This window comes from Pectobacterium carotovorum (assembly GCF_033898505.1).
GTDB classification, from domain to species: Bacteria; Pseudomonadota; Gammaproteobacteria; order Enterobacterales; family Enterobacteriaceae; genus Pectobacterium; species Pectobacterium carotovorum_J.
In genome coordinates, this window is record NZ_JAXAFK010000008.1 from 1 (window position 1) to 56747 (window position 56747).

66 protein-coding genes (1 of these 66 running past the window's edge) are annotated in these 56747 nt (G+C 48.2%); 34 read left to right on the forward strand and 32 right to left on the reverse strand.

Features of this window, described 5'->3' with window-relative positions; all coding sequences use genetic code 11:
* Positions 1–606 precede the first annotated feature (606 nt).
* Positions 607–1302 (forward strand): hypothetical protein, encoded by a 696-nt coding sequence (locus R9X49_RS21890; protein ID WP_319850371.1) that lies wholly within the window; start codon positions 607–609, stop codon positions 1300–1302.
* A 135-nt stretch (positions 1303–1437) separates the two neighbouring features.
* On the opposite strand, the gene R9X49_RS21895 is transcribed toward R9X49_RS21890, so the two are convergent.
* The 18 genes from R9X49_RS21895 to R9X49_RS21985 all read right to left on the reverse strand — a co-directional run bounded on the left by R9X49_RS21895 (position 1438) and on the right by R9X49_RS21985 (position 14216).
* On the reverse strand, positions 1438–2223 hold the full coding sequence (locus tag R9X49_RS21895; RefSeq protein ID WP_319850372.1) for an N-6 DNA methylase: 786 nt from the start codon (positions 2221–2223) through the stop codon (positions 1438–1440).
* A gap of 464 nt (positions 2224–2687) precedes the next feature.
* Complete coding sequence (locus tag R9X49_RS21900; RefSeq protein ID WP_319850373.1) at positions 2688–2942, reverse strand: hypothetical protein; 255 nt, start codon at positions 2940–2942, stop codon at positions 2688–2690.
* A gap of 180 nt (positions 2943–3122) precedes the next feature.
* Positions 3123–3299, reverse strand: a complete 177-nt coding sequence (locus R9X49_RS21905) for a hypothetical protein (protein WP_319850374.1) — start codon at positions 3297–3299, stop codon at positions 3123–3125.
* A complete protein-coding gene (locus tag R9X49_RS21910) occupies positions 3296–3724 on the reverse strand; it encodes a hypothetical protein (protein ID WP_319850376.1) in 429 nt (142 codons plus the stop codon). Before R9X49_RS21910 ends, R9X49_RS21905 begins: the two co-directional genes overlap by 4 nt.
* 42 nt (positions 3725–3766) lie before the next feature.
* Positions 3767–4195, reverse strand: a complete 429-nt coding sequence (locus tag R9X49_RS21915) for an antirestriction protein (protein WP_319850377.1) — start codon at positions 4193–4195, stop codon at positions 3767–3769.
* A gap of 478 nt (positions 4196–4673) precedes the next feature.
* The gene (locus tag R9X49_RS21920) at positions 4674–5009 is read right to left on the reverse strand and encodes a hypothetical protein (RefSeq protein WP_319850378.1); all 336 of its coding nucleotides are present in this window, start codon (positions 5007–5009) and stop codon (positions 4674–4676) included.
* Between the two features lie 11 nt (positions 5010–5020).
* The gene (locus R9X49_RS21925) at positions 5021–5809 is read right to left on the reverse strand and encodes a hypothetical protein (protein ID WP_319850379.1); all 789 of its coding nucleotides are present in this window, start codon (positions 5807–5809) and stop codon (positions 5021–5023) included.
* Positions 5810–6304: 495 nt separating this feature from the next.
* Complete coding sequence (locus tag R9X49_RS21930; protein WP_319850380.1) at positions 6305–6532, reverse strand: hypothetical protein; 228 nt, start codon at positions 6530–6532, stop codon at positions 6305–6307.
* Between the two features lie 2 nt (positions 6533–6534).
* On the reverse strand, positions 6535–7467 hold the full coding sequence (locus R9X49_RS21935) for a DUF1281 domain-containing protein (RefSeq protein WP_319850381.1): 933 nt from the start codon (positions 7465–7467) through the stop codon (positions 6535–6537).
* Positions 7468–7924: 457 nt separating this feature from the next.
* Positions 7925–8161: a hypothetical protein gene (locus R9X49_RS21940; protein ID WP_319850382.1), complete on the reverse strand. Its 237-nt coding sequence runs from the start codon at positions 8159–8161 to the stop codon at positions 7925–7927.
* A gap of 333 nt (positions 8162–8494) precedes the next feature.
* A complete protein-coding gene (locus R9X49_RS21945; protein ID WP_319850383.1) occupies positions 8495–9685 on the reverse strand; it encodes a type I-E CRISPR-associated protein Cse1/CasA in 1191 nt (396 codons plus the stop codon).
* Positions 9685–10071 carry a hypothetical protein gene (locus R9X49_RS21950; protein ID WP_319850384.1) on the reverse strand — a complete coding sequence of 129 codons (387 nt, stop codon included), beginning with the start codon at positions 10069–10071 and terminating at the stop codon, positions 9685–9687. The genes R9X49_RS21945 and R9X49_RS21950 overlap by 1 nt, the downstream gene beginning before the upstream one ends.
* Before the next feature lie 96 nt (positions 10072–10167).
* The gene (locus tag R9X49_RS21955; RefSeq protein WP_319850385.1) at positions 10168–10323 is read right to left on the reverse strand and encodes a hypothetical protein; all 156 of its coding nucleotides are present in this window, start codon (positions 10321–10323) and stop codon (positions 10168–10170) included.
* Positions 10324–10551: 228 nt separating this feature from the next.
* A complete protein-coding gene (locus tag R9X49_RS21960; protein ID WP_319850386.1) occupies positions 10552–10875 on the reverse strand; it encodes a hypothetical protein in 324 nt (107 codons plus the stop codon).
* Between the two features lie 210 nt (positions 10876–11085).
* The gene (locus R9X49_RS21970) at positions 11086–11727 is read right to left on the reverse strand and encodes a DNA methyltransferase (protein WP_319850388.1); all 642 of its coding nucleotides are present in this window, start codon (positions 11725–11727) and stop codon (positions 11086–11088) included.
* Entirely contained in the window at positions 11709–13271 is a 1563-nt protein-coding gene (locus R9X49_RS21975) for a DEAD/DEAH box helicase (protein ID WP_319850389.1), read from the reverse strand. Before R9X49_RS21975 ends, R9X49_RS21970 begins: the two co-directional genes overlap by 19 nt.
* The gene (locus tag R9X49_RS21980; RefSeq protein ID WP_319850390.1) at positions 13272–13778 is read right to left on the reverse strand and encodes a hypothetical protein; all 507 of its coding nucleotides are present in this window, start codon (positions 13776–13778) and stop codon (positions 13272–13274) included.
* A gap of 15 nt (positions 13779–13793) precedes the next feature.
* Positions 13794–14216: a hypothetical protein gene (locus tag R9X49_RS21985; RefSeq protein WP_319850391.1), complete on the reverse strand. Its 423-nt coding sequence runs from the start codon at positions 14214–14216 to the stop codon at positions 13794–13796.
* A gap of 103 nt (positions 14217–14319) precedes the next feature.
* Here R9X49_RS21985 and hha point away from each other — a divergent pair, with 103 nt between their 5' ends.
* Positions 14320–14523, forward strand: a complete 204-nt coding sequence (gene hha, locus R9X49_RS21990; protein WP_319850392.1) for a hemolysin expression modulator Hha — start codon at positions 14320–14322, stop codon at positions 14521–14523.
* A 1161-nt stretch (positions 14524–15684) separates the two neighbouring features.
* On the opposite strand, the gene R9X49_RS21995 is transcribed toward hha, so the two are convergent.
* A complete protein-coding gene (locus R9X49_RS21995; protein ID WP_319850393.1) occupies positions 15685–16080 on the reverse strand; it encodes a plasmid partitioning/stability family protein in 396 nt (131 codons plus the stop codon).
* Between the two features lie 5 nt (positions 16081–16085).
* A complete protein-coding gene (locus R9X49_RS22000) occupies positions 16086–17042 on the reverse strand; it encodes a plasmid segregation protein ParM (protein WP_319850394.1) in 957 nt (318 codons plus the stop codon).
* Positions 17043–17341: 299 nt separating this feature from the next.
* Between R9X49_RS22000 and umuD the strand changes: the two genes are divergently transcribed.
* On the forward strand, positions 17342–17776 hold the full coding sequence (gene umuD / locus R9X49_RS22005) for a translesion error-prone DNA polymerase V autoproteolytic subunit (RefSeq protein ID WP_319850395.1): 435 nt from the start codon (positions 17342–17344) through the stop codon (positions 17774–17776).
* On the forward strand, positions 17776–19047 hold the full coding sequence (locus R9X49_RS22010) for a Y-family DNA polymerase (protein ID WP_319850396.1): 1272 nt from the start codon (positions 17776–17778) through the stop codon (positions 19045–19047). Before umuD ends, R9X49_RS22010 begins: the two co-directional genes overlap by 1 nt.
* Positions 19048–19266: 219 nt before the next feature.
* Here the strand turns inward: R9X49_RS22010 and R9X49_RS22015 are convergent, their stop codons facing one another.
* On the reverse strand, positions 19267–19614 hold the full coding sequence (locus R9X49_RS22015) for a molecular chaperone GroEL (RefSeq protein ID WP_319850397.1): 348 nt from the start codon (positions 19612–19614) through the stop codon (positions 19267–19269).
* Between the two features lie 90 nt (positions 19615–19704).
* Positions 19705–20346 carry a ParA family protein gene (locus tag R9X49_RS22020; protein WP_319850398.1) on the reverse strand — a complete coding sequence of 214 codons (642 nt, stop codon included), beginning with the start codon at positions 20344–20346 and terminating at the stop codon, positions 19705–19707.
* A 537-nt stretch (positions 20347–20883) separates the two neighbouring features.
* On the opposite strand from R9X49_RS22020, the gene R9X49_RS22025 reads away from it, so the two are divergent.
* Positions 20884–21747, forward strand: coding sequence for a RepB family plasmid replication initiator protein (locus R9X49_RS22025; protein ID WP_319850489.1), 864 nt, complete (start codon positions 20884–20886; stop codon positions 21745–21747).
* 212 nt (positions 21748–21959) lie between these two features.
* Here the strand turns inward: R9X49_RS22025 and R9X49_RS22030 are convergent, their stop codons facing one another.
* From R9X49_RS22030 to R9X49_RS22055, 6 genes are all read right to left on the reverse strand, one after another.
* Positions 21960–22742: a site-specific integrase gene (locus R9X49_RS22030; protein WP_319850399.1), complete on the reverse strand. Its 783-nt coding sequence runs from the start codon at positions 22740–22742 to the stop codon at positions 21960–21962.
* Positions 22739–23071, reverse strand: a complete 333-nt coding sequence (locus R9X49_RS22035) for a hypothetical protein (protein ID WP_319850400.1) — start codon at positions 23069–23071, stop codon at positions 22739–22741. The genes R9X49_RS22030 and R9X49_RS22035 overlap by 4 nt, the downstream gene beginning before the upstream one ends.
* A gap of 72 nt (positions 23072–23143) precedes the next feature.
* Positions 23144–23407: a hypothetical protein gene (locus R9X49_RS22040; protein WP_319850401.1), complete on the reverse strand. Its 264-nt coding sequence runs from the start codon at positions 23405–23407 to the stop codon at positions 23144–23146.
* A 10-nt stretch (positions 23408–23417) separates the two neighbouring features.
* On the reverse strand, positions 23418–23633 hold the full coding sequence (locus tag R9X49_RS22045; RefSeq protein WP_319850402.1) for a type II toxin-antitoxin system HicB family antitoxin: 216 nt from the start codon (positions 23631–23633) through the stop codon (positions 23418–23420).
* Between the two features lie 113 nt (positions 23634–23746).
* Complete coding sequence (locus R9X49_RS22050) at positions 23747–24055, reverse strand: hypothetical protein (protein ID WP_319850403.1); 309 nt, start codon at positions 24053–24055, stop codon at positions 23747–23749.
* A gap of 40 nt (positions 24056–24095) precedes the next feature.
* A complete protein-coding gene (locus tag R9X49_RS22055; RefSeq protein WP_319850404.1) occupies positions 24096–24383 on the reverse strand; it encodes a hypothetical protein in 288 nt (95 codons plus the stop codon).
* 599 nt (positions 24384–24982) lie between these two features.
* Here R9X49_RS22055 and R9X49_RS22060 point away from each other — a divergent pair.
* From R9X49_RS22060 to R9X49_RS22090, 7 genes are all read left to right on the forward strand, one after another.
* Positions 24983–26071 carry a transcriptional regulator gene (locus R9X49_RS22060; RefSeq protein ID WP_319850405.1) on the forward strand — a complete coding sequence of 363 codons (1089 nt, stop codon included), beginning with the start codon at positions 24983–24985 and terminating at the stop codon, positions 26069–26071.
* Between the two features lie 111 nt (positions 26072–26182).
* Entirely contained in the window at positions 26183–26476 is a 294-nt protein-coding gene (locus tag R9X49_RS22065) for a hypothetical protein (RefSeq protein WP_319850406.1), read from the forward strand.
* Positions 26477–26653: 177 nt separating this feature from the next.
* A complete protein-coding gene (locus R9X49_RS22070; protein ID WP_319850407.1) occupies positions 26654–26980 on the forward strand; it encodes a hypothetical protein in 327 nt (108 codons plus the stop codon).
* Positions 26981–27183: 203 nt separating this feature from the next.
* Entirely contained in the window at positions 27184–27438 is a 255-nt protein-coding gene (locus tag R9X49_RS22075) for a hypothetical protein (RefSeq protein WP_319850408.1), read from the forward strand.
* Entirely contained in the window at positions 27435–28010 is a 576-nt protein-coding gene (locus R9X49_RS22080) for a hypothetical protein (protein ID WP_319850409.1), read from the forward strand. The genes R9X49_RS22075 and R9X49_RS22080 overlap by 4 nt, the downstream gene beginning before the upstream one ends.
* Positions 28011–28038: 28 nt before the next feature.
* Positions 28039–28482 (forward strand): hypothetical protein, encoded by a 444-nt coding sequence (locus R9X49_RS22085; protein WP_319850410.1) that lies wholly within the window; start codon positions 28039–28041, stop codon positions 28480–28482.
* A gap of 582 nt (positions 28483–29064) precedes the next feature.
* Entirely contained in the window at positions 29065–29718 is a 654-nt protein-coding gene (locus tag R9X49_RS22090) for a hypothetical protein (protein WP_319850412.1), read from the forward strand.
* 26 nt (positions 29719–29744) lie between these two features.
* Here R9X49_RS22090 and R9X49_RS22095 read toward each other — a convergent pair whose 3' ends face one another.
* Positions 29745–30371: an RES domain-containing protein gene (locus R9X49_RS22095; protein ID WP_319850413.1), complete on the reverse strand. Its 627-nt coding sequence runs from the start codon at positions 30369–30371 to the stop codon at positions 29745–29747.
* A 213-nt stretch (positions 30372–30584) separates the two neighbouring features.
* Here R9X49_RS22095 and R9X49_RS22100 point away from each other — a divergent pair, with 213 nt between their 5' ends.
* Positions 30585–31295, forward strand: coding sequence for a hypothetical protein (locus R9X49_RS22100; RefSeq protein ID WP_319850414.1), 711 nt, complete (start codon positions 30585–30587; stop codon positions 31293–31295).
* Between the two features lie 13 nt (positions 31296–31308).
* Here R9X49_RS22100 and R9X49_RS22105 read toward each other — a convergent pair whose 3' ends face one another.
* Together R9X49_RS22105 and R9X49_RS22110 are read right to left on the reverse strand one after the other, a co-directional pair.
* On the reverse strand, positions 31309–32289 hold the full coding sequence (locus R9X49_RS22105) for a DUF6685 family protein (RefSeq protein ID WP_319850415.1): 981 nt from the start codon (positions 32287–32289) through the stop codon (positions 31309–31311).
* 366 nt (positions 32290–32655) lie between these two features.
* Positions 32656–33147 carry a ProQ/FinO family protein gene (locus tag R9X49_RS22110; protein ID WP_319850416.1) on the reverse strand — a complete coding sequence of 164 codons (492 nt, stop codon included), beginning with the start codon at positions 33145–33147 and terminating at the stop codon, positions 32656–32658.
* Positions 33148–33414: 267 nt separating this feature from the next.
* Here R9X49_RS22110 and R9X49_RS22115 point away from each other — a divergent pair, with 267 nt between their 5' ends.
* The gene (locus tag R9X49_RS22115; protein WP_319850418.1) at positions 33415–33858 is read left to right on the forward strand and encodes a hypothetical protein; all 444 of its coding nucleotides are present in this window, start codon (positions 33415–33417) and stop codon (positions 33856–33858) included.
* Positions 33859–34740: 882 nt separating this feature from the next.
* Here the strand turns inward: R9X49_RS22115 and repA are convergent.
* A complete protein-coding gene (gene repA / locus R9X49_RS22120) occupies positions 34741–35604 on the reverse strand; it encodes an incFII family plasmid replication initiator RepA (protein ID WP_319850419.1) in 864 nt (287 codons plus the stop codon).
* A 781-nt stretch (positions 35605–36385) separates the two neighbouring features.
* Here repA and R9X49_RS22125 point away from each other — a divergent pair.
* The 20 genes from R9X49_RS22125 to R9X49_RS22220 all read left to right on the forward strand — a co-directional run.
* Positions 36386–36940: a transcription termination/antitermination NusG family protein gene (locus R9X49_RS22125; RefSeq protein WP_127088051.1), complete on the forward strand. Its 555-nt coding sequence runs from the start codon at positions 36386–36388 to the stop codon at positions 36938–36940.
* Positions 36927–37145, forward strand: a complete 219-nt coding sequence (locus R9X49_RS22130; protein WP_319850422.1) for a TraR/DksA C4-type zinc finger protein — start codon at positions 36927–36929, stop codon at positions 37143–37145. The genes R9X49_RS22125 and R9X49_RS22130 overlap by 14 nt, the downstream gene beginning before the upstream one ends.
* A gap of 114 nt (positions 37146–37259) precedes the next feature.
* Positions 37260–37502, forward strand: a complete 243-nt coding sequence (locus tag R9X49_RS22135) for a hypothetical protein (RefSeq protein ID WP_319850423.1) — start codon at positions 37260–37262, stop codon at positions 37500–37502.
* Positions 37499–38545, forward strand: a complete 1047-nt coding sequence (locus tag R9X49_RS22140) for a TcpQ domain-containing protein (RefSeq protein WP_319850425.1) — start codon at positions 37499–37501, stop codon at positions 38543–38545. The genes R9X49_RS22135 and R9X49_RS22140 overlap by 4 nt, the downstream gene beginning before the upstream one ends.
* 9 nt (positions 38546–38554) lie before the next feature.
* Positions 38555–38983, forward strand: a complete 429-nt coding sequence (gene pilM, locus R9X49_RS22145; RefSeq protein ID WP_319850426.1) for a type IV pilus biogenesis protein PilM — start codon at positions 38555–38557, stop codon at positions 38981–38983.
* Between the two features lie 50 nt (positions 38984–39033).
* Complete coding sequence (locus R9X49_RS22150) at positions 39034–40647, forward strand: PilN family type IVB pilus formation outer membrane protein (protein WP_319850427.1); 1614 nt, start codon at positions 39034–39036, stop codon at positions 40645–40647.
* A gap of 3 nt (positions 40648–40650) precedes the next feature.
* Positions 40651–41928 carry a type 4b pilus protein PilO2 gene (gene pilO2 / locus R9X49_RS22155; RefSeq protein ID WP_319850428.1) on the forward strand — a complete coding sequence of 426 codons (1278 nt, stop codon included), beginning with the start codon at positions 40651–40653 and terminating at the stop codon, positions 41926–41928.
* Positions 41915–42421, forward strand: a complete 507-nt coding sequence (pilP, locus tag R9X49_RS22160; protein WP_319850429.1) for a type IV pilus biogenesis protein PilP — start codon at positions 41915–41917, stop codon at positions 42419–42421. Before pilO2 ends, pilP begins: the two co-directional genes overlap by 14 nt.
* A gap of 4 nt (positions 42422–42425) precedes the next feature.
* Positions 42426–43952, forward strand: a complete 1527-nt coding sequence (locus R9X49_RS22165) for a GspE/PulE family protein (RefSeq protein WP_319850430.1) — start codon at positions 42426–42428, stop codon at positions 43950–43952.
* Positions 43942–45093: a type II secretion system F family protein gene (locus R9X49_RS22170; RefSeq protein ID WP_319850431.1), complete on the forward strand. Its 1152-nt coding sequence runs from the start codon at positions 43942–43944 to the stop codon at positions 45091–45093. Before R9X49_RS22165 ends, R9X49_RS22170 begins: the two co-directional genes overlap by 11 nt.
* Before the next feature lie 95 nt (positions 45094–45188).
* Entirely contained in the window at positions 45189–45770 is a 582-nt protein-coding gene (locus tag R9X49_RS22175) for a type 4 pilus major pilin (RefSeq protein ID WP_319850432.1), read from the forward strand.
* A 48-nt stretch (positions 45771–45818) separates the two neighbouring features.
* Entirely contained in the window at positions 45819–46298 is a 480-nt protein-coding gene (locus R9X49_RS22180; protein WP_319850433.1) for a lytic transglycosylase domain-containing protein, read from the forward strand.
* Positions 46299–46943 carry a prepilin peptidase gene (locus R9X49_RS22185; RefSeq protein WP_319850434.1) on the forward strand — a complete coding sequence of 215 codons (645 nt, stop codon included), beginning with the start codon at positions 46299–46301 and terminating at the stop codon, positions 46941–46943.
* Positions 46940–48283: a shufflon system plasmid conjugative transfer pilus tip adhesin PilV gene (pilV, locus tag R9X49_RS22190; protein WP_319850435.1), complete on the forward strand. Its 1344-nt coding sequence runs from the start codon at positions 46940–46942 to the stop codon at positions 48281–48283. The genes R9X49_RS22185 and pilV overlap by 4 nt, the downstream gene beginning before the upstream one ends.
* Positions 48284–49725: 1442 nt before the next feature.
* Positions 49726–50850 carry a site-specific integrase gene (locus R9X49_RS22195; protein WP_319850436.1) on the forward strand — a complete coding sequence of 375 codons (1125 nt, stop codon included), beginning with the start codon at positions 49726–49728 and terminating at the stop codon, positions 50848–50850.
* A 117-nt stretch (positions 50851–50967) separates the two neighbouring features.
* The gene (locus tag R9X49_RS22200; RefSeq protein WP_319850437.1) at positions 50968–51429 is read left to right on the forward strand and encodes a DotD/TraH family lipoprotein; all 462 of its coding nucleotides are present in this window, start codon (positions 50968–50970) and stop codon (positions 51427–51429) included.
* Positions 51426–52220, forward strand: a complete 795-nt coding sequence (locus R9X49_RS22205; RefSeq protein ID WP_319850438.1) for a type IV secretory system conjugative DNA transfer family protein — start codon at positions 51426–51428, stop codon at positions 52218–52220. Before R9X49_RS22200 ends, R9X49_RS22205 begins: the two co-directional genes overlap by 4 nt.
* Positions 52217–53374 carry a plasmid transfer ATPase TraJ gene (gene traJ / locus R9X49_RS22210; protein ID WP_319850439.1) on the forward strand — a complete coding sequence of 386 codons (1158 nt, stop codon included), beginning with the start codon at positions 52217–52219 and terminating at the stop codon, positions 53372–53374. Before R9X49_RS22205 ends, traJ begins: the two co-directional genes overlap by 4 nt.
* Positions 53371–53631: an IcmT/TraK family protein gene (icmT, locus tag R9X49_RS22215; RefSeq protein ID WP_127087998.1), complete on the forward strand. Its 261-nt coding sequence runs from the start codon at positions 53371–53373 to the stop codon at positions 53629–53631. The genes traJ and icmT overlap by 4 nt, the downstream gene beginning before the upstream one ends.
* A 14-nt stretch (positions 53632–53645) precedes the next feature.
* Positions 53646–56747: the 5' portion of an LPD7 domain-containing protein gene (locus R9X49_RS22220; protein ID WP_319850441.1), read on the forward strand. It continues 1122 nt past the right edge of the window; only the first 3102 of its 4224 coding nucleotides appear in the window; the start codon lies at positions 53646–53648; its stop codon lies beyond the right edge, outside the window.

Genomic DNA, 56747 nt, shown 5'->3' on the forward strand with positions numbered 1-56747 from the left:
GGCTGGCGCTCGCGACAGCCAGGGCGTGATTTACCGGATGCTGTGATGGCCTGCGGCCAGCACATGCAAGCCAGCTCCCCTTATTCACAGCGGGTATTGATGATCGACACACGATATCTAACGAAGCAGGTTATCTCTGGCGGGATAGCAGGCGAGTGTTCCTTAGCGACCGGCAGGCTGTATCGACGGTCAGTGAGAGCGGCGCTGGCGTACGCCAGCTGCAAGCGCAGGGGTTGCGTCAGGATGGAAACCCGCTGGCCCGAAGGGTCCGGGACGAGACAGCTTGCTGGCTCGGTGCGCAGCATGACAGCCGACCGGACGCCCAGAGTCCCCTGGTCGTGACTACAGCGGTGATACTGCGGAAAAAAGCCGAGAGATGCGACGCCAAAAGGCATGAAACACCCAAACACAATTACTATAATAATATGAAATATAACGTTATTTTATATTTTCTTTGCTTGTAAATTAAGCAAATCAGATAGATACTTTCAGGCAGAAAACGAGCAATTAACATCCATATCTATTATTTACCAAGGATATGGTTGATTAGTTAAGCTAAAGAATTGATTGCATTAAACATATATTTTTCAATGGGAAATGATAATAATGCGGGAAAAAGGAATAGAAGCCAGCGTAGCCAGCATTTTTAAGTCTCAACTAAATTCAGCGTGCCTAAGAAATGGAATCGATGATCTTGCTTTTGATTTGAATGGAGCCGATCGGCTTGTTAACGCTGATAACATGTTCTCTATTTGTGATCGTTTCTTTCTTATCGAGATGAAATCATGGGACTACAATATCAGTTCTGAAGCTCTTAAACCCTCGGTTTGTGATTTATGTACGGGGCTGACACTTGAGCCTACCGTCCGTAACTGGCATCGCCAGTGCCATTACCTTATGTGGGCTGAGATGGGCGGATTCCCTCCAGGTATCCAAACATACTGTTCAATTTATGAAGATTGTGTTTGTCGCCCTAATATTCTTCCGAATTGTCCGGGCCTTACCTATCCACAACATCAAGCTATCTCTCTTGGAACAGCCTTAATCGCCTCCATCCTGAAGGAAGAAAAAGGTGGTCTAACCGCCCCTGAATTCTTCTACTATCTTGAGTGGCTGTTAGGCACCAGAACTGGTCCCGCGCCCACTAATTTCCGCAACACCGATGTCCCCATTGCTCTGGTCGGCAATTCTGGCAACCGTGGAATATTCGGCAAGGTATTTACCACCTTTAATGATTTGGATGCCTGGGGAAAAGAAGCTCTAGATAGAAAAATAAATAGGAAGTCACCCTTCCGTCCGTAAATAACGCCATGCGAGCACAGGCGGAGCCGAAGGCTCCGCGCGTGCCCGCGCAGCGGAAAGGTTTTCTGCGCGGCCAAGGCAGGCACCTTACAGAACGGTGCACCAATAAGCCCCGCACACAGCGGGGCTATGGGGTTAATGCATACGAGCGAAAAACTGGCGCATCATATCGATCATGTGTTGCGTCTTCAGCCGCTCTTCCCAGTTGTTGAAGTAATACACCGGCGTGTAGCGCGCCTTGAATACTTTCCCCGACAGCGTGTTACCGGTTTTCACTTCAGCCGCTATTCCCAATAACGAAAGCTGTATAAACGTCATGTCAGCAGCCATCGCGTCAAGATCGGTGCAGCTGACATACAACTGCGTTGACGGATTAAACCCCGCCTCTAAAAATGCTTCCGCGTACGCAATCACCATCCCGCCTGCCCCGCTGGTCGGTTCATCCAGCGTCACGAATGCTGATTTTTCCAGTTTTTCAGTCAGTCCGGGTACCAGCATTTTGGCCATCAGGCTGGATATGTGATACGGGGTGAAAAACTGGCCAATACGGCCATTGCCCAGCTCTGATTCCATGAACACAGAGCCGAGAAAATCATGGAATTTTCCGTCAAGCGCCATAACCATCATGCAAAACATTGTTTTGAATCGCTCCAGATCTTCGGGCTTATATCGTTCACAGGTTTTAGCACTCTGTATTCTGTTTTCCTCTGTCATCACCCGCGCCAAATCCAGTTCGCTGGCCGCCAGAGACAGAAAATCGCGGAAGACATCCATGCGGTGAAAATGCGGCGCGGTATGGTTGAATTCGCTGATGAACTGACGGCGGGCAGCATCGTAGCTCACCATGCGTGCCAGCGTTTGCTGTACAGGCTGTGGCGCTGAAGGGGTCATCGCCGCATCAAAAAGAGACATTTGTGCCATATTCGTTTTCTCCGAGTCTGCATGTGAATTAGGTCCGGCTTACGCCGTGCCGACACGACAGACGGGCGAATAGCGGCTAAATCAAGGGCAGCAACGAGGCCGCAGCGCAGCGGGGGCGGGTCGGGATTTGCACGGTGAGACCGCGAATATTAAGCGGGCGAACGACGGGAAAATAACGGCACGAACACGCGAGAACGGGCGAAGTTGCTGGCTCCGCCCTCCCTTGATTTCGCCGCCGCCCGGCTACCGTCGAGGCACGGCGTTAGCCGTCGCAACACCGCAACCCGCAGATATCGAGCGAACAAGGCCACGGCATAGCCGTTGCCTCCAGGTGTTCTAAGAGCCGGCCTGACGCGCAGCGGAAGGCCCAGCAAGGCCGGACCGACGAACGCCAACGGCGTGAAGTGACGGCCTGCGTCACCGCCCTGATTTTGCAGCGGCCTGACGACAGGGAAGCGACGGCGTCAGCCGTGGCGCACGACAGGCAGGCATACCGCGCAGAAATCAGGGATCGCAACGAACCCGTAGCGCAGCGCAGGTGAGGCAGCGCAAAGGCGGTGAGCGTGCGAACGGCCGCCCAGGTAAAGCGGAACGAACGAGCAAGCGAAGGCGAAATGCGGCATAACGGCTGGCTCCGCAGCAGCACGGCGACAGTGACGCGGCGGCGTTAGCCGGCGCGCACGACAGACGGGCGTCAGCGCAGGAGCCAGAGGCCGCATTAAAGCCGCCGCGCCGCGAGAGAGAGACATCATTTTCAGTGTGAGCACGCGAAAACTGAGCGGGGGAACATCGCGCAGCAGCACGCCGCAGGCGTGCCAGAACGGAAAACATCACCCAGCTGAGCACGGCGATCATGCCCTGCAAGCTGGATTCAGGGAGGTAACACCTCCCCGTTATCACTATTGCCGAATAAACGTGCTACCCAAATACACTGCGCTCTGGTGCCGCAGGTAACTGCACATTTCCGCGATCACCTGCGCCTTTGTCAGCGGTCTGAGGCCAAATTCTTTTCGCTGTGCATTAATTAACGCCTGATAATGGCGCAAGGTTTCATTGGTTGTGTCGTCAAACGTCATTCTGTTTTCGCCTCTATTGCCTCACGGATGCTTTTAAGCGCGCTAATCTCTTCCGCCAAAAATTCCGCCACATTTTCCCCTGCATCTGCTGCATAGAGGGCTAACCGATCCATTTCCTGACTTGCCACTTTCATGACAACCTCAAGGTATTTGACGGGGATCCCCACGCTGCGATTTCTCTGTTTTTCGGCCCATTGCTCATCCAGTAATTCGACGATAGTGTGGTCTCTAATGTTTGTATTACACTCTCGGCCAATCTCAGCGATCTGCTGCAAAATTTTTTCGATATCAGTATTTGACGGATTATAGTCCTGCCCATACATGCGGATGCCATCAGCAGAAAAGACCACAACGGTGAATTTCTCATCTGTACCAAACTCTTTTTCAAGTTCACTGGCAATCTCGCCCACACTTCCATACATCATGATTTTTCCCTTAAAGGGCAGTTTCCTGCCCTTTTGCTCCTATTAGTCCAGCGCGCTTAAAATCGCGTCACGTTCTTTGTGGTTGCGTGCAAACTCCATTAGCGCCTCATAGCGTTCACAAAACAGTTCACACAATTCCTCTTGATCGTTGCGGCTGTGCATCCACGCACGATGGTTAAGCACCATCGCAGTGATGAAGATCCCCGCCGCCTCCCCCGACATTTCTTGTTCAAAGTAGTTGTCAGGGTTGCAGACCGTGACGCGCTCGACGTCTGGTGCCAAATAGCCGTTACCCTCCGGCAGGCTGTAAAACTGCCAGAAACCGCCGCGATAGCCCCGCAGATACACGTTTGCGTAGCTATAGATGTTCATTTCGGCCATAAAATAATCTGCGCCGAAAAGTTCAGGTAAGAAGTTGATGCGCTGGCTGTCGCTTACGATCGCTGCGTTCTGCGCTGTCTGGTTTTGCATATATCCTCCGAGTGTCATAGAAATTCGATTCCGGCTTACGCCGTGCCGATACGACAGACGGGCGGATAGCTGAGAAAGCAAGGGCAGCAACGAGGCCGCAGCGCAGCGGGTGGGGGACGGGATTTGCACGGTGAGACCGCGAATTTTTTGAGCGGGTGAACGACGGGAAAATAACGGCCCCCACACGCGAGAACGGGGGAGGCGCTGGCTTCGCCCTACCTTGCTTTCTCAGCCGCCCGGCTACCGTTGCGGCACGGCGTTAGCCGTCGCAACACCGGACGTCCAGAGTGCTTTACTCCCTCCCGTTCCTGTTCGTCAGAACGGGAACGGCATAAAAGCGGAGAGAACGGTATAGGAGCGGGGGTTATACAGCGTGGTACTGCGGGGAAATGCATCAGATCAGGTGAATTTAGCACTACAGCAGTGAGCGGCTTCATTATCCGCCTGTAAAAAGGCGGCACGCCGGCCGCCACCACTATCACTCACGTTGCCACGCGTAGTCGTAGCGGTCAGTAATCGTTATCCCCTCATCACTCAAGACAACATTCCAGATATCAAAAAAGCTGAATTTCTCGAAAACAGAAACTTCAAGGTCGTCCAACAAGCGTATTTCACCAAATTCAATACTCACACGGCCAAAACGCCAGAACCACTCCCCACTGTTGCCGATATACTCCGACTCTGGCCACCAATTTCTCGCCATATGGCAGATGCCTTTTTCTGCAACATCCAAGTTACAAGCATTTATCACCATGCAATACGGCAACGACTCACCTTCAAATACAAAATACAGCGTAACCAGATAGCTATTCATCCTCCAGATCCTCATGCAGCATGTTTAAACGATGAGAACGCTACGAGAAGTTCTGTAATCGCGGCTCTGGCTTCGGTGATAGCGTCATTCACGCACTCTCGATCAAGCCATTTTCGTACTGGCTGATTTGGTTTACGCATCACATCTGTCGACCATGCGCGCCCCAGCACATTACCTGTGTTGCGGCAGACCACACTGATTTCTAGCGTACGAAGCGTGGCGCCTTCATTCAAGATGGATGCAAGGCAATCATCAAGTAACTCTTTTTCCCAGTACTCGACGCCTCCCGTTATATTTTCTGTTTCTACTGCCAGCACAGTGAAATTGGCGGTGTTGCGTTCAAAAACTATTGGACGGCATGATGGTTCAATCGCCTCAATCAACGTGTAGCCATCTGATGCAACAGCAGAGCAAATATCACGAATATCGTCACGTAATGCGCGTAACAGGCAGTGGCAATGCCGCTCCAGGAAACTGGCTGGGATATCCTCATAGGACATTTCGATTGTCCCAGTATGTGAGTATCGCTGTCCGAGTGTATTGCGAGACAGCGTGACAGACATGCTGCTCCCTGCAATCTCTTCAGTCAGTTCAATCAACGCGAGATCGCTAAGGTGACCGCGTTGATGCAAAGCGGGAAGAAGCCGGATCAAATCTTCTGCATTCAAACGTCCGTAAAACGCTACTCCATCTCCCTGTGAATAGCTGAGGTTGGTAGCAATTTCCATCGTTACAGGCCATTGGCGAGACGCCAATTCGTTACAGCAGTGTCGGGTTACCATCAGATACGCAGTGCTCATTCATCTACTCCTTATTTACATGGTGTACAGCCTTAGCGCCGTGCCGACACGACAGACGGGCGAATAGCGGCTAAATCAATGACAGCAACGAGGCCGCAGCGCAGTGAGGAAGTGACGGGATTTACAGGGTGAGCACGCGAAAATTGAGCGGACGAACGACCGGAAAATACCGGAGCGAACGAGCGAGAACGGGCGAGGCGCTGGCTTTGCATTGCATTGATTTCGCCGCCGCCCGGCTATAGTCGAGGCACGGCGGTAGCCGTCGCAACACTGAGGGCTCAGGGTGTTTTACCCTTCCCGTTCCTGTTCATCAGAACGGGAACGGCATAAAAGCGGAGGTCACGACATCCTCATTCGTTTTGAAAATCTCCAGGACACCCCCTCTGCATCAATCTACCGATACCGGTGAACCTTAAAACCCGCAGATGCGGGTTTTTGTGTGTAACTTACTGAACCATATCCGAAAAGAACGCCCGCAGGCGTCCTTGTATCGTTTTACCTCTTAACCTGATCAATCGCTAACTGAAGCGTGAACCAGTTAAACCCCTGTTCTGCATCATGGTTACGAGATGCGATCGCCATCGCTTCTTCTATCTGCTCCTCAGTCAGGGAGTCGTCCAGCATCAGAAAGTCATCGGCCAGCCAAAACGTTCCACAGCACAGTGCATCTTCGGGGTAGCACTGGAGGTGCTCAATCAACCCTTTAATGGTCATTTCCCTCATTCTCACCCCCCGAAATGTGCAACATTGTTGAGTATCCATTCAGGCCCAATAACCTCCGACCAACCTTCTTCGTGTTCCTCAGCGTATTCGAGCGACGAATCCCCAAGTTGGATCAATTCTCCGCAGGAATACATTCTAAATCCGCAGAAATCGCACCCCGCCTCGCTATAGTAGTGTTCTATTTCACATTGATATTGCTCTGACAGCGCTGCAAAAACCGATTCAGTTGGCGGCGACCAGGCCGTGTCAAAATCAACGGCCACAAACTCCTCTGATTCCCCGATTTCTTCTACGTCAATTGATGATGGCCATTTCACACCATAGCGTTCCCAGACATAGTAGTTGTAAGATGACTGGATACCGTTGAGCAACTCGCCATTAAATCCATTGATCTCAACAGCCAGCCGAGTCGGTAAAACAAAACGTAAATCCAGCCCGCTGGCGCAGATTCCGGTCAGTTGTTCGCTTATACCATTCCAGAACGTCTCTGGCGCTTTAGCGTTGGCAAACGAACCATGCATCCAGTCAAAGTGCTTTTTCAGGATGATCGGCGCTATTTTTTCATGATGCTCAGTCGTCAGGTCTTCCCACTTGAGCAGCGCTATACCTGACTGCTCGTACAATGAACTAATTTTTTCGCATGCCAGTTCATCCAGTTCTGCATTAACACTCAGCAGTGACAGCCATTCTGAGAATGCCCTGTTCGCCACCGTTTCGCCCCCTCCCCCCGCCGCGACCAGCTCCGGGAATGGCTGATATTCCGCATCATCGACAGGGCGCAGTATGCCGGCAACGCCAGCCAGGAAAAGCTGAATACTGCGCACAATTGCCCCATCATGATATGGATAGCGCTCTCCACGTATCAGCGCCTTTAACTCGCCGATCCCAGCCTTATCCCCTTTGATATATAAACGATTCGCACACCAATTTGGCATGTTGTGATTCCTCTGCTGAACGCGGCCTCCATCAGGCCGTGCCGCCACAGAAACCGTGCGACCAGCATTCACTGCCAGTGCGGAACCGGAAGCCGCAGCGCAGGCATAAACGGGCTGAATGCACCGTTTATGGCGAGAACGGGTGAGGATTCCGGCATCGCAAACACTTGCGGGGAATGCCGCACGGTTATCTTGAAGGCACGGCCTGGCTAACATCCAGACCGCGCTTATCATCAGAGGAGAATGAGGTGTAACTCAGGGCAATCTTGCATATACCCGTTGGCATCGGTACGCCCAGGCCAACCTCTGCGGCAAAGGCTCATTTCGCCAGGGCAATACTTCAGCTCCGTACACCAGGCACAAAGATCGTCATCTGAGACCGATCGTGCCCCCAGACAACCTTCCTGTGAACCTGCCAGATATGGGGCTTGGATCGCGTTATCAGGCACCAGGTACGTCATAGCAATGGCTCCTTGCTAAAAGCACCGTCCGCGACATCATTCCAGCACCAGTCATCATGCGCAGGCCATGGCGCTTCGACGACGTCCAGCTCGATCTTCAATGCTCTGGCAAGACCTTCCGCGATGGCGCCCAGGCCTGCTGGACTGCAGCAATAGTCCTCGCACTCGACGAATGATTCGTTCACATATAACGCGTAGTCCCCGTTCTCGAGGGTAATTAGGGTCAATTTCACAGACACTCCGATTCAGATTTGCACGGCCTCATCGCCGTGACATCACCGGAACCGGGCGTAACGCGCAGCTTGAAAGGGTGGCCCGCAAGCCGCAGCGCAGGCATAAACGGGCTGAATGCACCGTTTATGGCGAGAACGGGTGAGGAGGCCAGCAAAGCTTCCCTTTCAAGCGAAGAGGCCCGGTTAACGTGAGGTCACGGCGACGCGAAGAGAGGAGTAGTTCACACAGGAAACAACGAGGAAAACGGGTAGAAGCACACTGGGACGGTCAGCACGTTTGTAGGTGCGTATATGCCGCAAAAGCGGCATATACATAAATGGAAAGTATAAAAATTACTTTTCATTTTTTAGTAACACGGAGTTATTCTCCCTCCACTTCTTTCTTATCATGCGAGAAAAAATCACTAACTCTGATCTCGCTTTAACCCATCTGTCGAGTTGTTTAATAACTGGGTTATCAAGTGACGGTGTGTAATAGCGGTCAAAAACAGCAATCGCAGCATCGGACATGTCCAAATTTTTATCCGTCAGCATCTCATAATATGCTGCGGCTAATGTAGCAAACAGGGTTGAGTTATAGTCATCCATCTCCGCATTTCTTTTTTCTAAACAGTAAAACGTCAGAGAAAATAATTTATGTAAAATATCTTTATTAACAGTCTCTCTTATTTTAAACCTTCTCATCACGCATGACTCAAGTGATGCTTTATCATAGTGTGTTCCAAACGCAATCACATCATCACCAATTTCTCCATTTTCATATATCGCAATCGGTGAGATGACATCGCCGTCGGGAGCCACTCCATTTACTATCTGATACATAAGAGCATATCGTCCAAGCGTATGGTTTTTACCCGCTTTCGACACTGAGTTATGTGGGGTTTTAATTTTATTTGGCGATATTCCAGTCGATTTCATAAAAAACGATTCTATTACTGCGCCATGATTTCCACATAAGTCACACTCACCAAATGTAGAATCAGAGAGCCAGTAATGATTCGGAACAGAAAAATATATCTCACTATCAACTGGTGATTCATCAACTATATTTGCTGTTATAGTTTCACCAATCGTTTTCTTTTCTAGTAAATAGTTAATTCTATGATACATAGCACCAGGATAGTAACCAGCTCCCGCGCCCGGAGAGAATTGCGCCTTAGCATATAGCGCTGGAATAACACAACATGGGCATATTCTTTTAACTGTATGTCTTTTTATAAAAAAATCTTTGTTATTCTTAATTGTGTTAGCACCTGGATAACCGAGTAACAGTTGATCTATAGGCTTTTCACTCCCTTCCATTGCAGCCTTGTTCTGTAGAAATCTAAGGTTTCCAGATAAAAGGCTATCTGGAATAAATCCTGTCTTCTTCAGACCGATGAGCATTATAAGTATAGAGAAATCGAGCTCGAATCTGCCAGTGCCTAAATTATTCACCTGAATATTCTGGACTTCTGATATTGATAGCCTTGTAATCTCACCTTTATTTACGACAGGTATCCAACGGTCATTTAAAATATCCATCAGCAATTACTCCACTTTAAAGCAATTTGATGTAAATCAGACAAGTATGTTTCAGGAAGAATCGCATTGTTTATTTGGTCTACCGCTGCTTTTTCGTATTGGATATCGCTGTAACTATATTGAGAAACGATATCGGTAATAACGTCAAGTGTAATGTCGCTACCGTTAACTAAATCAGCATCAACAATCGCTATAGCTCGCTCTATTTCTAATCTTTGTTTTTCCAACGCATCACGTAGTGAACGTGAAAACGGTGGCCGCGACTTACCTGCAACATAGCGCCGTACTGAGCGATCATCGATGCCGATAAGACGAGACATCGGAGACTGCCAATTATCACCGAAGATAATTTTCCCAGCCTGAATGAGTTTTTCTAAATTATTCATATTTTACCCACCTAATTTAATATCTTTTATTTTCAACAAATTTTAGAAAACCAGGGATAAAGTAGCTTCAAGATAAACACTGACGTATCTAATACATCAAATATATTTACCCACGATAGTATCCGCGGATTCTTTGTTAACAGCATTGAGATACAGGCTTTTAATGATTTCATCAAAAAAATCTAAATTGATTGCGTCAAAATAGCCATGATTAGTCAGGAATGTACGAGCTTCGGAAATCGTGTTGAACATTTATCAATCCTCTTGGATATCGGTCGGGATCTTTCCCTTACCGTGAGGTTTATTATAAAATGTCCTAGTTTCTAGGTCAATTGAATAATTGACGAGTGGAAGTGAAGTATCTCTAAACAACAACAGATTCACTTCCATACGGTTCTTTCCGTTAACGAGCTGTGGCGAGGTATGAAGCAAGGCCACGTAACAGACTTAAAAAGTGTTTATTACAAAGAACTTATCGCGTCAGAAGTCAATCTCCAACTGAATACTAATCTTGTTAGCTGCAGCATAGAGCCCCGCGTCTTTTGAATCGAACGGCGCACCTATTACCCCCGTCAGCAAAATGAAACCAGACAGTTCGCTGCGCGCTTTTTGTATATCAACCGCTGCCGCATCAGCTTCAGCTGAAAACGGGTTTGCCAGCGCCGCTATCAACCGATCGTACGCTATCGCGATACGCTCTATCTGCGCTCGATGCGTCTCGAATTCTGTTGGGAAATAAGAGAATCCACGTTCTGGTACCAGGAACCGATGTTCTTTAAACCTAACCATTATCGCGTCATACATCCTCAGGACCTCCGTGACAGTTCGTAGTCTGGATGCAGACCAGCCAACAGCTGCAGCAATTCAAACTCACCAATAGACAATGATCTTCCGCTTGGGCCTTCATCCTCTTTACTCTGCCAGCCACGTAGTGCATATCCAAACCGCTCAGCAGCCTCCCTCTGTGTTAGCCCTGCTGCCTCTCGGGTTTTTTTTACCTCTTCGCCCGATGGTTTACTTTGCTTTGCCATCAAATACTCTCTGAAAATTAAAATTTGCACCTAAAAACTGAAACTTATCAGCAATTTCATCGCACGACGACAGTTCCTTTTCTACCATTACGCAGTCTATCCCCAACTCAAAAGCGGCCAATCCCGTTGTCCCACTGCCTGCGAACAGGTCCAGTACACTGCGAACATTGAAGCTTCCGAGCAGATCTGTAACTGAGTCCATATTTTTGGCCATGCCGTGTTCTACTGAACGCTCTCGAGGGGCATGAAATATTGTTGGCCAGTAACCATTCCCTTCAAATACATCTGACCGCTGGCGTCGCTTTCGGTCAAATAGTGATTTTTCGCCCGGAGCATAGAGATATACCCCTGTATGATGCGTGTAATGCGGCTGTTTTGAGCTACGCGATTTTTTCGGTGCAACCGCATCGAGAACAAAATCAAACGCCAGATTCCAACCCAGCAGGCCATATAGCTCCAAAAACTGGCGCATAGTGGTAATCAGGATCAGGTGACGTGATTGCTGCGTTTTAATGATCTCACACAACTCGTCTCCTGGCATATCGAACGGCGGATCAGTAAGAATGATGTCAGCGCTAATTGAGTATTCAGCAGCATTCCCGCAAATCAGTGTTGTTTTTTGCATTTCTTATAAACCTTCATTGCTAATTCAGGCGGCATATTTTGTGCGTGTTTTGCAGTAAAGTTTTTTGTCCAGAATGTAACATTGGCGGCGATATCTCCCCGATTAATAAACAGGTTCACATCAAAAATGGGGACACCTGACGACACCAGTGACTGTGCAAATGATGCTCTCACGCTGACTATCGTTCTGCCCAAAACCCCGGAAACTGGTGCTGATGTGGGAATAGACAATACAGTCCTGAGCCTCTCATTTTCGTCACGTGTTTCGAGCTCATGTTTTTTTGTTGCAATGAGGCCTGTGTCCGCTTTAATCAAATTAACGTAGTGACCGCCAATGCCTGTTTGCCGTATTAACGCATTAGCTTCCCCGCACTCCGGGCAATATTCCTCATCAAGGGCGTACCACAGACCGCACGCACAACACGGCGCCCGTCTTCTGAATTGCGGAGTTCTTGGAGGAGTATCAATATCCCAGATCACGTTTTCATCCGGCTCTCCATGCTCAATCACCACGCCAACCAGATCAACAATAATGGCTTGTGGTTTGTTTGCTGAAGGTCTTAGCGCTCGCCCTACCCACTGCCTATACATTGTGAATGACTTCGTATACCTGGCGATAATCAAACCTACAACCTCAGGAACGTCAAACCCCTCACCAACCATGTCAACGTTACAGAGAACTCTAATTCGGCCATTTATGAAACTACTGATAACACGCCATACCTCGGTCCCTGACATATCAGAACTGATTGAGGCCGAGGGTATACCATCAGAACGGAACTCATTAGCGATCTCTTTGGCGTTTTTTATTGATGGACACATGACAATAGCGGGCTGGCCATGCATATATCGTTTATAGGCGTTGAGCGGGGTTTCTGCGATTTCTAACGATTCCCGCTCTCGCCAAAGGTTTAGCGTTTCAACAGGCGTATAGAGAGAGAAGGCGCAGAGGTTTCCATTGGCAATCAGTTTTTTTACACTATCGTCACGTAACCACTCACACTGAACCAAACGATCAAACAGTCCGCCATTTCTGACTGAAAGGCTGGCGCCATCCATTCTGCCTGGCGTAGCTGTGAATCCGACAAAACGGGCGTTAGGGAATATATCAGAGAGCATTCCCCACTCATTTTCAGGAATAACATGATGGGCTTCATCAATAATGATCACCCATGCACGATACCTGTCCAGCATTAATCGACCGTGTCTATAGTGAGAAACTAAGCTGCGAATGCTTGCGACAATTTTCGTTGGGTGCCCACGGCGTATGTAATTTTTCCCTGCAATGCGATGGGACTGCATACAGCGCCGCCTGGTGAATTCAGAGCTGACCGTGTCATGCTCAATGCCAAATTCTGCTACAACAGCACTACATTGGGTAATTAGCACGTTTCTGTGCGCCACGATCATCGCATATTCCGACACTCTGAAAATTTCGGCTTCGATTGGGGTTTTCCCCGCTCCCGTATCCAGCTGTACCAGGTCATTCGTTGACTCACTGTAAACGCTATCAAATATCTCGCGTTGATAGCCGCGCAATATCATTTAAATACCCCATTTTGCCGTTAATGCATTGTATTCTGATGCGATTGCTGAAACAGCATCTTTATTCATTTCAGATTTAGCTGCCTGATAATTTTCCAGAAGCTCCTTATATTTCTCGGCAAACAATCCTATATCAATAGAATTTTTGTCACGATTATCAATCCAGAATTTAGAGTGTCGCATCAATCCATTCGGATCACAGCATATTACTGCCTGCGTCTCTGTCATTTTCTGAATTTTTTCTGCCCGAATATCCTCAGCCCATTTAACCTGTCTGGCAGTTCCCTTGAGCGCTCTCCCGCCAAAGAACTTAGCAATATTACGGGATTCTAGGGTCTTTTCTGAATGTTTATATGGTGCGCTCTTAGTTGGCTCAGAACGATAACTAAATTTCGGATCATAGGGTAACCCAGTTTCTGCATCGAACCACGTGCGCTTTTCATCATCAAAAGTCGGCATGTCTGCGATTTCGTCATGCCAGTGTTGCCAGTTTCTGTCCGTTGTCATTATCAAAACCATCCGTTACTCATCAAATAGACCATCAAACGTCCCGTGTTTTTCAACGTGAGCAACCATTTCCTGAAATGCCTCAACTTCGCTTGCGAACCATTTATTATCTTCACGTTGATGATGCTCAACACTTTGAATAAAAGCTTCTTCTACAGCTGTAATCCAGTCATCTGGACTCATATCGGGCGACCGATATGGGATATGGAAATTAAATAGATGGGTATTATGATCATCATCACCAAGATGTGTTGTTACAGCACTCGGATATATACAATTATCCGATTCTCCAGCTGACCAGTTGTAAAATACATTGGCTTTTACTTCATCACCCTGCCGAGAAAATCTATCGAGTTTGACTAACACACTGGTCGTATAGCGGCGCTTAGTTCCATCGACAAATACTTTTCTAGATGACGTGCGTGCTTTTAGTTTCATTTAAATGCTCCACTCACATTCCTGTAATTGACTATACGCACAAACGTGCGTATAGTCAATTTCTATAAGGACTATCCAGATAATTATCGCTAGTAGGTGGAAAATGAATAAAATTGACTGGCTTTTCAAGCTACGCCGCTGTACCAATTTAAGCACTCTGGAAAGAGTTATAGAAAAAAACAGATATACACTTTCTAATGATGAATTGGAGGTTTTTAATTCAGCGGCAGATCATCGCCTCGCTGAACTTACAATGAACAAACTGTACGATAAAATACCTGCATCAGTATGGAAGAATATAAAATAGCATCTTCAAAATCACAACGCTCGCCACAGGCATGACTAGCGAAGTCTGTCATGGCGAGGAAGCGAAATATCACTGGGCTGACGGAGATCCACTTCCACACGCATCGCACATGAAAAAGGCCGGAGAACTCCCGGCCTTTGCATTGTTGCTATTTTCAGTGGAAAAAGCGGATGATTTCCAAAAGGACGATCAACGCTTTCAGAAACGTGGTTAATTTATTTACCACCATTCCTCCATTTCAATGGAGTGTGAACGCCGTTGCGTGCCCTTACCCTACCTGATGCAACGGTTTTTCTCTGAAATGTCAATTAAAGAGAGCCACCTCCGGTTAGAGCTCATCTGTACCAGCACCACCTGTATACAGACTCAGGATTTCCAAATCCTATTTACAGCATCCCTGAAATCAGAACTCAAAAACATTCTCGATTTTTCACACATCTGAAAACCCGAGTTGCAGCCAGCGACTTCCTTGAGTATGATTTCAGGGTCAATTAAAGAGAGCACCTTTCAAAACTCGAAGTTACCAGCTTCGAGTTGAGACCGTAAAAACCCGACTTACCCGTCGGGTTTTTTTATTTCAGCCCTTATTAACTAGCAGTCCAGTCCCCCTGCTCTCACTTATTTTAGGTAGGATTATTTTTAGGACAAGTGTTTATTATCAATAATTTTAGTGAACGTATTTGTTCTTTTCGGAAATCCAGATGCTGCAAAGGCTACAGAAATGTCAACAAATAAACGCAGAAAGAAAAAAATGTGCGCCAATGCATTTTTGACGAAATAGTGAGCAAAAAATTTTAGTAAAAAAACCACATACCTCTATCTTTTCCTCTCAACACACCAGAAATTCTGTCTGTCTAGCCGATATTTTCTCTGTGGCTATCCACAGAAATACTAAGAAAGCGCACGTTCACGTCCATCCTGGTATACAGAAAAATCCTTGTTTCAGTCACTACACGATAATTTTCCCGCTTTATTCCACAGCGCTCGCCGCAAACATGACAGCGTATCTTTGCTGTCATGTGAGGAAGCGAAACATCACTGGGCTGACAGAGATCCACTTCCACACGCATCGCACATGAAAAAGGCCGGAGAACTCCCGGCCTTTACACAGTCACATATCATCAATGGAACTGGCGGATCAGTTTTTCATGCTCCCTCAGGTCAGACATTGTTTCCCGTCCCGCTGAACATGCTACGGGCATTATTGCGGGTTTCGTCATCAGACGACACCGAATCGCTCATTTGCTTTGGAGACTGAGGGGCTGTGGTTACTACCTCACGCTCCCTGCCCTGCAGCAACGCCTCGGTTTCCCGCGGGTAAACAGCTTTAAGAAGCTGCAGCAGATCATCAAATGACGTATCGCGTTTAAGCAGCTCGCTGAACAGGAACGGCAGGCGTTCGTCCTGTTTGCCAAATGCGAAACCGGTAAGCAGCGCGGCGCGCCATAAACGCCCCCTTTCCCCCTGAGGCGTTTCGTCCGTTTTCTGGCAGACAAAGCGGTCCGCTTCGTTAGTTTCAGGATTCAGGTAAAACGTAATTTTGCGTCGCGTATCCATGGTTTTTATCCAATAAGGTACATACCGTTAACTAAGTCGAACTGAGACGTACTGGTTTTGTAGAAACGTTCATCCCTGACTGCACAGTGTTTTTTGACTGCCTCTGCAATGAGTTCGGCGCCACCGCCAATGACCATTACATGCGAGTATCCCTCAAAGCGACTGACAGCTTCAATAACCCTGTTAACAAGCCGGCTGTGAGCCGATGTTATTGCTTCGCGAACAAGATCGATGCGTGAGGTATCGTTAATGCGTGAAGCCAAGTAAGCCGCATCGTTACGGTGAATGATGATATCGTCAGCCAGATAGCTGCTTCCCTTTGTGCGAGCCAGCGAAAGAGCGTCTCTTACGGCACCGGTAATCAGAGAGACGCCCAGCGTGGAATCACCGTAGATACGCGATATTCCGCGCATTTTTCCCATCACCTGAGAAATATCGAGTGTCGTTCCGCCCAGGTCAACGATCAGCAATGAATCAAGCTCATTCAGATTTTTAACGACCTCAAAACCAGCCGGGATAGATTCCGGCATCACGTCAACGTGACGTATTGAGAAGGTTTCTCCCCCATTGAGCTCCACCGGTCGTAGCAAGTTTGTTTTCTTGCGCAGAATGTTCCCTTCGTTGGGCTGGTTATTCTTGTCGTAATACTCCGCAAGCGGCAGTGTGACCACGATATCCACTTCACATGGGCCAATACCGCTGTTTAGAAGCGCGTGATGAACGGCTACAACGTTCACATCGCTGTACTGCCATGCAACGTTAGTCGTAACCACCGCCTCCGGACTTATCGGATCAAAAGAATACTGCTCCCCGTTAAGCTGATAGTTAAACGCCTGCTGAGCGCCGAACGCCACAGCCCATTCACGCTTGAAGCTGTTAGGGCTGATTGATTGCCTTACCTCTCCGGCTTCGTTCCATTGCAGTTTGATATTGGTAGAGCCGTCATCAATGAAAATTTTCATACCTTTCACCTTGGAATAGTTGGGATTGAAACGAGCACAAACAAAAACAAAATAGAGAACAAACAGAGAACAATAAGAGAATTATACAAATCATGGCCGCAATAGCAACCGCGCAAGAGAAGTATTTGAGAAGTATTTGAGAAGAAAAAAGAAAAGAACAGAGATTGCAGCTATTTATAAGCCAGGTATTTGCGCCTAATAATCAGCCGCTTGAAATAAAGGGACTGAGAATAGCTTGCTTAAAAGAGGAATCATAAAAATAATACTGTATATAAACACAGTTATGAAAGGGGTAAAAAATGGCTGAAATCAGTTTTATCGCACCTGCCGAATCACCCGATTTGATACAGCTGCCGTTATTCTACGATCGGGTCTCATGTGGTTTCCCTTCGCCTGCAGCCGACTATACAGAGTCCGAGCTGGACCTGAATGAATATTGTATCCAACGCCGCAGCTCCACCTACTTTGTCCGGGCCATAGGAAACTCGATGCACGACATTGGTCTACACAGCGGCGATCTGCTCATTGTGGACAAGGCCGAACGGCCGCAGCACGGCGACATCGTCATAGCCGAAATCGATGGCGAGTTCACGGTAAAGAAATTGCTCCTGACACCCCGGCTGGGACTGCAGGCGATGAATACCGCTTACCCTACACTTTGGCCAGATCCCGATAATCTCCAGATCTTTGGGGTCGTGACGGCTTTTATCCACAAAACTCGGGGGCGGGACTGATGTTTGCCCTGGCTGACGTGAACGCCTTTTACGCAAGCTGTGAGAAAGTTTTCCGCCCGGACCTGAGAAACAAACCTATCGTCGTCTTAAGCAACAACGATGGCTGCGTGATCGCACGCTCGAAAGAAGCAAAGCAACTGGGCATCAAGATGGGTATCCCCTGGTTCCAGCTGAAAACAATGCAGTTCCCTGAGCCCGTCATCACGTTCTCCAGTAACTACGAGCTTTACGCCAGCATGAGCAATCGAGTCATGGCGCATCTGGAAGAGCTGGCGCCTCGCGTGGAGCAATATTCGATTGACGAAATGTTTCTGGATATCCACGGCATCGATGCCTGTACGGATTATGAAACGTTCGGTCGGCAGCTGCGCGGGCACGTCTTAAGCGGAACCGGACTGACGATCGGTGTCGGAATGGGCCCAACCAAAACGCTGGCCAAGTCTGCACAGTGGGCTTCAAAAGAGTGGCCAGAATTTGGAGGCGTGCTAGCCCTGACTAGCGGAAATTCACTGCGGACGGAAAAGCTGCTTTCGCTGCAGCCGGTTGAGGAAATCTGGGGCGTTGGCCGCCGTATCGGCAAAAAGCTGAATACGTTCGGAGTGATAACCGCTTTGCAGTTGGCGCGCATGCCCCCTGTCTTTGTACGCAAGAACTTTACCGTGGTGCTGGAGCGAACCGTGCGCGAGCTGAACGGTGAGGCTTGTATATCTCTTGAAGAGGCATCACCCGCTAAGCAACAGATTGTTTGCAGCCGCTCATTCGGGGAACGCATCACGACATACGAAGCGCTACGGCAGGCTATCTGCCTGTACGCTGAACGCGCGGCCGAAAAACTGCGGGGAGAGCGCCAGTACTGCCGGCACATCTTGGTCTTTATCAAAACATCTCCTTTCGCCGTCAACGGATCGTATTACAGCAACATGGCAAGCGAAAAGCTGCTCATTCCAACCCAAGACACTCGAGACATTATTAACGCAGCAGTGAAGGCCCTAGATCGTATCTGGCTCAATGGGCATCGATATGCAAAGGCCGGCGTGATGCTGAACGACTTCACTCCCTGTGGCGTTTCTCAGTTAAATCTCTTTGACGAGGTCCAGCCGCGGCTGCACAGCGACGCGCTGATGAAGGTTCTGGACGGGATCAACAACTCAGGTAAGGGGAAAGTCTGGTTTGCGGGAAGAGGAATAGCCACGGAATGGCAGATGAAAAGAGATATGCTCTCTCCTGCGTACACCACCAGATGGAGTGATATCCCGACTGCACAATTTTAAAACTAGTCAATGAATAAACATCCTAAGGGAACCCCATAGGAACCCTTGGGATATCCGTTAAATACCTTTAATACATCCTCAAGATACAAACTCACTTCTTTGATTAGAACCGATCTCGAAGCATACCTTTAAGGTACACATTAGATATTTAAAAGGGATATTAAGGATACCAAATAAACATCTAATATATACACAGAGGATATCTAAAAGACACCCCTATTATTTCCCAATTGCACCGTCTCTCTCAAGCTTCTCCCTGATAGCTTCAATGATGTAAGAACTGAAATCGAGAGACGTCTTACTGGTAGTTTTAAGGTCGGCATGAGCCTCAAAATATGAAACAGGAATGGCTTTGAGATTTTTAGCTTTAGTCTTGGTAGGTTCAGGGCGGTCAGGAACCTGATTTTGCTTTTCAGCATCACCCGTGGCCTTATCTTCGTTGCTAATATAGTTACCCACTTTAGCTGCTTCATTTGCCGAAACAGCCTGTGAAGATGTCTGTAACCGGGCTGAGCCTACTAAGCTTTTGAGTTTCTCAGCCTGCTCATCAATTTTTTTTTTGCTCATGATTCGTTCCAGGATGTTTGTAGGACATTCTACAAATGCCTTTAAAATACTTGATAGGTATCTTATAAATATCCTAAGGATATCTATTCGTTAGCTTTTATCTACTATCAATTGCTTAATTTCTTGGACTAAAGCTATGACTTCCTTGCCGCCGGGAGTGCTGCGGCCGTGCAAGGTTTCGGTAATACCCATTCCACTTTCGATAACTTCTTCAAACTCAGCGCGAGAAGATATCCGACTGTTCATCAGCTTCAGGTGCTTAAAGGAAGGGAGTATTGCCTCAAGTTTTGGAAAGTTCTTCTTATTTGGATTAACTTTGCACAGGTAAAGATAGGCAGTGATATCTGTTTCCATGATTGAACTGATCTCATCAAGAACGCCATCAAAGTGCATTAGGCCAATTCGTTCTGTAAGAGAGTCTTTAGATGGAACGATGACACAATCTGCAAATGCTACTGCGGTACGAGTGAGATCAGAGTCGAAGCCACCACAATCTATAAACAGGTCTTTATCGCTGTTTTTGTATGGCGTCATTATTTCAATCAGTTCTTCGACAGTTTTTGGAACCTTCACGGAGATCGCTTTTCCATCTGGACGTAGACCCAGAATGATTGAAAGCCCAGTGTGTGTATCAAGATCCACGGCATCTGGGTCCATTTCACCAATAAGGTTTACTGATGTTGTAGTTTTACCCACACCGCCTTTTGGGTGAGCATTAGCAATAATCGACATGATATATCCCTTTTATCCTCATTTGATACCCATTGTGAACCCATAAGATACACAGTAGGTATCCAATGGATATTTATAGAGTACCTTTTTAAACTATAACGCAACTTGTTGTCAATGGGTTTAAGATACCCCAAAAATACCCGAATAGTATCTTGTAGATATCCCATAGATACACGACGATATAAAACATAATTTTGTGGGCTGCGGGGAAGTTGAACTTCCCCCCTGAAAAACCGTCTTTTTTTGTTTAACTTATCCACATATACACTTGATATTTCAATTATTTAGATCAGTATTAAGATCATAAAAGAAAAAGTAAAGATCACATACATTGTATCCTATTGAAAAAAAAGGATTAATCACCACTTTAGGCGGTCACTTTCATAAAAAAAGCGGTTATTTTCATAATTTTTGGCGTTTACTTTCATAATAAAGGCGGTTATTTTCATAATCATCGAGCGGTCACTTTCATAAAAATAGTGCTTCCAAGCTAACTTATGTGGATAACCTGAAAAAGTGAATGAAATCAATGAAGATATGAGTCCGTTTGCCATTATAAAGAAGGACTCTGGCACAGCTTATGAACTGGTTCCGAACGGTAATAAAACTGTACAACCAGTAGCGCTGCTCAGGCTTAGTGTGTTCACGCCAGTATCTCCGCGTGAAAAAGGAAAACGCGACTTTCAAATTGATGCTTCTGAAGAGCTTTCAAGCCTGGAGGTTGCTCGTCAGGAAGGTTATACGAACATAAAAATCCAGGGGGCAAAGCTGGGGATGTCCACCGATTTTAAAACCTGGATCGGTATTATTTCTGCATTTTCGAAATACGGATACTCAAGTGACAAAATCACACTGCCTTTTTCAGAGTTCGCAAGGATGTGTGGACTAAAACCTACGGATATCAATGGACGGGCCCGAAACCGCCTCAGTGATTCACTGTTTAATCTATCAAGCGTTACTCTTTCTTTCCGAAGTAAGGATGGCAAGCGAAGCCTCATAACCCACTTGGTTCAGCGTGCCGTTCTGGATATGGAATCGGATGTGGTAGAGATTGTTGGTGATCCGAGCCTGTGGGAGTTGTATCGATATGACCACAAAGTGCTGCTTGGCTTGAAGGCACTGTCTGAGCTCTCTCGTAAAGAAGCAGCACAATCGCTTTACGTCTACTTTGAAAGTATGCCTGCAGGTACTCTTTATGTCTCAATGAAGCGTCTGCGCGAGCGTTTGGCGATGGAGTCACAGGTCAAGGATCAGAACGCCATAATAAGGCGTGCCATGGGTGATCTGAGAAGGATTGGGTATCTCAATTACAACGAAATAAAGAAGGGACGGGAGATCATGTTCATCATTCATAACCGCTCACCAAAGTTAGGGCTTACAACCCCACCGAACCCTGATTAGCGGTTACTTTCATAATGAGATTTGTGATGGTAGGGTGCTTTCATAATGTATGAGGTAAAAGCGGTTATTTTCATAATGACGGAGGGCACCAACTGGGTTTTATTGGTGGATTTTCCGTAAAAACCATCAATTTTTGAGCAGCGATTATGAAAGTAACCCCTTTTTTGCAGAGTCATTATGAAAGAACACATCCAATTATGAAAGTAACCACCCTATGAAATACCTTTGAGCATGGCCACCGCATCAGCCCCCGACATCTGAAACTGCACCCGATGACGCGCCGCGACATCGAGCGCAAACACTTTGGTATACACCTCCGTCGAGCTAATAGATTTGTGCCCCATCAGCGCCTGCAGCACTTTCAGCGGTATACCGGCATACAGCATGTGCATCGCGTAGCTGTGACGGAAGGTATGCGGTGTCACCGGCACGGAGAACATCACCCCGTCGGCCGCGGCGGCCTCCACGGCTTCGCTGAGCCAGGTGCGTACGGTCCGATCGGTGATCTCCCAGACGCGCGCCTTTTCCATTCGGCCGGTGCGCTTGTTACGGCGCTCCAGGGGGATCTTCAGTGTTGCAATCATCATCTCCAGCTGCGCCACGTACTGCTGATCGGACAGCGGCACCACGCGGTTCGCATCAAACCCCGCGGGCAGACGACCGGCCCCGCGGGACGCCTTTTCACTGCGCTGCTTGAGTGTGGCCAGCTGCACGAACGGGAAGGGCGGCACCAGTACAAAATCCCCCCGCGTCAGCGCCAGGGCTTCATTGATGCGCGCGCCGGTGTTCCACAATGTACTGAAAAGAGCTTTGCGGTACAGATCGGGAATATAGTGGAGCAGGGCACTGATCTCCGGTGCCAGCAGGTATTTGGGGGCACTGTCGTGAATAGCGGCCATCTGACGCAGCGCCAGGGCAGACGGGTAATCGATAGCAACCGGCAGTTGGGGTGTCGCTCCCACAGGGTAGGGGGCGGGCAGCAAGGGCGTCGTCATGACAGCTGGCCATCAGCACATTGCCGCGCCAACCACGTCATGGCCGCGTCGGCATAGCTTTCCCCTGCCGTCACCTTTAGTTTCCCGGTTAGCTCTAACTGACGACCAAAATCGGCCAGCTGGCGCTGCATGGCCAGCAGGTTATCCAGCTGTGACAGCGAAATGCAGACGCTCTGGATCTGGCGCGCAAACGCATCCAGTTCCTCATCGGCATTAACGCCAGCCCGGAAGGGCAAGGGGCGCTTGATACCGTCTTTGTCAGACTGCAGCTGCTGGCAGAGCAGCAGCAGGTTGATGCCTTGCTGCGATAAAGACGTGTGTTCTGACATCCTGTTGTTCTCACTGAGTGTAAACGATGTGTACCTTAACCCCATGGCAGCGGAAACCGCCGATATCCCGCATTACTTTTCCCGCAAAAATCTCAGCCCCATATACATGGCTAATCCGGCGCCAACGGGAACATAAAACCCCGCAAAATAAAAAAACCAGGGTTTAGGCGATATACCGGCATACAGCGTCAGTGTGGCCAGGCAACCCGCACACGCTGCGGCGCTAAAACAGGCGCCAACCAACGCATATGACGTGTCCTTTTCCCTGAGGCTATTGACGGTAGTCTCGACTTTACGATAGTCCGGATCGACATCATCATCTTGTGGTTCTGACATGCTGCTGCCCCTATTCTTTAAACGGCGCGATCCCGTCACGCTGGCACTCATCCAGAAAAACGGCCAGCGAGATCGCCCCCTCCCGTTTCAGCCCGTCAACGCTGTCAGCGTAAAAATCGGCTCCGCCGTTCAGCCCGATAAAGTCGCCGCGCAACAGCTCGGTTTCCGGGTCAAAACTGATCTCTGCCGTCTGGCCATTAATTTCCAGGGTGTTCATCTTTTTCATTGCTACTTCTCTCTATGGTGTGGTGATAAAAATACAGCCCGCCATCGGCAGGCTAGAAGGCTGTCATGCTAATATCCAGATCTATGGTCTGGAAGTCTGTACCCGTTTTCCCGTCAGGGCTGTTCCGACATAAAACGCGCTGGCTCAAACGGCCAGCGCTGGTCTCCTTGCGAGTACACTTCAATCCACTGCAGGGTTCCCTGGGTAAAATGCAGGTAATAGCCTTCCCCTGCGCTGAGGGTTAGCATGCCGTCAAAGTCGATGTCTTTCCGTTCACTCTGGTCCAGCCAGCACAGCAGACGTCCTTCGGGGGTTATCTCGTAAAAGTCACCCGTGCAATCCAGATTTTTGGTCTGGAAGTCTGTACCCATTTTCCCGTCCGGCATCCGGTAGCGAAACCTGACCGTGTCAAACATTCCCATACTCTGCATCCTTAACGCGGTGAACAATCCCGCACGGGTATTAACTAAACAGACAAAGTCGCGTGATGGCGTCGTCTCTTACCGTGAGATCCAGCGCCCACACTTCCCGAAAAGAACTCAGGTGCGATGTGGCAGGCGGCCAGAGCACGACCGACCAGCGGTAGCAGCCCGGCATCCCCAGCTTTTTGGCGACCACATCACCGTGCTCGTCAAGAAGGAAAAACTGCCGAACGGGGCTGTCGTCCTCGGTGGCCAGCAAACCGGTGTAAAGCGTCACGGTTTGGTGGCCATCAGCAATGAGTGCATCGATAACGTCCTCACTCTCCATACCTACCCCTTAAAGCAATACTCACCCCGCGTCATTATCGTGAGTCGCCCCTTGACGGCGCGTTCTGCATCCGTCAGCGGCGTGAATATGTTTCGGCTAATTTTTTTCGCCGTGAACGTCACTAACCTGATAATCACTTATATGATAATCACCTCATGCGTTATCACCGGGATAAATTACCGCACCGCCCGTTTTCGGTGATCCGACTTTTCCAGTATACGTGGTTTTCGGAAGAAGACCACGCCCGCCGCTACCGCGTGGGCGCCGGTTCGCCCCGCCCGCGCTGAGTAGCGCGGGTGCCAGGGTGACACCAAATATCTGTATTGTTTCAACCGGTTGAACGGGATGGCGGCGGAATGCAGACGCCCCCGACGCCGGTGCGGAGTGACAGATCCGAGAATGCCGGAATTCGGATCTTGGATACAGAAAGGTACCAACCCTTGTATTCACCCCTTGGCTTATGACATCATGTCATTAGTTTGCATTGATTTAATTGGTATAGCGTCACTGCATAAAGCAATAATCACATCATGCTGCATGCCGTCATCGCTATTATCCCGCCCTGACAGTAGTCGGGGTGCCTGACAGGAGATCTTCCCGTGCTGAGCCAGCTAACCCTGCGTTTTCCCAAAAACCTGATTGAACGTCTGAAAAACCGCGCCACTACCGAAAATACCTCCGTCAATGCCCTGGCCGAACGGCTGATGGAAACCAGCCTGCAGGGCAGCGCTGCGGGCGAGGAATACCTGCGTCTGGCTACCGATCCGGATGAAGCCCTGCGTCAGCTGTACCGTCAGTTGATCCTGGGTCAGCATTTCGGTGTGTCGTCGCCGTCCCGAGCGACCCTGCAGTTCCTGCTGGAGCTGGCCCATCAGGGTTACAGCCGCGGGCAGGGACAGCTGATCAATATCTCCCGCCTGCAGGTGCTGCTGGAGATCACCTTTGCGCTGCTGGACTGGCAGGTGGAAAATCAGCAGGAGGTGGATGCGCCGTACCTGAAAGGCACCTTTGGGTTGCGGGGGGATGACTGGCAGGAAGAGTGCCGGGGATTTCTGCAGCAGCTCACGCCGGGGATCACCCAGGACTATGCTGAACAGCTGCTGCGGCCGCTGGCCAGCGGGGCGTTTGATCTGAATACGTTCCCGGATGAGGTACTGGCTACGGTCTTTACCCGTCGTCGGTTGCAGACCCTCTTCCCACTGTGTATCTATGCCCGTGACTGGGACTTTGACACCCGACGCCGTTTTATGGATCAGGTGCGGCCGGTGATCCCCGCAGAGCGGAAAACCTTTGATGCCGGTACGATACAATTTGATATTCGTATCAGCGGACAAGAGCCCGGTATCCGTTCCGGGGGATGGTACGAAAATCCCCGCCTGTACCTGCTGCTGACGGGGCAGGACTTTATCATGCCGTTTGGCTGGGAGTCGTTCAGCGAGCTGCTGCGCATCCTGACGGTCTATCACTCTCATCCGAACATCCTTCACCATGGCTATCAAGGCCAGCGGGCGATGTTTTCTCCCCGCGAAACGGCCGACAATCAGGTGGTCATCGGCCTCGATACCCTGCGGGTGTACCTGACTGAAGCGCGTTTTGCTGAACTGGTACCTGAGTTTGTTACCTGTTTCAGCAACGGTGAGCTGACGGCCTCGCTGGAGAGTCTGCAATGCCTGTATGGGGATCTCTGATAGGGTAGGTTTTACCCTGCTAGAATATGCACCGGATCGGGCTGGACGCGTTCAGAAATGCCCAGCGTTGCGCAGGCGCAGCGTCACCGAGCCGCTAACACAGGAGAGCGTATGGGAGTCATGAGCAAAACACTGGGCAGAATGACGGGCGTGACAACCCTGTTTGAGGGCACGATAACCCGCACCGCCCATGTGATGACCAGTGTGTCCGAGGTCATTTTTTTTGGGGTTCTTTTCAGCGAAAAAGATGAGTGGATCAGGGTGGCGACAGCCGACATGACGCTGGCTGAACGTATCGCCTTTCTGCAGTCCGGAGAGCGTGTCCGGATCAAGGTACAGGGGAAGATCGTACAAGGCAGAAGCAGAAGCCAATATCACCAACTGGTCAGCGTGGAGATGATTTAACATCATGATGGTGATTGAGTTTATCCTGAGTTCTTTTGGCCTGCCGGTGCCGTGTCAGGTGAACCAGGGCAATGAATAACGCGGCTGACCACCCAACAGGCCAGCCACATGATACGGCAACGGCGGCATCAGCATTTCGCTGTTGAACTCACCCGCCATAACCCCGAGAGATAGAAGATGAGAACAATCACCACACGCGAACAGTTAATGGTTAATGGGAAAGTCAGAGAACGGGTTGCCACGCATATTCTGATCGGCGCAATCGGCTATGAAACGCTGTGCATAAGCGGTTATAACACTCGTTACAGCGACGAGCGGGTACTGATTCAACATTGCGAAAAGCTGGCTGAAGGCGAACTGCCAATCACCTGTCTGAGCTGTTTCTGTGTGTGGGATGACGTGCATACGTTTCAGCCTGGCGACTTCGACACTGATTCCGGCAAGGGAGGCTATGTTGAAACCGACCACACGGCGATCGCGGTACACCCTCAATCCTGCGAATAGCCGCGTCTGCCGGAATTCGGATCTGCGCGGCGGGAACGCCACCGATGATATGATTTAATGACAGAGTGAATAAAATCATATGTGATATGATAATTATCATATTGGCGTCATGTCATATTTGATATGATGATGAATAGAATAGATAGTAATCATTTATCGTATGATATTCTCATCATGACGCATAACCATACGGAGCGGGCAGAATGGATGAACCACTGAATTTCTCACTCAGCTATGAAAAACTCACCCAGTTTGCGGAAGCACGTATCCGTGACTGCGATCTGGACAGCCAGGGCATGATTTACATCAGCGAATCGACCAAGGCCGCCGCCATTCTGCGATTCTGGTATGCACTGGCCCTTAATGGCGACGGCCCACTGAATGAGAGAGAAGCGCGCGTTGAAGCCGATTACGCACGCCTCAGAAAACTTGTCTGGCCGGAGACTGACAAGCCATGACGCAGGTCCGCCGCCCCTCACCGTTGCAACAGCGTATTCTCATTGTGCTGGCTGCACTGGAAGAACGCCACTCAGGACCGGTACGCACCCTGGATATCGCAGACCTGCTGGAGCAGGCTGACGACCAGCCGGTGTATGCCAATAACCTGCGCGAGTCCTGCAAGCGCATGGAAGTGACCGGCTGGCTGCGCACCCTGCGCGCGCCAAACCTGCAGCTGGCCGTCGAACTGACCGACGCCGGGCGGCACGTCGCCGCGCCGTTATTGGCCACTGAGCGGGAAGCGGAACGCGCACGCCAGCGGGCCGCGGACGTGCGGGTATTGCCGGTGCGACCGGAGAACGGGACGCGCATCGAGCACGACGTCACCCTGGACGGCACGGTGTACCCGGCGTGGCGGGGGGATTTTGTGGTGCGGCTCGACGGCCGTACCTGCCTGCAGCTGTGGCACGCGAACGGCCGGCGCACGGTACTGGAGGGCGACGCCCTGCAGGTGGCCACCTGGTATCAGGCCTGTTTTGCGGCGGGGCTGCCGGTGCAGTGTCAGGTGAATCAGGACAGGGCACCCTGCTGATGTCCGCCACAGGCCAAGCTACAGGATCATGATGGTTGATAAAGGAAAGCTAATGGGCAGTGTTAAAAAAGACAGGAAAGCGAAATGTGGTCATCTGAATCGGGGGTTCTTCGTTCTGACAGCGATCTACACGTTATGGTTCCTCTATTTTGTATTGGGCGGGGCGGTAGGCTGGGTGTGGAACCCCATTAATATCCTGACGCTGCAGGCTGCCGGATTACACGGAACGGTGCAAGGCGCCTGGGAAAGCTTTTCATTTTTAGGCAATGCCAAAGAGAAATTTAATGCGCTATTTTCACTGATGGTGATTTTCATTCTTGTGTTTTTTCAAATTGCTGTTTTTACCAAAGCGATGGTCGCAGTTCAGGATCGGTGGCTGAGGAAAGTCATATTCTGGATAACGGATGACCGCGTTATTGCACGGTATTATGGCGTGATGTTATGTAAAAGAGACGCGGGCTCCTTATTATAATATGTCGTAGCTTATCAGGCTTGCCAGTGCAGGTTCAGGTGAATGACGCACCCCCATATGACCAGACAGGAAGGGAGTAAAAGACAATGACAGACTGTATACGTGACTATTTTGAATCCGCCGAAAACACCTCTATATCACGCACACGGGCAGTGACCGAGCTGGCCCGACACGGGATAACAGATACGAAAGAGTTTTTTGATGAACTTGGCGATCGTGATATTTATACCGCTCAGGAGGTACTGATTTGGCTCGGGTATCCCTAAAATCCGCCCAAGTTGAACACAAAGCCACTCAAACCCGCAGGCTACATCTGATCACCACATGCATCATGGTGAAAAATGCAACGCCTGCGGTTACGAGCGAACTGACCATTACCGGCAGTATCGAGGTCCAATTGATGGTATTCAACCAATACATTCCGTGCTCTCCTTTTCCCTACGGGCAGATACTGTGCCGATTTGATTCAGTCAGTCGGTGTACGTAACCAGAAATACACTACACCAGAGAGCGGTTAAAAGTTGCACCATTTTAAGATTTAAACTATCCTGTAATTATTAAATCTTAAAAGACGAGGTAACTATGATCGCTAAGACACAGGAAAGAGCCTCCCGAACTGAAGACCAACTGCTCACAGCTCGGTTAGATAATCTACTCCGTACCATTTATTCAGGTACTCCACACATCCCTGCGGAAAAAAAGCAGAAACTGGTTACGCTGCCCGATCGGGAGTTTTTGGCTGAACTCCTGCGTGAAGTAAACATGCAAGCCATACTGAATACCAAATCTCCCGAGCAGATCGAGCAGGAAGAGTACGCAGAAAACAGGTTGGCCTTTCTCGAGGTTCTGAGGAAAAACTACGGGGGCATTCACAAGTCCAGTGCGGTGAAAGACATCCTGCAAATTTCCATTCCCACGGTTATCAAAAAGGGGGAAAAGGGGGAATTAATTGCCCTGGCTTCAGGGACAGAAAACCTGTATCCGGTGTTCCAGTTCTCGACCGATGAAAAGAACAGTGAGAAAGGGATGCTCAAAGGCGTGCCAGCACTTCTCGCGGCATTCCGTCAGCCGCTCAGCGCGGTGAGAAAGTGCAATTTCTTCACACGCACCATCGAATTACCAGGAACCGGGGAGAAGACCTCTGTGCTGGACGTGCTGCGCCGTGGCGCCACGCCAGAGGAAATGCAGCATTTTCTGATCCTGGCTGAGAACTTCGGGACACAAAACGCGGTGTAACAATGGGCCTCGCGGCCCATTGGATCTCAGACGACCAAAATGCCCAACTGAGATTTTAAAATCTCTTTGCCCGTTTTCCCGTTGTGAGTGTACTCACTCAGGGGGGTTACAGAGTCAGTCGAAACCATCCCTGCCCCCGTGACATCTTCAGACCAGAGAACCACACAGGGAAAACCCGTGTGGCGAGACAGGTAGGTAAGCCCGTCTGCATGCTGAGAAAGCTCTTTCGCCAGTTGCTGTGTGTCGGCATAAACGGTTTTCGGCCCCATGAGGTCCCCGACCGCCACCCCAAGAAGGGGGGCGAGCAGGCGCTCATCAAATACACGTAGCGGCCTTTCAACACGAATTTCTGCCATACAGTTCGTTGTAAAATCAGATTGGTCTATAAACTTTTCTTCCTGGTAAAACTCATGACATGACGTGTGAGGCGAATTGGCCATGTACATCGGGGATTTCGAGTTATCTGATAACGAAAATCGGTTGTTGCTGTCGGGATTGAAATACACCCCGTTGCCCCCGAAACTTTCTGCTTGTAGCTTATAGTAAACAGTATCTTGCTCGATAACTTCAGTCACCTGAAGCTCACTCGCGTCCTCTGCCGCCACAAGACTCTTTATTTTTTCATGGAGGTTTCCCCCGAATAGTGTACCCATAAATCCCCTTAGCTCTGTTAAAGCAAATATTTTGATTTAGCATAAGATTTAGTCTCTTAGCTGATTGAGTTGGTTGCCTGTGCTTGCCCAGGACAACATTTTTGCCCGCCAACAATGATCCAGACTGGCGGGAAATATCATAGCCTATTTCAGATACTAACGAGTTGTATGTGCTCAGCTTTCACACTTTTAAATCACGATAGGAGGGGCGATATGGCTCTGAACGCTGTACCAGCTGGCGCTCATTCCCAGACCGTGCACCTGATCACCACCTGCAGCAAAGGCAAAACCGCGCCCGCCGGTGATACGGTTTTTCCTTATGACACGTTACCGATCGATGAGGCGATGACGTTCTGGCGTCAACAGGTTCAGAAAGCCTTTGCAACGGCCGGCGGCGTTCGTCCGACAGCGGCATTGTATTGCGGGGTTCACTGGGGAAAAGCGATTGCTCTGGCACAACAGTTTTCCGAGCTGGAGTTATGGGTGATTTCTGCAGGGCTGGGGCTGCGGCACAGCAGCGATCCGGCCGTACCGTATGAAGCGACGTTCAAAGACATGTCCTATCCGCCGGCGGCAGTCTGGGAACAGCTGACACAAAAGCCATTGCTGCCCGGGCGTTGTTCATCACTGGCTATGCTGATGCGGCGGCACCCCGCAGACGGGTTCGTTATCGCCGGCTCACCGACTTATATTCAGGCTATCGAGCAAGACGTCAATGCCGGCATTGGCACGCTCACTGACGCGGCCGCACAGTTGACGATCGTCACGTCGCAGGCCTATCGCGGTTGCCTGTTACCGTACGTGACCTGCAGCAGCACGGAGATGCTCACCACGCTAAGTTGCAACATGACGAGTCTGAACATCAGCCTGGCCGGCACGCTGATAGCCCCTCATGTCGATGAACTGCGTCAACGCCCACTATGACGTCGATGTTTTTTCAGGAGCCAAATCCAGAAGCATTCGAATTCGTTCGTGTCGCCTGCACTAATTCATCCAGACACCGTCCAAAATCAGGAAATCCGGCAGTTTCCAGCATATCAGCGACCACAGTGGCTTTGCGATTGTCACGTGCCAGCCAAACAATACTCAAAGCGTCTTTGGCATGAGACGGGGAATGTAAATTATACGGGAGCCCGGAGTAACCAAAAGGACACGAAAATGCTTTCATGGCGTGATAAAAGTGGCCAAAGACCTCTCGTTCCGGGATTAAAAACAACCGCCAATGCTGCTGGAGTCGCGAAACCATTGGCGCATTGATCGAGTAGCGCCACAGCTTTCCGGTTAGCGTGATGCATTTATTCAGCCTGACAGCCTGGTAGCGGGCGGCACCGAAATGATGCGAACCTCCGCTATTGCACCAATACAAACGACGTCGCGCCCAGGCGTAGTCATCAAAATACAGTCGGTGGAGTCGGATCTCTCCCCATCGCATATTTTCCAACAAATGCGCTTCAGTGACCGGTTCAACGAAAGACGGGCAACGCAGCATAGGAAATTCATCAATATCATTGATGTCATATTCACTGGATTTGGACGCGCCAATCCCTTTGACATCAGTGATATCGCAGGAAAAACCTTCAATCACCTCTTCCTGAACCAGATTGGCGACCTCTGGCACAACCACGTCGCTGCTCACAAACTGACGATCGGAGTCAGGTTGCAGATAGTGCAGAGCATAAGGAATACCGTACCGAGAGGTTGACATCCAGGTATGCCAGGACACCACAGACCGCAGCCAGAAAGTGTCTGGGCTGTGTTGCAATGGGATCGGGCAAAACAAGCCACTCCTGATCGCACGGGACAAGCCTTCCGGATAGCCGGTAAAATGCCTGAACTCCTCCCACAGCGCGCCAGCGACTCTGTGCACAAACGGTTTCTTGTCTAATCTGTCCGTACGAAATCCGTCGTCCGACATCATGCTCTCTTCTTTTTAATTCGTTATGCCGGCATCAATGCCAGTAGCTGGTAAATTCCGTCTTCTGATAACTCTTCAGTGGCATGCCATCCGAATGGATCAATCAGCGTCTGCTGCAGACGGGTTCGTCCTCTCTGGCTCACCACGCTGTGCTGCAAAATCACCAAAATGGTGAGATGGGGCTAAGGGAGCGGGGGAATTCTGATACAGCTCACATCAGCAATAGATATCCGGAACGCCAGTGAAGTAAGCGCTATCTATCAGTTACGCCCTGCAGAGCATTGAAAGGGGATATGTCAGGTGAAACTAAGGCGAACGGTTAGAAACGACACCAGATCAGGGCTGAATATCGGCACTTTGCGCCCATCTTTACTTCGATTTCCTCAATTTCATAATCTTTTCCTTGGCGCGTTCCCTGTGTTCATCGCTGATAAGATCCACTGACTCACCGTTAAGGTTGAAACGGTGGGTTCCTTCAACAACCGACATGACATAGCGCGCACTCTGGGTGTATCTGACCAGATACTGCTTAATCTGAACCTCAGAGATAGGTAAATTCCGCTCTTTGGCATCATTCACCATTGTTTCTGATATCTTGAGGGCCAGCGGCTTGTACTCAGAAAACAGTAAGGGCCAGAACTGGCTGAGCCTTTCCTGGGTCTTGGAATTTTTCTTGTAATTCCGCCTTGCGCTCCCGCGTAATTTTGCCGGAATATCCTCCCGCATTCCCGGAGGGCAATGAAGTTTTTGATCGTCCACTTTTCCTACCTCAACAGGCTCGGCCAGAGCTTTAACCTTAAGCTCTTTCGGCTCAATAATGATGCGCCGACGTTTTTTAATGATGATGGTGGGATCGGCCATAGGTTTACCTCTGCTGGAATCTTCTGAACGACGAAAGTACAGAATGATTAAGTACCGATTAAAAAACAACTCCTCAAATTATAGTATATTTTCAATGGGTTAACTACGACTTGGACTAAAATTAATCAAAAAAACACTCAAATTTTAGTAGTAATATCAGCTACTTAAAACACAGGTCTAAGGTTTACAATATTACGAATATTATTTTGCGCAGTGCCGGAAACTGCGGCAAAAATCCTGTGCATCAGCCAACATAAGAACCGGAAAATGACGCTACTGAATCACGAAGCACGGTACTATCTGGAAGTGACCACATTGCTCAAAGAAGATATTGATGACTACAACTTCTATTGTCGCAGTAATAACGTCCCCAGCATTACCATATGGCGTTCAGTGAGTTACAGAAGATTTGATGTTGTATGTTCGTGGGAGCATCTTGAACATAAAAATCATGATGTCGTTTGCAATCCACTGTTCGGGCCATGCATAACTGCTTACGCAGAAATGCAACTGAAGAAACTGATTACCTTGCATGATTGGCGTGGGCCGACCCCTCCGACCCTAGAACTGTCTAGGTCCCGACAGCTGGTGACATTCAAGCTTATCCAGAATATAGAGTGCGCACGAAAGCTGGCGATTGACAGCTACCTGTTTATTGTCTGCCTCATGGAAGATGTGCGAAACCTTGAAGCTGGGGAGCAGGTTTTGTGATGCGCGTTAGCGCATGTAAGGCGCCTGACGAAGTTTCATGGAAAACAATAGCTAGAGGCGCCGGTACCCGGCGTAGCCGGCTACTGTTTTGATAGATTCCACCAATCCTTCCCTTCATCCTGCAAAGCTATACCCGCTAAAAGCCACGTAGGAGTTTCTGTAAGCGATCGGAGTGGTCACGGCAAGGCCTTTGGCCGCAGACGGGGCGTATCTCCGCGTTATGCGCCTTTAGGCGCTTACGAGCGCACCTCCTTGTTTCTAGTCGCGATACTATCTGGGACTGATGTGGAGACTAGTTACAACATCCGTCATTAAAAGTGATGCTTTCCTCGGCCTTCGGCCGGGGGAGCGGCACTTTTTAGTGTCGGGTTCTGGCTCAGGGATTACATATTTGTACTATCGAGAAAGTACGGATCGAATAGTACCGAGTAACTGGATTAGTTCGGGGCCCGCCGCTTTGCGGTGGGAGCTAACTTTAAATCTGAGCGGCGCGACCTTTGGTCGCTGCAAGGGAAGTCATTATTGAGTCTGTCCATAGGGCAGACGACGAATAGGTTATTTTTTTATATGAAATGCTTTTATTTCTTTAACAGATAGTACAGAGCAGAAGTTTAAAAGGATCTATGCACTTTAAAACAGGAACGTTTAGCGCTTTAAAGCTATAGCGAGTTTAACTTAATAGAATGATCCCTTGCAGTTAAGTGTGGATAATTCATTTTGGCGTAGTGTGACGTCATTCTGTACTTAAAATTTGTCGGTATTGATGATGCAGGGTTTCTAAATGCCAGCGCCAGGCATAACGGGGAGTACATTAAATAAACGATGCTGTCTAACAGACGTGAGTAACCCTCCGGCGCTAGCCGGATAGCTCATATGTAAGGTTCAAGTGGTGCCTGTTGCCAGGCGAGTATGATTATTACCGCGGGACATAAGCATTCGTTCTTTAACGCGTCGCGATACTTCTCTCCGTACAGCATCATGATTACCGGTGAACCGTCCCTCGGCAATTTCACGCGTCAGCTGTTGCTTCACGATCGCTTCAATATCACGACGGGTGCGGCTAACGTCTTTACGAGCCCGAGCGCGTTTCAGGCCGTGTAACTTGCGTTCCGACTGGTAGATACGGAAACGTTCGCGAACATAACGCCAGGCTCTGGCGATTAACTCATCCATTTCCAGGCGAGGCTTGTTCTGCTTTTCACGCTGCTTATTTTCCCATTCCACTCGACTACGCCGCGCAGCTGCAACAGCAACGTCGGAGACATCGAGAGCAGAGAACAGCGCCGGTGTGAACGTTATATCCGTAGGAATATTGCAACCGATCTGCGGATCATATTCAGTCTGATAAGTGATAAGCCCCAGTTCCGCCATAAAGCGAAGCGCCCGGGTAGCCCGGGTGATAGAAAGGTTACCCTTTTTAGATTCGGTGGCCAAACCGCACTCGATAGAAAGGTTTGTAATTGAACGCTGTACACGGTTGGCCAGCGGATCGTAGTGAAAACATAGTCCCTGGAGTAAAGCATCTATGGCGCGCCGGCGAAGAACTGGTGGCATTCTTCGACGAAGGCCTAAGGAGCGCATAAATGCGACGTGCATAGAAAAATCGAAACGGGACGTAAAATCCTCAGATTTTTCCATCAGCTTACGGCAGAACGGCAGAGTTTTTTTGCCTTCACGAGGCGTAAATTCAGGATTCGGGTTCCGGACCTGCAAATATTGCGAGACTAGAGCTGGAGAGTTAGCCACCGCACCCTGCACTTATGACTGGCGCGGTTAAAATGAGTTGAAATGGGCAACACATAAGATATAATTCTTCCTAGGTTATACCTATCGATACCCTCTTGTTCTACGACGGCCGGTCAAAGCGACAGTAGAACAGAGGGTTTTCACTTTCTGAGGCTTCGTTCACCTCTTCTGCCGCTGATATTACCCCATCTTTCCTAAGTTGCAAATCCTAAGATCTTCTAAGATCTCGTTTTCTCATCAACGCGATGTGATCTGCTTCACACCAATTCTTAGCCCGATTCATCCTTACCCCCCATTATGTCAATGCGCATTTATCCTAATAAACCCGTCAAACGCTCAAAAAGCAGTCATTTAACCAATTTTTTGCAAAATTAATCCGATCAAAAAATAAGCACACTCACGATCTTTTATTCTGCTCTTTGGATCTAACGCAGTAGAAATGATCGAGGAAAGTTAAAACAACGATCATTTATTCTGATAGTTCTGAGTGTTATCCACAGCTCAGTGCTATTACACTGTTTTAAAGGATGTTTACAGCGTTAAATATTGAGGTTATAAAGCAACGCAATATGACTGAGCCATCAAGGCAACCAACCAGTCTGGCTTTACTGAATTGTTCCTTCGGGGAAGAGTGAACACGCCTCTTCTAATCAAACTGCAGGTACAAATATCAGTACGGTAATGTTCACTGTGAACGCCTTCTTTCTTGACTACTTCTCCCACGGTCAAGAAATGGCGGAGCTTACAAAATTATCGATACCTTTAATGCGAGACACTTATCATGGAAGCGTGGTATCTGCTTTGCTACGAACCGGGCAAGGGAAATTTATATAAGGCGCAATTAAGCCTGGACAGAAAAAACATCAATTTCTTTTGTCCAATGTTACGAACCTATCGGGAACGCAAAGACTGTAACAGTTTTAGAATGAGTGTTGAGCCGCTGTTCAATGGCTATATATTTGTCGCATTCGATCCTGAAATAATTCATCCGGCAAAAATCGAAACGGAATGTCCCGGTGTTAGTAAATTTGTACGCTACGGAAATGAAATTAAAAGCTTACCGCCTCATGTTATTGAAAGCCTGATGGACCTTCCGTTTTGTACAGATGAACTCGACAGATATCGCTTAACGTCTTCATCTACAAAAACACGACCAAAGAGACCACCCAAAAAAACCAGACGACGCATGAACAATCCTCAAAAGGTTCAAAGCAGCCTCTATAGCAAAATCAGAGATATTGTGGAAATCGACGAGGAACCGTTACGTACGGCAATGTTCGTGGCATTTGCTGAAAGCCTGTCTGAGCAAAGGAGGACTGCTAATGGATATAATTGATCATCTTCTGGATGAAGAAGAGTTTTTATTGAATCTCAAAATTGAATCTCGTCGCGTTAAGCCAGTTATACCATCTGCGACCCATTGCCAGCATCAGCATTGTAACGCTGAAATACCAGAGAGCCGACGGGTATTGGTTCCCGGCACACAATTTTGCGTATATTGCCAGGCGGAAAATGAAAAACTAAATAAACACTTTCATTAATACCCTTTAGTTCCCTTGCTACTCTTGGCCAGCCTTTGCTGGCCTCTTTTATATCAACGCCCCTCCTTTTCTCTAAACAGACCTTCTTATGAAGGATCATCTTTTAGGCCCATCATGAAAAATAAATATCTAATGCACCGCGTTACTCCAGAACGCAAAGATGAATTAAATGGCGTAGCTGTCGATCTTGGATATAAACAAAGGCAGCCTATTTCCGTCAGTGATGTTATTAATGCGCTAATTGATATGTGCGTCACAGGTACTGTAAGTCGAGAAGACCTTACAAAACAGATCTTGGCCAACTTTGAGAGACCCAAATCAGCTCCAGGCCGGCGTGTCACAGGGGAAAAGTTATGAATAAACACATTACCTGTTTACTCCCGCTTTGCCTGACCGCGTGTCAAACCACTCACGTCAGCACCCAGCCTGACGCCTTGAGCCTTGTGGATCAGCTGCTAGGTGAGCAACTGGTAAAAATTCAAATCGAACAGAAGAGTCTTGCGCTTGCTAGCGGCCTCAATTTCCAGCCATTAAAGACCAGTCAGCCTGTTACGGTACAGAAAGCACAGCTTACACCTTCGGGTAAAAGTTCCCCTACCCCTGCCACAAAAGGTCTGGTGGGTAAACCAGTAATTACTAACTCTCAACCTGCCAAGCTCCCGAACGTTAGTTTTACCGGGGATGCTGACAACCTACCGGCCCTGGTGTCAAATGCAGGGAACAAACAATCACTCGATACTGCCCTGAGAGTAATTATCCCGTCAGGCTGGTCAACGGTGAAATCAGCCCGTTTAAAATCCGGCTTCAAACCACTGATTAGCTGGAGTGCTGGCGATCAATGGCCACATACATTGAGCAAGCTTGCACTCGAAAATAAACTCCAGGTGACTATTCAATGGGCCTCTCGCCAAGTCCTGATTGATTTGGCTGACACTCAGCAAGGAACAAAACCTGTGGTGACGAATCCGTTGCCGCAACCAAAGTTACTGTCCCCACCGGCTATAGCTGCCAAACCTGTCGATCCGGATAAATCCAAACCTTCTCTTATGGCTGTTAAGAAGACCAATACCCAACAGGCTTCATTACCATCACTTCAGCCGGCCAAAAAAGTATGGAGAGCGGAAATCGGGACAACGCTCAAAGATGCCATATTCACATGGGCGGCAGAAACTACCTGTGAGGCTAATCCAGATAAAAAATGGACCGTAGCATGGGTAACAACCACGAACTATCGTATCGACGGCCCATTGCAGTTCAGCGGTACATGGCGAGACGCGCTTAATCAGGTATTCACACTTTATTTAAAAGCCTCAGTACCTCTTTATGCCGGCACTAATTCTCCCCAGTGCGTACTTAAAGTCGATGATAAGCCAGTTGTGGATGATAAAACTGTACGTTAAGGGGGCCTTGTGGGCTATCTTTTATTGGCGATATTCACGTCCTTATTTCTGCTTTCATCTGGTTCCCTACAGCGTGATAACGCTACTTCTGCTGAAGCCTATGCTCAGGGCACCATTAACCAGCAAGCAACGGATACCATGCGGTACCTGAACTCCCTTGTTGACTACCTTTACCAACACCCAATCAGCGATGGTTCGGTTCCGGACACGCAGCTGGGATTCGTCCCCCCTGGAGTGAAAAATTTTATTCAGAGCGGTCGTTTATGGGTCTATCAGCCAAACCAGCACGGACTTGTTCGTGCACTGGCCACAGCCTCGTCTCAGTCGGCTTTCATCGGAATGGTGAAAGCCCGACGGCTGGTTGACCTAAGCGGTCTCGATATGCAGGTCTCCGTTCCATCACAAATTCCAGACGGCTATATCGTTTACCTCAACTAAAGTCCTTTACCGCCAGGTTCTCCTGGCTCACGACACGACGAGAAATCCTCATGAAACAACATCCCATGACCCGGGTGGCAATTGCGATTGCCGCCCTCTCGCTGCTGGCTGGTTGCTCTAACCTTCAGCGAATCAACGAAACGCAAAACACAGCTGCAACCGATTTTGATACGGCTAGCCGTAAGATGACCGTCCCGACAGGCACACAGCCAGTAAGCGAGTTCTCAACGCAATGGATAAACCCAGTCCCACTGAATTCAAAAAGTGAGCAGGAGTTACTCCCTGGATGCTCTGTCACCCTCATGCGTCCAGGGGAGATAAGCCTTGCTGATGTAAGCGCGTTTATCACCCGCACATGCCGAATTCCGGTAGTCATAACTCCGGATGCTCGCTCGGCTGCAATGTCCCGAGGAGCGACTGAAAAGATGTCAGGCTCGATACCGGCACCAGTGCCCGCACCTGACGCAACAGGAATGATTCCGTTAAATCAGATGGGGGCAACTACATTGCCCAGGGCTGTAACCGGTACGGATGTTTTAAAGGGTGTTCACTGGCAGGGTGCACTATCCGGGCTACTGGATCACGTTACCACTCGTTTGGGGCTTTCCTGGCGCTATGAGCACGGTCGAATCGCTATTTTCTACCTGGACACCCGATCGTTTCCTATAACGTTCCAGGATTCACAGAACTCGTTCTCGTCCAAATCAGTCTACGGCACAACATCATCGTCCGGAGAGGGCTCAAGTGGTGAGGGAAATACGTCCCAGACAACCACGACCGATATGAACACAAACCGCTATAAGGAACTTGAAGCGACCGTTAAGTCTATGCTGACGCCGGAAACAGGAAGGATGTCCATAGCCGGCGGAATGCTGACCGTCACAGACACACCGCGGGTGCTCACTGCAGTACAGCGTTATATTGAAGGACGAAATACTGAACTCACTCGCCAGGTTGTATTGAGTGTGAAAGTGTGGTCGGTAACCAAGAAAAGGCAGGATCAGCTGGGCATCGACTGGGATGCGGTTTTCCGCTCCGGGAGCGTTGGCCTGTCATTAGGTAATACGATGTCTGGTGTGGCTAACACAGCGATGACCGGCGGGTTATCTATTCTGGACGGCAAATTTGCTAACTCAAATGCCTTTATTCATGCCCTTGCACAGCAGGCCAACATTTCGGTTGTCACACAAAATACCAGCGCGACAACAAACCTCAACCCTGTCCGTGTACAGGTTATTACACAACAGGACTATATCAGCCGTGTCAGTACTGAAAATACAGCGAACGTTGGCTCAAGCACATCTGTAGAGAAAGCAACCATCTCCACCGGTTTTAACATGACCATGCTGCCGTACATTATGCCGGCGTCTGACCGTATGGAGCTGCAGTATTCAATATCCATGAGCGACGATCCGGAAATGCAGCCGGAAAAAATCGGGGAAGTGACGTTAAAACTCCCAAAAACAAAAATGCACAATTTCGCTCAGAACGTCATTCTAAAATCCGGACAGGCGTTACTACTCAGTGGTTATCTGCAGGCTAACAACACAGTAAATAAAAACGGAGTAGGTTCTCCTGGCTTCATCGGGCTCGGCGGCGGCTATAACGCTGAGAAAGGAGACACGATTCTCGTAATCGTCATAACGCCGACTCTGCTGGGGTAAAAAATGCAGCACAATACTATTATCCATGCCGGCAGGAATATCTGGGTGGCAGGCCTGTTTTGGAAAGTTTCTGAGGCGAGCAGAAAACTGGATCACAGGCGTCTGGCGAGGAAAGAAGATGCAGATCACTTCATTTCCTTGGTTCAGTCTTCTGGTGTACTTATTGGCACTGCCAACCTCAGCCTTACGGGACTAACGCCACGGCAAGCTGGCCACGCGAATGCACTGGCGCCAAACTTACTTACTCTGTTAGGCGATAATGCCTGGGCTGTATTTGAGTTAGAAGACGGCGGGTACTACTTCGTAGCCACAACCGGCGGTTCTCTGTCCCTCCTGTCTGATATAACAGGGAGCCTTGAAGAAATCCGAAAGGCAGTTGAGCGTTATCTTAGCTATACCGGATCTGAATCAGCTTCTGTTGTATTTTGCCCTGTAGGGTTTATGCCCGACCTGACCGCTCCGAAGGGCGATCTAAATCAGCTTCTGGCCACACTTACCCGCGAACGTACCTTTCGCCTAAAACCGATATCTACACGGCGGCCAGTGGCAATCTGGTCACTCGCTGTTTTACTTGCCGTTGCAGGATGGTACGGATATTCAACCTGGCAGCAGAAACAGGAGCTGAAAGATCTGGAAATTAAGAGGCTTGCTATTGAGAACGCGCAACGGCTTGTTAAGAAAGATCCCCCAAAGCCCTGGGAAAGAGTTCCTGACGCAAAGTCTTTTATACAGACCTGCAGCGAGGGCTGGATCGTACAGTTGAGTATGGCTGGGTGGCCATTTAAGGCTGCTATGTGTGGAAGTGATGAAGAAGGTATTTACGTCAGGTTAGCCTGGCGAAAACCCGAAGGAGGAACACTTGACCCATTTCGTCAGAGGCTGTCTTATTTTTATCCCGAGCTTAAACCTTTTTTTAATATACCCGGAGAGGCCAATACCGGTGGAGTCAAAAAGCCGTTAAGAGTAATTAATCAAGCATCTCCAAGTGAACATATTGGCGACGGTGATGAGATTACTCAGCGCGTAACGAATTACGCGCAACAAATACAGGCGAAACTGGTACTGAGGGAAGACAATAAAGGTAACGTTATTGTTGATGGTAATCTTGTCGATTTACCATGGCGTACTTATTCCTTTCAGCTCGACACCGACATTCCTCCTGACAATCTATTTGGGCCTGATATTGATACATCAGGAATACGTTTAAATGTAATAACAATGACATTAAACAACGCAAGGCTGCATTACAGTCTGGAAGGAACACTCTATGCGACTCGCTAAATACATTACCGCTCTATTTATTCAAAGCATCAGCTTTTATGCAGGCGCAGCAGAAGGTGAAACCGGGAAAATAGTCTCAACACCTTCTGCTACACCGGTTCATAATCTGACTACTAAAGACCTTGAAAGAATACAGGCTGAAACAGTCCTTTATGAAGCTCGCGCTGCGCGTGCAAAAGCCATTATCAGTTGGCAAACGAACGGGAATGGTCTTGATGCTCCAGTTCCTATAATGGGCGTCACTACATCAGCTGAAAAGGCTACGGAACATGCGCGGATTGACCGTTTTGAAAGCGTACCCCGCATCCTTGAAATTGCTGGGAGTAGTGGCCAGTTAACTTGCAGGATGCTCATGCCCGATGGAACAGTCGTGGAAGCAAGGAATGGCCAGCGACTTCCTGGGTCTGCTTATACAGTAGACAAAATTACTTCACAGGGCGTTCAGTTAAAAACAGATGCAGGAAAAATAGTTTCACCATCTTTTACGGAGTAGCACCATGACAGATTTGGCTGCATCGTTCGTCCAGAACGAGGACATTATCGTTCCAGCGCAGATTGTGACTCGAATTCATCTTAAGGAAGGTGAGCAAGCACCTTCCTTATTCATATCTGAAAATGATCGTTACGATGTTCAAATACAAGCTTTTGTAAGAAAAATTACAGATATAGACCCTGATACGTTTATTAAGTTTCTGCCTCTAAATGAAATACATGCGCTTAATAAAGGCGACAAGCTTGCAACTGACATGCAGCTGACCCCATCGCAGAAAAAGGTCGTAGAATTGTTCAGGCTTGCTGTAAATCGCAAGGCATCCGATATTCACATCGCTATCGGGGAAGAAGGGCTGGCTTTTATTAATTTAAGAATTCACGGAAGTCTTATCCGAGTAAATTCGATCCCTCAACAAGAGGGTTTAACTCTCGCGTCGACAATAATTCTTTCTATGTGTGACGTAGCGGAATCTCAGTTCAACAGTAACCGCCCTCAGGATGGGAGAATTGAGTCGAAATATCTTGAAGGACTAAATTTATTTGGCGCACGCTATTCACACACACCGACGGTTCACGGCATTCATGTAGTAATGCGTTTAATACCTGATGATAGTGAAAACCCTCCAACACTCAGCGAACTGGGTTTTCTACCAGAACAAAAGAAATTGCTGGAGAAAATGTTAGTCACTCCAGAAGGTATGGTTATCCTGAGCGGTCCCACAGGATCAGGGAAAAGTTCGACCCTTCGCACAATGGCCAGCATGTATCTGAGCTTCCATGAGTACGCTCTGAATCTTGTAACATATGAAGATCCCCCGGAAGGGCGCATTAAGGGGGCCGTTCAGTGCCCGATTATTGCCAACAAAAATAACCCAGACGACGTTCTGCGTGCATGGCGTCTCTATCTCGCAAACACTCTCCGTATCGACCCCGATGCAATACTTATCGGTGAAATGAGGGACTCTTTCTCAGCACAGGCATGTGTCACAAACGCAATGACAGGCCACCTCGTTTTGTCAACGACACATGCAAATGACCCTTTCAACATTCTTGAGCGCCTGCTGACGCTTGATATCAGACCCGAGTTATTAACAGATCCACAGTTGTTCATTGGGCTTGTCAGTCAGCGACTGGTTCCTGTTCTCTGCGAGCATTGCAAGTTGAGCTGGAACGATGTTGTTAATGATCTAAGCGAAATCCAGCAACAACTAATTTCTGAAACCTGTGATACCGGAGCCACTCGATTCAGAAATCCAGCAGGATGCAGCTGCTGTGAAGAAGGTATTGTTGGTCGTCAGGTCGTGGCCGAAGTGATACATCCCGATGCGCAGTTTATGCTCAGCTTCCGAAAACAAGGGAAACTGGCAGCGCGTGAATACTGGATAAAGCTAATGGGTGGCATAACTCGTAATGCACATGTCCTGAAACTGGTTAATCAGGGGCTGGTAGACCCAAGGTCAGCGCAGCGGATTTGCCCTCTTGATGAAGATCGACGGCTGTTGACTGAAGGCGCGCAACAAAATGAAAGCTAAACTGAACTCCTTACTGGCCGGTATATCAGACCTGTCTTCAAGCACGCTTGTTAGCAATTTCAATGCCCGGCGTAAAGCCTGCAACCGCTGGATTTACAGTAAAACCTTCTCGAGCGGCGATCGCCTTAAACTATATGAAGAACTAGCCTTCCTCCTTAGCAATAATCAGCGTCTGAACGTGGCGCTGGAAAATATGTTATCAACCGCATTGAGCGGCGGGCTCTCAGCTGCACGCGCAGCAGTCTGGCTTGAAGATATTCTTGAAAGCCTTAATAACGGTCTTCCTCTCGATCAGGCGTTGGTCGAATGGGTTCCGCGCGGCGAATGCGCAATTATCAGTTCAGGTCTTCAGGACGGAAATCTTTCGCAGGCGCTGGAACGAGCCACTACGATAGTTAGTGGGATAGAAGAGATGAAGTCGAGTGTCTTCAGTGTACTCGCATATCCATTCTTTCAAGTCGCTATCGTCACCGGCCTGCTGAAAATGATCCATGATTACTTTTTGCCACCGATGACCCGTATGTTTCCCCGGGAAGATTGGAGTGGTTCAATGTGGTTGCTTGGGATAAGCGCTGATGTTGTGGCCAAACAGGGTATCTGGCTGGGGATCTTCTTCCTGTTGTTCTGCGGCTGGACGGTGTGGTCTCTGCCAAACGTAGGAGGACGTCCGCGGCGCATTCTAGACTATATGATTCCCTGGTCACTTTACCGGGACTTTCAGGGCGTCGTGTTTTTACTTAATGTGGCAGCTCTGCTCGGGGCAAACGTTAAAACGCTCGATGCCCTAAATAAACTTGCAACACACGCGTCACCCTACATGCTGGAGAGGCTTAATGCCATACGGCGAAGAGTTAATGCCGGCGATCACCTGGGGCTGGCCTTGCGCAACTCAGGATATAATTTCCCATCACTTGAAACTATTAACAAATTAGTGCTTCTGACCGCAGGGCAAAATAGTGATAACAGTCAAATAGTGATTGAGCGTTACGCAATGCGCATGCTCAAAAATACCATTAAATCAATGAAGCGCAGAGTTATCCGTCTATCCCTACTTTGTTTCTGTCTTATTGGTGCATATATGGGCATGTTGCTGGCCGTTATCCAACAGCTCAATGACCTGGCAGATCAAATCGGCAGATAATTTTTTCACTGAATTTCAAATACCTCGGGAACCCCGTCTGGAGTGCCCGGTTCATCGCTGGTCGCTAGACCTGTCTGTTACACAAGGAAATATCAATGAGTAAACAATGCACTTTGCCTGCCACGCGGGTTCATCGTGGCGTTCTGAGTATCGAGATCGTCATTATCTTGGCCGTACTCGCAATAGCGGCCATAACCATCTTTCTTAATTCCAGCGGCCTTTTCAGTAAAAACGAAACGTCCACCGAAATGGCTAATGCCCAGCAACTGACTGTTAATACCCGTTCATTGCTCAAAACCGGCGGTGTTTATAATTTTAACGGTGCCTCAGATATGACCGGGCTGTTAATTAAATTTGATGGCGCCCCGAAAGCTATGTCAGTAGTTGGTGATGCATCAAGCGGTACTGCGACGCTGATTAACGTCTGGGGGGGAGGGGTAACGATCGAGCCAACCGCTTCCAGCGGAGGTAAAACAGGGTTCACTTTAACTTACGGAAATGTGCCGCTGGCTGCCTGCACAGTCATGGCTTCTCAAATGTCCTCTTCGTACGGCGAAACTTCAATTAACGGCAGCACAACAGTAGGAACAGTCAGCGCTGTTACTGCAGGTAGCCAGTGTACGAAAGATAACGGTTCTACAGGCACTAATGCCCTGAAATTTACCAGCATGACCTAATCAACCTAACCCGGGCAGGTCAAACCTGCCCGTTCAAGGAGGCATCCGATGAAAGTTATTACTGGACTGCTAGCTCTGGTGATTGCTATCTCTTTTTCGTTATCTGCTAAGGCATTTTGTTTTAAGGAGGCAGGCGTACGATACCAGATTGACCCTCGTTTATTGATGGCCATAGCGCAGCAGGAAAGTGGAATGAACCCTACAGCTGTTAATACTAACCGGAACAAATCGGGAAAAGTGGTTAGCTACGATTATGGCTTAATGCAGGTCAACTCAAACCACATCCCCAAATTAATAGGCATGGGGATAATAAAATCAAAGGACGAGCTGCTTAAGAATCCCTGCCAGAACGTTCAGATCGGAGCATGGATACTGGCGTCACATTTGCAGAAATGCGGTGTGAACTGGTCCTGTCTTGGCTCATACAACGCAGGTTTTTCTGAGAAAACCGAGCAGGAAAAGAAACGCTTAAATTACGCCAGAAAGATTTATCACCGTTATAACACCCAATTGGCGGGGCATCCCTGAATGAGCCTGACGGCCTTATATCTGTATGCTCTGCTATTGGTTTATCCTGCCGGTAAAAAATTACTGTTTATATCCGAATTCTATATTCAACGCATGGATAACGAGAGTGAGCCAGCAAATACGCTACACCATGAACTGCTCAAGGTCTGGCTTATTTTATGTGTCGTTCTGATATCAGTAGGTTTAGCCGGTTTCCTTGGTCCTGAACAAATACTCAGAGCTCTTCTTGTTGGTGCGTGGTGCCTCGTTCTCGCCGCGCTTGATATAGCCCGATTCTGGCTCCCCTTTCGCTTTACCGCCTCTCTGGCGTTAACTGGCGTCGTGTATTCAATTTGGATACTTCCAGAGCGCAATCCAGCTCAACTGCTGGTCGAACTTAGCTTTATTTTTATACCACTTGAGCTTGTTCGCCTGACGGCGAATTACATCCAAAAAGATGAGGTATTTGGCAAGGGGGATGTTTGGTTAATTACAGCGCTCGTTTGCTGGTACCCAGCATTCGATGTACTTGCCGTTACGCTGATCGCGCTATCTGCAGCCATATTTACTGGCGCCATAACCAAGCAGCGTTACCTGCCATTTGGCCCTTTTCTCTGCCTATTCGCCGTTATTCCGGCTTTCACCACACTGGACATAATCATATGAAGAAGAAAATTCACCGTGGAATGGTGAGCATTGAAATTTCTGTTGCACTGGCAATCATCATGATTGCAGGCATATACGGAATGAGTCGGTACAGCCAATACATGACTGAGCTTGAATGGTCTGTTGAAGCACGCCGTATGGATGCAGTTACTGCAGCCGCCAAAAGTTACATCCGTGATAACCGTGAAACCCTACAAAGTCAGGTCTCAAACAGTGGCAACGTAAAAATTACCGGCGCGCAGCTGCAGCAGGCAGGATATTTACCCCCGGGCTTTACACTATCAAACACCAGTGCTCAAACTTTTCAAATCGCAATTGTCCGCAACCCTTCTGACAATACAAAGCTGGTTGGTTTTATCCTTACTCAGGGAGGAAAGGCAATTTCTTATAAGGGGTTAAGGTATATCGCTCAGTCTATACATGGTGCAGGGGGATACATCCAGACCGCAAATCAGGCAGAAGGAGCCTACGGTTCATGGAAAATGAATTTATCAAGTTATGGTTTAAGCGGCGAATCAGGTCGCCTAGCAGTATGGCTTTCCTCTGATGTTATCGGAGCCGATGACCAGGAAAGTGATCGGCTTTACCGTTATGCGTTAGCCAGCCGGCCAGAATTAAATCGTATGCACACAGCGATAGATATGAACAGCAATAATTTGAATAACGTTGGTACTGTTAATGCTAAAACAGGAGCGTTCACAGAAAACATTACTGCAAAAAATGGAACTATCACTGAAACTCTAAATGCTAATAACGGGATATTTTCGGAGGGTGTAACTGCAGACTCTGATATTCGCTCAACTGATGGTTGGTTAATTACTCAGAATTCCAAAGGTTGGATGAACTCGACACATGGCGGCGGGTGGTTTATGTCCGATGACGACTGGATGCGCAGCCTTAATAATAAGAACATATACACCGGCGGGCAGGTCCGGGCAGGATCACTGACTTCAGATGGAAGGCTTACAATTGGTGAGTATTCCTTACACCAAAAAGTGGAAGTTGCAGGCACTGTGTGTTCACAAAATGGCCTTCAAGCACGTGATGCAACTGGCGCTGCACTTTTCTGTCAATCCGGTGCGTGGGGCAACACTAGTGAAAGCGGCGGACACTACACACTAGCAGTCGCTACAAATAACATGATCACGTCAATTGGTAGTATCAATCCTGGGATAATTGAGTATTACGAACTGAGATCATGTCTTATTGGAAACCCTAAAATTTCGTCGCGCTGTGGATGCCCCGAAAGTTATCAACGAACGATCATGGGTGAGTTCTCTACGTCAGACAGGAATGATAATAAGCAGTTTTTCACTAGTGTAGCGTGTTTAAGACGATGAAATTATCCCTGTAACCTCCCTGTCAATCCGGTGCGTGGAGTGCGCCAGGAATCGGAAGAAAAACAATCTTCAGACTGAATTTCAGTAATGCACTAACCGCACAAAATCTAGGCCAACATCAGATATGTGCGCTGACTAGCGTCGGGTTCCCTGATGGGCCTGGTGCATGTCGTTTAGATGTTGACTCGGCTGATAATTGGAAGCTGTTTCTTGTTCCGTATTGGAACGTAACAACAGAATGCCACGCAATCTGTATCAATTAACCCCCCTGTCAATCCGGTATGTGGGCGCAGGCTGGGAAAGTTGATGTGTACTATTCAAAAGACAACTACACAAATTGGTTCCGTGACCCCACCCCAAGGGCACCATATCCCTTTATACAAAATTTAGGGCAACGTAATTTCTGTGCATTGCGGCATATGGTGGCTCCGTATATGGGTAACGAAAATCCAGGTGTTGGTTGTTCAGTTGAACAAAATCTCAATGGAGATTGGTTGCTAAAGCAAAATCAGTTCGTCTCCGGCGAGAATGGCTTTTGTAAAGCTATCTGTTTTTAAGCCTTCTAACCCCCCTGTCAATCCGGTATGTGGGCTGCAGGCGGCGGATTAACAGATGTTGTTGTTAAAAATGGCGGATACGGCGGGTATGTGAATGAATGTCCGCCTGGTCAGATGTTAGTTGGCATGTACGGATTTATGAGAAAAAACGGTAGTAACAGCTCTACTGAAGGTTATATGTGGATAACGCCATTTGATGCTACTCAAAGCGTCGATTGCTCACACAATGACAATTCATGCTCCAGACCAATGTATCAGCTCAATAGAATCGAAAAGATCAAGTGTGGCTAAGTTAGCCGCATTTTACTGTCGTTATTTTTGAGTATTTGTTGTAAGGGGCACAGCGTTGTCCCCCCGATCCGTTTTCGCCGTTTGAACCTGAATCCCAGCAGTTTTCGCCAGTCTCGTTAATCTGGCTAGATGATATCCATTTTTGCCCGATTTCAGTATATCGACTATTGCCATTTCCCCAAGCGTAGCCCTCCGTTACATAGTACATCACTGGTACATCGCTTGATCCAGGGCACAACGAGCCGGTCAACGTCTGCAATCCGCCGCCTGCTGCCCACATACAGGATTGACAGGGAGGTCACGGGTTAGCCGCACTTTGTTTTTATAGGGGACGTCCAGGTTGGCTGTCTAGTGCAAGTAGTCCCCTCTTTTCCTGTGCACGATGTCGTTATGTCATTTATTTGACTAAATAACACCCATAGATATGGTTGTGTTGGCCCCCAGGTATACCTATTCGTGTAATAAAAAACAGGAACTGTCCCACTTGGGCATGTATTTCCATCAACAGTAAGCAGCCCTCCGCCTGCGGTTCCCCACGCACCGGATTGACAGAAATAGTAATATAATTATCATCCCAGCTTTTGGGGTAAAATCATGCTGCGAAAGCGCATAAAAAACATGCAACTATCCACAGCACTGGATAAATATTATGAAACTGTATCTCGTTATAAACGAGGTGCATCTCAAGAATTTTATCGGGTCAATGTAATAAAAAGACAACCATTGGCTCAAATGACGATGGATAAAATTACTTCTGTAGATATTGCCGATTATAGAGATAAGCGACTATCCGATTTAAACCCTAAAACAGGTAAACGTATTAGCGGCAATACCGTTCGACTAGAGATGGCGTTGCTATCAAATTTATTTAGCATCGCACGCATCGAATGGGGAACCTGTCGAAGTAACCCTGTTGAGCTTGTGCGGAAACCTAAGCCATCACCTGGTCGCGAACGCAGATTATCTAAGAAGGAGGAACGGCAGCTCAGTAATCTTTTTAGAGATAAGAATATGGAGCTGTACTGCATATTTCAGTTAGCTATTGAAACTGCTATGCGTCAGGGAGAAATCCTTTCGCTAAAATGGGCTAATATTAGCTCCGACTACAGCCAAGCTTTCTTACCTGAGACAAAAAATGGCTATGCACGAACTGTACCTTTCACAAAAAGAGCAAAAGACATTCTTAAAACAATGACTCCATTTATATCAGAGCGGGAAACAGTTTTTTCTTACACATCGAGTGGTTTTAAATCAGCCTGGCGTAAATCTATAATATATTTGGAAATAAATGATTTGCACTTTCATGACTTAAGGCATGAAGCAATTTCTCGTTTTTATGAATTAGGCACGTTAACTGACTTAGAAATTAGTGCCATCTCAGGGCACAGAACTCTTACTATGCTTAAGAGATATGCGCATATTAAGACAACGTATTTAGTAAAAAAACTAAATACTAAAAAGAAAAAAGGTAATACCCCTGACCTTTTCATGCCCTATCCTGCAAAAATTTCATGCTATGAAAATGGAACAATTGAACTCTACTTCCCAGATTTTGAGGAACTCAACGTCATCGGCAAAACGTACGAAGAAACGGTTTCTTATGCTTCAGCAGCGTTGCTGAGAGAGCTGGCCATCAGATTAAAACAAGGGCATTTCATACCTTTCCCTATGAATATAATGCCAGATGACCGTTCATATACTGTTATTTCTCCAGTTTAATTTAATACGAAGCTGGCGATAGCCGGCTTCATCATTAATAAGCCAAAATCCTAACCCTTTAAATTTCATCCTGCCGGTTTGTTCGGCTCTACTCATCATTTTTCTCGAGAATGACATATGAAACGACACGTACTCGCGGCGCTGTTGCCTATACTGCTTGCCGGTTGTCAAACAGCCTCTGATGTTGATTGCAAACCAGCGACCTTAAACAGTAATTTACAAGCCAACGCCAACGCCAGTCAGGCCGGCATGACAACTTTATTGAAGTCTGGCGCCATTAATCAGAAAGCCTTCCAGTTAAGAAATAACATTACTGCAAATAGTCAAAGAATCAGTATTGAATGGGATGGCGATGCAGTTGAATTATTAAATACTCTCGCCAGACAACGTGGTTATCGATTTGTATATACCGGTACCCGCTTACCACTTCCTGTCAATGTTCATGTGAATAATATGACTTTTGAGCAGGTTCTCGACCTCGTTCGTGTCCAGACTGGCTGGCGAGCGAAATTAGTTCAGGAAGGCGTTGAGTTACGGCTTTACTTTAGCCTCCCAGATAAAGAGGGCCGTCTCGCATGAAACATTTTGCACTGGCAGGCCTAATGATGTTCTGTGCTTTGTCGGCTTTTGCAGATGAGATGGATGCTCGTCCTGGAGATATTTCCTCGTATTTGAATCCTGAGATAAACGATTTCAATGGCCTTAGCGAAACCGTGTGGCAGATGCTGAATGATGCCGGCCGAACGATCGGCTACCAGGGCGGAAAGGCGCAACGATCATATGAGCTAAGGCAGGCTCTCATCACAAGGGATGATATCCTGAGTAAAACCTATGACTTTCGTCCTCTTATAAGTCGCCAGGGATACTTGCCGCCGGTCATCGTGACATCAACCGACCTTGCCCATATCACTGCAGATCAAATCCGCACGGCTTACAGAACTTACAACATCATTGTCCCAGCTCGGTTTGTTAGCAACCCTCCGGGCTGGCGTTCATACCTTTTACTCGGACTCTCAGGTAAACGCATTGATGCCCCGGATGCTGCTGTTCGCCCCAAAGACAGCAAAGAGAAAGCCGTTTGGGAGGAAGCAATTCGCAAAGGGTGGGAAGAAGGACGCAAAAGTGCAGACCGCTCCCTCGAAGCAAACTTTAATCGTCTAACACGCGATTACTCCGGCATGCTCCGTTACTCCACGCTTTTGCAGCAAGGGATTATCCAGGCACCAAGCATCAAAGAAAACCAGCAGAGTGTAACCGGCACAAGAGACGAGTTGATGATCGGTGACAAAGTTAAACGTATTCAGGACCAGGCTGGTTTTGTTGTTGATAAGAACCGCTGGAAGCCCTCAGTTCGTAAGGAACCACAATGACATTCCCATCATTCGACTTTCATGCTCATGGCGGCATAACGGGAGATAGCCTGAGATCTTTTCTCGTCCATTGTGCCAAAAACAGCGTATCCGATATTTTTCTGCAAGGGGGAGGACCGCTGGTTGTGGATTTGCACGGTCGTAAAATTCGCGCCAGCGAGTTTCGCATTGAGCCACAACAGTTAACCCGGTTAATGGATGACGTCTTTTCGGAACAGATCAAGGGCGACCTTAAGGCGGGAAAAGGGGTCGATAGAGCACTGCAACTGACTGGCGATATGTATAACCGCAACGGGCTGGGGCGCGGTGAAAGCCTCCGGTTTCGCTGTAATTTTGTTCAGGCCACTATCGGTGATTACGACACGGTACCGGCACTGACATTAAGGACTATCCCAACGATCATACCGGAACTCGAGACGTTGGGGCTTGAGGATGATTTGCTACCCAGTCTGCTGCCTCACAATGGGCTTGCTTTGATCACCGGCGAAACCGGGTCTGGTAAATCCACCCTTATGGCGTCGATTTATCAATATATCGCTCGTAACGATCCCGACCGTAAAATAGTCACAGCAGAAGATCCTATCGAGTTCCTGCTTAACTTTCCAAACGCGATACTGATGCCTGAGCAGTCACAAATAGGCCGGGACATGGCCTCATTCGCGGAACATCTTCGTCTGACGTTGCGTCGCGCTCCTGGCGTGATTGGCGTAGGTGAGATTCGTGATCTGGAGACGCTGAGCGGTGCGATCGTGAATGGTCAATCTGGGCATTTCTGTTTGTCCACTATGCACACTAATTCCCCTGGCGAGACTATTCCCCGCGCACTGATGTTGGTACCTGAAAATCAGCGTGAAGCGATGGCGTGGAACCTACTCAGTAATCTGCAGTATGTCATTACACAACGCCTGCTCCGCACAACAGATGGCAAACGCCAGTCGATCAGGGAATATCTCATATTCGATGATGAGGTAAAAAACGAACTTGGTAAGTTAAAACATACCCAATGGCGTACCTGGATCGATAACCATCTGAGCTCACGCGGTGAGCGAATGAGTGATAAAGCCTGGGCCCTTTTTCAAAGTGGGCGTATCAAAGAAAAAGAGTTACTCACAGTCATTTCCCGACGTGAAATAGACAGGAGGGCAGCGATGTGAAAATCAGCCAATGGCGAGACGCAGGGCGGCGGCTTGAAATCGCGGGTGTGCCGGTCGTTCTCTTCTCATTGTATGCCGCATGGTTTCAGTGGCCAGAACCAACAACATTCTACATCGTCACCGGCATCATCCTTTTTTTCCGCATCCTCTCCTTCTTCGGTTTCACCATCACCATTTTGTGGCAACGCCTTCTTCGCCTGCTGCGGGGCTTGCAACTGACTGGACGCCCATGGTGGTACCGCAAATTTTTTGAGTAATGAGGAACAGAACAATGCAAAAACGCACGTACTTGGTCATTCCAAAAGAGAATAAAACTGAAGCACTTCGCGCAGCTGGAAGGCTGTCTAATGGGGATTACGCTCTCGAGTATGACAGATCGCAAAAAGTCTGGTTTGCAAAAGCCGAGGCGGACCTTGAGAAGGTTAAGCTGTGGCTGCCCGAAAATACCACTCCATCGTTGAATCAGACCTCTACTGATAATTTGTCGCCAGCTGAAGAGTTTGCACAGGTGCTTCAAGATGCAGGTTTTATATTTCCTGCCGGCGATTTACCGGAAATGGATGGGAAAAAACATCGCGTATTTGTCGAAGGCCAAAAACATACCTCAGCGAAAAAAAACGCCAGGGGCGATTATCCCGGAGGCTCTGGCGTTTATCAGGGCTTTCTCGATGGTAGAGCAGCAGGTTGGTACCAGAACCATAGGGCAAGTGAAGGGAAAGTGAACTGGACCTCCACTGGATCTTATACCTATGACCCCGCTGAAGTTTTAAAACAACGTGCCCTGGCAGCACAGAAACGTTGGGACAGAGAGATGAAGTCGCAGGAGGGCTATGCTCGCATAGCTAAAACTCTCTCTAACCAGTGGTCAAAAATGCCGAATGCACCTGACTCACATGCTTACCTCGCGCGAAAAGGGGTGCCCGCGGCGGCAGGAGTAAAGCTGGATAAGTACGATAACCTTGTCATTCCACTCAGTAACACTAATGGCGAGCTGCGGTCACTGCAGTACATCAAACCGGATGGCACCAAAAACTTGAAGAAGGATGCCGAGAAGACAGGGAATTTCTTTGTTGTTGGGGGGGAGTTGAATCCGCACCTTCCTTTTCTCTACGCTGAAGGCTACGCCACTGCAAAAACCCTCAATCAGGCTACCGGTATCCCGGTAATAATGACGGTTGATGCTGGCAACATGGTGACGGTGTCACGAAAAATTAATGAATTGTATCCCGATTCTGCGCACATCATTTTAGGTGAAGATGACTTCACAAATGATGATAACAAAGGCCTCAATAAAGCCCGTGAGGCTGCAGACGCTATCGGTGGTACTTACATCATCCCGCAGTTCACCGAAAGCGAGCGAACCCAGGCATTTGCCGGCACAGGTTCATTTAGTGACTTTAATGACATCCACACCTCCCGCGGTATCGATGCCGTTCGAGAGCAGCTAGCGCCAGTGCTCGACCCACTACTACCCCATTGGCGTAAAAATTTGTCAGAGGAAAACATCATGCCAAGTAATTTTGAGGAAAATAGGCCTCAAACTATTGTGTCTGAGCCGTCTATAGCGATTGAGCCTAATAAAGTAGAGCCATCGAACACTGAGCACAAAACTATAACCTTGTACCATGGTTCGCCTGCCACCTTCAGTGCCATTGATTCAGAAAAAATAGGGCTAGGTCAAAACTTTGTAGGGAGAGGATTTTATACAGACACGTCTCCATTAGGCGTGCAATATGTAATGGAAGAAATAAATCATCAGAACTTTCACATTTATGAATTAGAAATACCTTCTAACTCAATTATTTTAGATCGTTGGGATGATTCTTCATTAACGGATGAACTGCGTGAGCGAATCAGAGAAGCAGGGAAAACAGTTCATCAACAATTTATAGAGAATGGGAATCCTTCACGGTCAGATCTCGGAGAGAGACTAGCCAGCTGCGAGAAAGTAAATGAAACATTTATTTCGTTAGCCAGTAGCCCACAAGGTATGAGTATTCTTAAAGAGGCAGGAATTGGTGCTTTGAAAGACAATAGCTATGTAGCTATTGTCAACACTGATCTAATTGATAATATTCGCTTACACTCTGCGGGGGGAAATAAAAAAGATGAAATGACTAAATATATTGAAAACGCGTTAACTAATGTCGCTCAAGACTCCTCAAGATTATCGAACATCTTGCAAGAAGAGCCGAATTTTTCAATACATTATGATGCTATACATTCAGAACTCGTAAAGCTAGCCACGGCGCAAAACAAGCCAGAAGAAGCTGAAAGGTTGACATCTATACTCACACACACACTAGTTGAAACTATTGATAGCAACCCTGTTAGAAAAAATAATATTACTCCTTTAAATAGACTATATGCGGAAACAATAAGAAGCCTTGACTTAAATTACAGTAATAGTGTTGCAACTCTTGGTAACTTAATTGATTCCGCTGTTGTAAACATCAGTCCTAATCAGAAACTAGTTCCAGAACCAGACAAACCACAACCAGTAATTACTGAACCGGAACCAACTCCAGAGCCCGATAAGCCTCAACTAGTGGCTAATGAACCGAAACCAAATCAAGAGCCAGATAAACCAGAACCACTGACTACTGAACCGAAACCAAACCAAGAGCCAGTTAAACCAGAACCACTGACTACTGAATCGAAACCAAATCAAGAACCAGATAAACCAGAACCACTGATTACTGAATCGAAACCAAACCAAGAGCCAGATAAACCAGAACCACTGACTACTGAATCGAAACCAAATCAAGAACCAGATAAACCAGAACCAGCATTAGAACAAAATACACAAGAAGCTACGCCAGTATTAGAAATCCCTGAACAACCACTTCCAGATTCAACACCTATCTCCACGCCAAAAACTGCAGACATCGAACCATCTGACTCCCCTGAAAATGCGCCGCCGGCTGTGGAAAACGGTTTTAATTTCACATTTGGGCGAATGCCCGGTGATGTTAGTGAACAAGAATCATCAGTAACTCCAATTGATCTGGATAAGCTGCTTCAGGGACTGACAAGCCGCCAGGAAGGCAGAACATGGATTTACTCTCTCGATGGACAGGATGCATTCCGCGATTACGGCGACCGCATTGTGATGGCCACTCCCGAAGCAAGCGAGAATGACCGGATGATCCTGGCGGCGTTGCTTTCAGCAAAAGCGAATCAACGTGGTGCAGTAGAAATTACTGGCAGTGATGAGTTTATTCAGCGAACAATGGGGCTGATCGCTGATCACAACATTGATGTGCATTTCAAAAACCCTCAGCAGCGGGAACAATTTGAGGCGCTGCTGAAAGCCCGGGCCGAGAATGCAGTGCCGAAAAATGGCATGAATATCGGTCCTGAATCAACTCCT

Bases quoted from the DNA above. Each gene is read 5' to 3' on its own strand.
- R9X49_RS21890 (WP_319850371.1), top strand. From the start codon at position 607: ATGCGGGAAAAAGGAATAGAAGCCAGCGTAGCCAGCATTTTTAAGTCT.
- R9X49_RS21895 (WP_319850372.1), bottom strand. From the start codon at position 2,223: ATGGCACAAATGTCTCTTTTTGATGCGGCGATGACCCCTTCAGCGCCA.
- R9X49_RS21900 (WP_319850373.1), bottom strand. From the start codon at position 2,942: ATGCGGCCTCTGGCTCCTGCGCTGACGCCCGTCTGTCGTGCGCGCCGG.
- R9X49_RS21905 (WP_319850374.1), bottom strand. From the start codon at position 3,299: ATGACGTTTGACGACACAACCAATGAAACCTTGCGCCATTATCAGGCG.
- R9X49_RS21910 (WP_319850376.1), bottom strand. From the start codon at position 3,724: ATGATGTATGGAAGTGTGGGCGAGATTGCCAGTGAACTTGAAAAAGAG.
- R9X49_RS21915 (WP_319850377.1), bottom strand. From the start codon at position 4,195: ATGCAAAACCAGACAGCGCAGAACGCAGCGATCGTAAGCGACAGCCAG.
- R9X49_RS21920 (WP_319850378.1), bottom strand. From the start codon at position 5,009: ATGAATAGCTATCTGGTTACGCTGTATTTTGTATTTGAAGGTGAGTCG.
- R9X49_RS21925 (WP_319850379.1), bottom strand. From the start codon at position 5,809: ATGAGCACTGCGTATCTGATGGTAACCCGACACTGCTGTAACGAATTG.
- R9X49_RS21930 (WP_319850380.1), bottom strand. From the start codon at position 6,532: ATGAGGGAAATGACCATTAAAGGGTTGATTGAGCACCTCCAGTGCTAC.
- R9X49_RS21935 (WP_319850381.1), bottom strand. From the start codon at position 7,467: ATGCCAAATTGGTGTGCGAATCGTTTATATATCAAAGGGGATAAGGCT.
- R9X49_RS21945 (WP_319850383.1), bottom strand. From the start codon at position 9,685: ATGGATATTTTAAATGACCGTTGGATACCTGTCGTAAATAAAGGTGAG.
- R9X49_RS21950 (WP_319850384.1), bottom strand. From the start codon at position 10,071: ATGAATAATTTAGAAAAACTCATTCAGGCTGGGAAAATTATCTTCGGT.
- R9X49_RS21955 (WP_319850385.1), bottom strand. From the start codon at position 10,323: ATGTTCAACACGATTTCCGAAGCTCGTACATTCCTGACTAATCATGGC.
- R9X49_RS21960 (WP_319850386.1), bottom strand. From the start codon at position 10,875: ATGTATGACGCGATAATGGTTAGGTTTAAAGAACATCGGTTCCTGGTA.
- R9X49_RS21970 (WP_319850388.1), bottom strand. From the start codon at position 11,727: ATGCAAAAAACAACACTGATTTGCGGGAATGCTGCTGAATACTCAATT.
- R9X49_RS21975 (WP_319850389.1), bottom strand. From the start codon at position 13,271: ATGATATTGCGCGGCTATCAACGCGAGATATTTGATAGCGTTTACAGT.
- R9X49_RS21980 (WP_319850390.1), bottom strand. From the start codon at position 13,778: ATGACAACGGACAGAAACTGGCAACACTGGCATGACGAAATCGCAGAC.
- R9X49_RS21985 (WP_319850391.1), bottom strand. From the start codon at position 14,216: ATGAAACTAAAAGCACGCACGTCATCTAGAAAAGTATTTGTCGATGGA.
- hha (WP_319850392.1), top strand. From the start codon at position 14,320: ATGAATAAAATTGACTGGCTTTTCAAGCTACGCCGCTGTACCAATTTA.
- R9X49_RS21995 (WP_319850393.1), bottom strand. From the start codon at position 16,080: ATGGATACGCGACGCAAAATTACGTTTTACCTGAATCCTGAAACTAAC.
- R9X49_RS22000 (WP_319850394.1), bottom strand. From the start codon at position 17,042: ATGAAAATTTTCATTGATGACGGCTCTACCAATATCAAACTGCAATGG.
- umuD (WP_319850395.1), top strand. From the start codon at position 17,342: ATGGCTGAAATCAGTTTTATCGCACCTGCCGAATCACCCGATTTGATA.
- R9X49_RS22010 (WP_319850396.1), top strand. From the start codon at position 17,776: ATGTTTGCCCTGGCTGACGTGAACGCCTTTTACGCAAGCTGTGAGAAA.
- R9X49_RS22015 (WP_319850397.1), bottom strand. From the start codon at position 19,614: ATGAGCAAAAAAAAAATTGATGAGCAGGCTGAGAAACTCAAAAGCTTA.
- R9X49_RS22020 (WP_319850398.1), bottom strand. From the start codon at position 20,346: ATGTCGATTATTGCTAATGCTCACCCAAAAGGCGGTGTGGGTAAAACT.
- R9X49_RS22025 (WP_319850489.1), top strand. From the start codon at position 20,884: ATGAGTCCGTTTGCCATTATAAAGAAGGACTCTGGCACAGCTTATGAA.
- R9X49_RS22030 (WP_319850399.1), bottom strand. From the start codon at position 22,742: ATGACGACGCCCTTGCTGCCCGCCCCCTACCCTGTGGGAGCGACACCC.
- R9X49_RS22035 (WP_319850400.1), bottom strand. From the start codon at position 23,071: ATGTCAGAACACACGTCTTTATCGCAGCAAGGCATCAACCTGCTGCTG.
- R9X49_RS22040 (WP_319850401.1), bottom strand. From the start codon at position 23,407: ATGTCAGAACCACAAGATGATGATGTCGATCCGGACTATCGTAAAGTC.
- R9X49_RS22045 (WP_319850402.1), bottom strand. From the start codon at position 23,633: ATGAAAAAGATGAACACCCTGGAAATTAATGGCCAGACGGCAGAGATC.
- R9X49_RS22050 (WP_319850403.1), bottom strand. From the start codon at position 24,055: ATGGGAATGTTTGACACGGTCAGGTTTCGCTACCGGATGCCGGACGGG.
- R9X49_RS22055 (WP_319850404.1), bottom strand. From the start codon at position 24,383: ATGGAGAGTGAGGACGTTATCGATGCACTCATTGCTGATGGCCACCAA.
- R9X49_RS22065 (WP_319850406.1), top strand. From the start codon at position 26,183: ATGGGAGTCATGAGCAAAACACTGGGCAGAATGACGGGCGTGACAACC.
- R9X49_RS22070 (WP_319850407.1), top strand. From the start codon at position 26,654: ATGAGAACAATCACCACACGCGAACAGTTAATGGTTAATGGGAAAGTC.
- R9X49_RS22075 (WP_319850408.1), top strand. From the start codon at position 27,184: ATGGATGAACCACTGAATTTCTCACTCAGCTATGAAAAACTCACCCAG.
- R9X49_RS22080 (WP_319850409.1), top strand. From the start codon at position 27,435: ATGACGCAGGTCCGCCGCCCCTCACCGTTGCAACAGCGTATTCTCATT.
- R9X49_RS22085 (WP_319850410.1), top strand. From the start codon at position 28,039: ATGATGGTTGATAAAGGAAAGCTAATGGGCAGTGTTAAAAAAGACAGG.
- R9X49_RS22090 (WP_319850412.1), top strand. From the start codon at position 29,065: ATGATCGCTAAGACACAGGAAAGAGCCTCCCGAACTGAAGACCAACTG.
- R9X49_RS22095 (WP_319850413.1), bottom strand. From the start codon at position 30,371: ATGGGTACACTATTCGGGGGAAACCTCCATGAAAAAATAAAGAGTCTT.
- R9X49_RS22100 (WP_319850414.1), top strand. From the start codon at position 30,585: ATGGCTCTGAACGCTGTACCAGCTGGCGCTCATTCCCAGACCGTGCAC.
- R9X49_RS22105 (WP_319850415.1), bottom strand. From the start codon at position 32,289: ATGATGTCGGACGACGGATTTCGTACGGACAGATTAGACAAGAAACCG.
- R9X49_RS22110 (WP_319850416.1), bottom strand. From the start codon at position 33,147: ATGGCCGATCCCACCATCATCATTAAAAAACGTCGGCGCATCATTATT.
- R9X49_RS22115 (WP_319850418.1), top strand. From the start codon at position 33,415: ATGACGCTACTGAATCACGAAGCACGGTACTATCTGGAAGTGACCACA.
- R9X49_RS22125 (WP_127088051.1), top strand. From the start codon at position 36,386: ATGGAAGCGTGGTATCTGCTTTGCTACGAACCGGGCAAGGGAAATTTA.
- R9X49_RS22130 (WP_319850422.1), top strand. From the start codon at position 36,927: ATGGATATAATTGATCATCTTCTGGATGAAGAAGAGTTTTTATTGAAT.
- R9X49_RS22135 (WP_319850423.1), top strand. From the start codon at position 37,260: ATGAAAAATAAATATCTAATGCACCGCGTTACTCCAGAACGCAAAGAT.
- R9X49_RS22140 (WP_319850425.1), top strand. From the start codon at position 37,499: ATGAATAAACACATTACCTGTTTACTCCCGCTTTGCCTGACCGCGTGT.
- R9X49_RS22150 (WP_319850427.1), top strand. From the start codon at position 39,034: ATGAAACAACATCCCATGACCCGGGTGGCAATTGCGATTGCCGCCCTC.
- pilO2 (WP_319850428.1), top strand. From the start codon at position 40,651: ATGCAGCACAATACTATTATCCATGCCGGCAGGAATATCTGGGTGGCA.
- pilP (WP_319850429.1), top strand. From the start codon at position 41,915: ATGCGACTCGCTAAATACATTACCGCTCTATTTATTCAAAGCATCAGC.
- R9X49_RS22165 (WP_319850430.1), top strand. From the start codon at position 42,426: ATGACAGATTTGGCTGCATCGTTCGTCCAGAACGAGGACATTATCGTT.
- R9X49_RS22170 (WP_319850431.1), top strand. From the start codon at position 43,942: ATGAAAGCTAAACTGAACTCCTTACTGGCCGGTATATCAGACCTGTCT.
- R9X49_RS22175 (WP_319850432.1), top strand. From the start codon at position 45,189: ATGAGTAAACAATGCACTTTGCCTGCCACGCGGGTTCATCGTGGCGTT.
- R9X49_RS22180 (WP_319850433.1), top strand. From the start codon at position 45,819: ATGAAAGTTATTACTGGACTGCTAGCTCTGGTGATTGCTATCTCTTTT.
- R9X49_RS22185 (WP_319850434.1), top strand. From the start codon at position 46,299: ATGAGCCTGACGGCCTTATATCTGTATGCTCTGCTATTGGTTTATCCT.
- pilV (WP_319850435.1), top strand. From the start codon at position 46,940: ATGAAGAAGAAAATTCACCGTGGAATGGTGAGCATTGAAATTTCTGTT.
- R9X49_RS22195 (WP_319850436.1), top strand. From the start codon at position 49,726: ATGCTGCGAAAGCGCATAAAAAACATGCAACTATCCACAGCACTGGAT.
- R9X49_RS22200 (WP_319850437.1), top strand. From the start codon at position 50,968: ATGAAACGACACGTACTCGCGGCGCTGTTGCCTATACTGCTTGCCGGT.
- R9X49_RS22205 (WP_319850438.1), top strand. From the start codon at position 51,426: ATGAAACATTTTGCACTGGCAGGCCTAATGATGTTCTGTGCTTTGTCG.
- traJ (WP_319850439.1), top strand. From the start codon at position 52,217: ATGACATTCCCATCATTCGACTTTCATGCTCATGGCGGCATAACGGGA.